Here is a 43624-nt window from a genome sequence, read left to right as displayed (position 1 = left end):
AACGCCCGGTCACATTCCGAACCCGGAAGCTAAGCCTGACAGCGCCGATGGTACTGCACTGGGAACGGTGTGGGAGAGTAGGACACCGCCGGACCACCACTCAACGAAAGGGCCCACCCCCCAAGGTGGGCCCTTTCGCATATCCACGGTCGTGGGCCTGCCCGCGTGCCTGAGCCCGGGGGAGGTCTCGATGCCACAGCCTGACCGGCTGCTGCCCGGCGCGGTGCGCCGGCTGCTGCCGAGCGCGGTCCGAGCCCGTCGCGCCGAGGCGGACTGGGTGGCTGCCGAGCGCGCCGAGCGTGAGCAGGAGGAGCGGGAGCGCCGTGACCGGCAGGAGCGCCGACGCAGGCGGATCGCCGAGCGGCGTGACGCGGCGCGCGCTGCTGACCCGCAGATCAGGATCCTCGATGCCGACGGTCTCCAGGGGCCGGCGCGGGAGGTCGTGGCCTTCACCGCCCGAGGGGCCGGCGATCGCAACCTGGGACTGGTCGCGGACGTCCTGGAGTCGGCCGGGATCGACTACTTCGTGGTCCGAGGCCGCTCGCGGCTGAGGCGGGTCGTGGGGGTCCACGAGTCGCACCGGGCCGCGGTCCTCGAGGCGATGCGCGAACGTCACGCCATGAGCGCGCTGCACGCGCTGCGACCCGCGCGGGAGGGGCGGCCCCAGGTGCGCAGCGCCTACGCGGACGGTGCCCTGGACGCCCGGATCAAGCGGGCTCCTGTCATCCGCTTCGCCGAACCGCTGGTCTCGCCGACCGGCCGCCTGCTGGCCGGGCTGGAGTACGGCTGTGACGTGGAGTTCTGGCAGGAGGGGGCGCGGCTGACGGAGGCAGCGGACGGACCGGAGCGGGCGGCCCGGTTGCGGTGCCAGACACCTCCGGAGGTGAGGGACGTCTCGTTGGTCGCACCCCGCCCCAACCTGGTCGCAGACGTCCTGCCACCCTCGGCGCAGCAGCGCACCACCGTGTCGATCGGGGGTCGGTCCCGCCCGACCTACGAGCCGTTCGCCTGGACGCTGGCCGACGAGGTCACCTTTCCCGTCGACGTCGTCTACACCTGGGTCGACGGGGACGACCCCGCGCACGCCCGGCGACGCGCCCGGTTCAGCGGCCAGGCGCCTGCAGGCCTCGCCGCGAACGCCTCGCGGTACATCAGCCACGACGAGCTGCGCTACTCCCTGCGCTCCCTGCACATGTATGCCCCCTTCGTGCGTCACGTCTACGTCGTCACCGACGCCCAGGTCCCGGGGTGGCTGGACCGTGAGGCACGGGGGATCACCGTCGTGGACCACCAGGACATCTTCGACGACGTCGCGCTCCCGACCTTCAACTCGCACGCCATCGGCACCCGGCTGCACCACATCGCCGGACTCTCCGACCGGTACCTCTACCTCAACGACGACGTCTTCCTCGCGCGGCCCGTCACGGCGGAGACCTTCTTCCACGGCAACGGGATCGCCCGGGTGGCGTTCTCGCCGTTCCAGCTCGGGGTGGGTGACCTCATCCCGGGGGAGGTCGCCCCCAACTCGGCCGGCAAGAACGTCCGGGCGCTCCTGGCCGAGTCCTTCGGGCGGGGGATCACGCACAAGTTCAAGCACGCACCGCACCCCCAGATCCGGGAGGTGATGCTGGAGCTGGAGCAGGCCTACCCCGAGGCCGTCGGTGCCACGACCAGGTCCCGCTTCCGCTCGCCCGCGGACGTCGGCTTCGCGGCGACGCTGCACCACCACTACGCCCTGCTCACCGGCCGGGCGGTCCCGGCCGACATCGCGATGCGCTACGTCGACGTCGGGGCGCCGGACGCGGCGGAGCGGCTGGCCCGGCTCGAGGCCGGACCACCGGTGGACACCTTCTGCCTCAACGACCTGGACACCCCGGAGGAGGCCCGGGCGGCGGTGCAGGAGATGATGCGCGACTTCCTGGACTCCCGCTTCCCCTTCCCCTCGCCGTTCGAGCGCACGCCGGTGCCGGCCTGAGCGGTTCGTGCAAGATCTTGCGAAGAAGTGTTGTGTTTCTCGCAGCCAGGTCCTAGGTTGAGTGCCAGGTCCACATCCCTGCCCTCCTGGAGATCGCAATGACGCGTCGACTTCTCGCTGCTGTGCTCGGGTCCACCCTGCTCGCCACCACGGCGGCCGCCGTGCTCCCGGCCGCCACCCTGGCCGCACCCGAGGCCGACGAGGCCCGCACCGTCACCCTGGTGGGTGACCTGCAGAGCGAGCTGGGGTGCGACGAGGACTGGGCGCCGGCGTGCGAGAGCACGCGGCTGGCTCCGGTCGAGGGCAGCGGCACCCACTACCGCAGCACCTTCGAGGTGCCCGCGGGCCGCTGGGAGTACAAGGTCGCGATGGACGGCGGGTGGGACGAGGCCTACCCCGAGCAGAACCTCTCGTTCGAGGTCCAGGGGCCCGCCACGCTCGAGTTCTCCTTCGACGACGAGACGGATGCGGTGGGCCTCGTGCCCGTGCTCCCGGAAGGTGAGGAGGACCAGGACGCCGCCCTCGCGGCGGACAGCCTGCGCGCCCCGGTGACCCGCGAGCAGTTCTACTTCGTCATGGCCGACCGCTTCGCCAACGGGGACACCAGCAACGACACGGCCCAGATCGCGGGCGACCGGCTGGAGCACGGCTTCGACCCGACCGACAAGGGTTTCTTCCACGGCGGCGACCTCGCCGGGATCCAGGACCGGCTGGACTACATCGAGGGCCTGGGGACGACCGCCATCTGGCTCACTCCCAGCTTCAAGAACCGACCGGTCCAGGGGTCGGGGGCCGACGCGAGCGCGGGCTACCACGGCTACTGGGTCACCGACTTCACCCAGATCGACCCCCACCTCGGGACGAACGAGGAGATGAAGGCGCTCATCGACGAGGCGCACGACCGGGGGATGAAGGTCTACTTCGACATCATCACCAACCACACCGCGGACGTCATCGACTACGCCGAGGGGGAGTACGGCTACGTCGACAAGGAGACCGAGCCCTACCGCGACGCGGCCGGCAACGCCTTCGACGACCGCGACTACGTCAACAAGCCGTTCCCGCTCCTGGACCCCGAGACCTCCTTCCCCTACACCCCCGTCTTCCGCACCGAGGAGGACGCGGAGGTGAAGGTGCCGGGCTGGCTCAACGACCGCACGCTCTACCACAACCGCGGCGACTCCACCTTCGCCGGCGAGTCCAGCCTGTACGGCGACTTCGTCGGCCTGGACGACCTCTTCACCGAGAACCCCGAGGTGGTCGACGGCATGGTCGACATCTACTCCACCTGGGCCGACCTGGGCATCGACGGTTTCCGGATCGACACCGTCAAGCACGTCAACCTGGAGTTCTGGCAGGAGTTCAGCCCGCGGGTGCTGGAGGCGGCGCGTGAGGGCAACGAGGACTTCTTCATGTTCGGCGAGGTCTACGACTCCAACCCGGAGTACCTCTCCACCTTCCCCACCGAAGGTGAGCTCCAGGCCGTCATCGACTTCGGCTTCCAGGCGCGCTCGGTCGCCTTCGCGCGGGGTGCCGCCACCACCGAACTGCGGAGGTTCTACGCGCAGGACGACTACTACACCGACACCGACTCCAACGCCTACCAGCTGCCGACCTTCACCGGCAACCACGACATGGGCCGGGCGGCGATGATGCTGGCCGGGGACCACTCCGGGGAGGACCTGCAGCGGCGGGTCGAGCTGACCAACGCGCTGATGTTCCTCACCCGCGGGCAGCCGGTCGTCTACTACGGCGACGAGCAGGGCTTCATCGGAGCCGGCGGCGACAAGGACGCGCGGCAGGACATGTTCGCGACCCAGGTGCAGCAGTATGCCGACGAGCCGGTCATCGGCGCTCCCTCCGGTGCGCGGGACCGCTACGACACCGGGCACCCGCTGTACCGGCAGATCGCGGCGCTCAGCGACCTCGTCGAGGCCAACCCCGCGCTCGCCGACGGGGCGCAGATGCACCGCTACGCGAGCAACGAGGCAGGGATCTACGCCTTCTCCCGGATCGACGCCGAGGAGCAGGTCGAGTACCTCGTCGTGGCCAACAACTCCGACGAGCCCCAGCAGGCATCCCTGTCGACCTACGGCTCCCGCACGATGTTCCGCGCCATCTACGGCGAGCGGGGCCGGTTCATCACCGGGTCCGAAGGCCGTCTCACCGTCGACGTGGACCCGCTGTCCGTCGAGGTCTACCGGGCCGAGAAAGACCTGCGCGGGCGCGTGAGGCACCGTCGGTCGCGATGACCAGCCCGGCGGCCGGCGGGGTCGTGGGCGGGCGCGCCGAGATCGGTGCCGCGGTGCCGGAGAACGTCTTCGCGCAGGTGACCTTCGCCTACCGCCCCGTCGGTGTGCAGGAGTGGTCGGTGCTCGGCACCGACGACAACGCGCCCTACCGTGTCTTCCACGACGTCACCGGTCTGCCGGACGGCACCCTGCTGGAGTACCGGGCGATCCTGCAGGACCACTCCGGCAACGTCTCGGCCTCCTCCAGCTACGGCATCGTCGGCGAGGCCGGCAGCGGCGGGGGCGGCGGTGGTGGGGTGGACCCCATCGGCCCGGTCGAGCAGCCGGACGCGGTCAGCGTGCCCGGCAGCCACAACGCCGCCATGGGCTGCCCGGGCGACTGGCAGCCGGACTGCGACCAGGCGCAGCTCACGCTGGACGCGAAGGACACCGTCTGGAAGGGGACCTACGACGCCGGCACGATCCCGGCCGGCGACTACGAGTACAAGGCTGCGATCGACCGCTCCTGGGACGAGAGCTACGGCGCCGGCGGAGCACCCGGAGGTGCCAACATCGGCTACACCGCCGATGGCGGGCCGGTGAGCTTCTACTACGAGCACGCCCGCCACTACGTGACCTCCGACGCAGAGGGCCCGATCATCACCGCTCCCGGCTCCATGCAGAGCGAGCTGGGCTGCCCCGGCGACTGGGACCCCTCCTGCATGGCCCCCTGGCTCATCGACCCGGACGGCGACGGCACGTATACCTATGCCACCACCGCGATCCCGGCCGGCACCTACGAGCTCAAGGTGGCGCACGGCCTGTCCTGGGACGAGAACTACGGCGAGGGCGGCGAGCGGGACGGCGCCAACATCGGCTTCTCCGTGCCCTCCGACGGGGTGCGGACGACCTTCAGCTACGACCTGGAGACGCACGTGCTGAGCGTGACGACGTCCGAGGCGGGCGTGGCGCCGGACCTCGGCTCGCAGCGCGCCTACTGGGTGCGCGACGACCTGGTGGCGTGGCCCGCAGAGGGGGTCGAGGACGCCGTGCTGCGCGACTGGCGGCTCCACTGGTCCGCCGACGGCGGGCTGGGGATCGATGCCGAGGCCGTCACCGGAGGTGACTCCTCGCCGCTGACCCTCGACCCGGACGGGCTTCCTGAGGAGGTGCTCGAGGACTTCCCGCACCTCGAGGGCTACCTCGCCCTGCGGCTGGACCGGCGCAGCGCCCGGGCCGCCGGGGACATCCTCACCGGACAGGTGGCCGTCGCGATGTACGACGACCTCGGCCGGCTGGCCGACGCGACCGGGGTCCAGGTCCCGGGTGTCCTCGACGACCTGTATGCCGAGCGGGCCGCCGACACCGCGCTCGGCGTGAGCTGGCGCGGCCCGAACCCGACCCTGCGGCTGTGGGCCCCGACCGCCCAGGACGTGCGGCTGCTGACCTGGCCCGAGGGCGGCCAGGGTGACCCCCAGGAGTCGTCCCTGCGCCGGCTCAAGGACGGCAGCTGGGAGATCAAGGGGAAGAGGTCCTGGACGGGGCGCGAGTACCTCTTCGAGGTCGACGTCTTCGTGCCGGAGACCGGGGCGGTGGAGACCAACCGGGTCACCGACCCGTACTCGGTCGCCCTCACCCTCGACAGCGAGCGCTCGGTGCTGGTCGACCTGGACGACCGGCAGTGGCAGCCGCGGGTCTGGCAGCGGGCGGAGGCGCCGGCGCTCGAGGACGAGGTCGACCAGACGATCTACGAGCTGCACGTGCGCGACTTCTCGATGGCCGACCCGGACGTGCCGGCCGAGCTGCGCGGCTCCTACCTGGCCTTCGCCGAGGACGGCTACGGCCGCCGCCACCTGGAGGCGCTCGCCGAGGCGGGGATGAACACCGTGCACCTGCTCCCGACCTTCGACATCGCCTCGATCCCGGAGACGACCGCCGACGCGGACGCGGTGCCGCAGCCGGACTGCGACCTCGACTCGCTCCCGCCGGACAGCGCCGAGCAGCAGGAGTGCGTCATGGCGCAGGCCGACGCGGACGCCTTCAACTGGGGCTACGACCCATGGCACTTCATGGCGCCCGAGGGCTCCTACGCCTCGACGACCGAGGCGGCCCAGGGCGGTGCCCGGGTGGCCGAGTTCCGGACGATGGTCGGCGGGCTGCACGAGTCCGGTCTCCGCGTCGTCCTGGACCAGGTGTTCAACCACACCGCCCAGTCGGGCCAGGGGAGCAAGAGCGTCCTCGACAAGGTCGTGCCCGGCTACTACCACCGGCTCAACGCCGTCGGTGACGTGGAGACCTCGACCTGCTGCGAGAACATCGCGACCGAGCACGCCATGGCCGAGAAGCTCATGGTGGACGCGGTGGTCGTCTGGGCGCGGGACTACAAGGTCGACGGCTTCCGCTTCGACCTCATGGGTCACCACAGCCGGGACAACATGCAGGCGGTGCGTGCCGCGCTGGACGAGCTCACCGTCCGCCGCGACGGCGTCGACGGCTCGCAGGTCACGCTCTACGGCGAGGGATGGAACTTCGGCGAGGTGGCCGACAACGCCCGGTTCTACCAGGCCACACAGGGCCAGCTCGACGGCACCTCGATCGGCACCTTCAACGACCGGCTGCGCGACGGCGTCCGCGGTGGCGGACCTTTCGACGAGGACCCGGGTGCGGAGAAGGGCTTCGCGACGGGTGGCACCAGCGGCAACGACACCGACCTGGTGCAGGTCGGCCTCGCCGGCAACCTGCGGGGCTTCGAGCTACGCAGCCAGGAGACCGGTGAGGTGGTGACCGGCGAGCAGGTCGACTACAACGGCTCGGCCGCCGGCTACGCGCAGGACCCGGACGAGGTCGTCAACTACGTGGACGCCCACGACAACGAGACGATCTTCGACGCCCTCACCTTCAAGCTGCCGCAGGACCTGCCGATGGCGGACCGGGTGCGGATGAACACCCTCGCCCTGTCCACCACGACGCTGTCGCAGTCGATCAGCTTCTGGCACGGTGGCGCCGACCTGCTGCGCAGCAAGAGCCTGGACCGCAACTCCTACAACAGCGGCGACTGGTTCAACCTGCTGGACTTCACCATGACCGAGAACGGCTTCGGCCGGGGCCTGCCGCCGGCGGCGGACAACGAGGACAAGTGGGGCCTCATGCAGCCCCTCCTGGCCGACCCGGCGCTGGCGCCCGAGCCGGCCGACATCGAGCAGGCCTCCGCGATGGCCGCCGACCTGCTGCGGCTGCGCTCCTCCACCGAGCTCTTCCGGCTCGGGGACGCCGAGCTCATCGAGGCCAAGCTCACCTTCCCGGTCTCCGGGACGGAGCAGGGTGACGAGCAGGTCGTCGTCATGCGGGTGGACGACACGGTCGGCGCGGACGTCGACCCGGAGCTGGACGGCCTGGTCGTCGTCTTCAACGCCGGCGCCGAGCCGGTCGACCAGGTGGTGCCCGGTCTCGAGGGTGCCGATCTGGAGCTCTCGCCGGTGCAGGCGGACGGCGCCGACCCCGTGGTCCAGGAGGCCACGTGGGACGCGGCCACCGGCACCGCCCAGGTGCCGGCCCGGACCGTGGCGGTCTTCGTCCAGCCCTGACCCGGCAGGCAGGATGGGCCGCGTGGACCATCTCGATCTGCTGCGCGCCCGCGCGCACTGGCTGACCCGTGACCTCCTCGCCGTCCCCGCCACCGCGGCGCCGCAGGGCACCGCGGTGGCGGAGCTGAGCTGGGAGCTGGCGCTGGCGCCGGAGGGAGGGCTCGACCCGCAGGCGCCGCCGGGGTCGGCGCGGCTCGTCCTCGGTGCCGGGGCGCTGCCGGACCCGGCGGCGCGCCGGTGGCCGCACCTCGCGGCATACCACGCGCTGCACCTCGCGGACGAGGACGTCGGCCGCGTCGAGGAGATCCTGACCGGTCAGGTCGCCCTGCTCGGTCGCGACGGGGGTGGCGCGCTGCGGGTCGCCACCTCGCTGCAGGTGCCCGGGGTGCTGGACGACCTGTATGCCTCGTCCGCCACGAGCCGCGAGCTCGGGGTGAGCTGGCAGGGGCCGCCCGGTGAGCCGTTCCCCCGGGTGCCGACCGTCAGGGTCTGGGCGCCCACCGCGCGGGGCGTCCACCTGCTGCTGTGGGAGGGGCGGCCCGAGCCGGGGCGGGAGCGTGCCTGGTCGCCGGCCGGCGAGCCGATGCGGGTGCCGATGGACCGGGAGCCGGACGGCACCTGGACCGTCACGGGCACGACGGCGTGGGCCGACCGCTGCTACGTCCTCGAGCTCGACCACGTCCTGCCCCGCACCGGCGAGCGCCGGCAGGTCCGCAGCACCGACCCGTGGTCGGTCGGGCTGTCGCTGGACTCGAGGCACTCGGTGCTGGTCGACCTCGAGGACCCGTCGCACGCCCCGCGGCGGTGGACCGACGCGCCGACGCCCGCGCCGGTCCGCGCGGTCGACCAGGCGATCTACGAGCTGCACGTCCGCGACTTCTCCCGGGACGACCCGCAGGTGTCGCCGGCCGAGCGCGGGTCATACCTGGCCTTCGCCGCCGACGGGCTCGGGCGGAGGCACCTGCGGCGGCTGGCGCAGGCGGGTCTGACCTCGGTGCACCTGCTGCCGACCTACGACCTCACCTCGGTGCCGGAGGACCCGGCGCAGCGGGCGCACGAGCCGGTGCAGGCGCTCGCGGCGCTGCCGCCGGACAGCCCCGAGCAGCAGCGCCGGGTGCGCGCGCACGCGCTGCGCGACGCCTTCAACTGGGGCTACGACCCCTGGCACTTCCTCGCGCCCGAGGGGTCCTACACCACCAGCCCCGGGCAGGCGCACGGCGGAGCCCGGACCGCGCAGTTCCGCACGATGGTGGCCGGGCTGCACGAGCTGGGCCTGCGCGTGGTGCTGGACCAGGTCTACAACCACACCACCGACTCCGGGCTGCACCGCGCCTCGGTGCTGGACCGCGTCGTCCCCGGCTACTACCACCGGCTCGACGAGGAGGGTCACGTCGAGACCTCGACCTGCTGCCAGAACCTCGCGACCGAGCACGCCATGGCCGGCAAGCTCATGGTCGACGGCTGCGTCCTCTGGGTGCGGCACTACCGGGTGGACGGCTTCCGCTTCGACCTCATGGGGCACCACTCTTGGGACAACCTGGAGGCGGTGCGCGACGCGCTGGACGCCCTGACGGTGGCGGAGCACGGGGTCGATGGCAGCGCCGTGCACCTCTACGGCGAGGGCTGGGACTTCGGCGAGGTCGCGCACGGCGCACGCTTCCGCCAGGCGAGCCAGGGGGAGCTGGACGGCACCGGGATCGGCACCTTCAACGACCGGCTGCGGGACGCCGTCCGGGGCGGCAGCGTGCACGAGGCCGACCCGCGGTCCGGCCTCGGCTTCGCGACCGGGGGAGCGGACCCCCGGCATACCGATCTGCTGCAGGTGGGGCTGGCCGGCGGGTTGCGGGGCATCGTGCTGCGCAGCCAGGAGACGGGAGAGGTGGTGCGCGGCGAGCAGGTGCCCTACGGCGGCTCGCCGGCAGGGTATGCCGCCTCGCCGGAGGAGTGCGTCAACTACGTCGACGCGCACGACAACGAGACGCTGTGGGACACCCTCCTGCTCAAGCTGCCGCCGGGGACGAGCATGGCCGAGCGAGTGCGGCGCAACACGCTGGCGCTCGCGACGGTGACCCTGTCGCAGGGCCTCAGCTTCTGGCACGCCGGGGCCGAGCTGCTGCGGAGCAAGAGCCTGGACCGCAACAGCTATGCCTCGGGCGACTGGTTCAACCACTACGACCCGGGCCTGCGCGACAACGGCTTCGCGCGCGGGCTGCCCCCCGAGCCGGACAACGGTCCCCGCTGGGACGTCATGCGGCCGCTGCTGGCGGACCCGTCGCTGGTGCCGAGCACGGGTGACATGCAGGGCGCGCGCGACCGGGCGCTGGACCTGCTGCGGCTGCGGGCGCGTCACCCGCTGCTGCGGCTGGGCTCGGCGGCGGCGGTGGAGCATGCCGTGTCCTTCCCCGTCTCGGGCACCGGCCAGGGCGCCGCCGACCGGGTGGTGATGCTCGTCGACGGACGCCGGTGCGCGGGGTCCTGGCGTGGCGAGGACGGCGTCCTGGTCGTCCTCAACGCCGCGGCCGACACCGTCGAGATCGAGATCGCCGAGCTGGCCGGGCAGCACTGGGAGCTCTCGCCCGTCCTGCGGGACGGTGCCGACGAGGTGGTCAAGGCCACGCGGTGGCGCGCCCGGCTGGGTCAGGTGGTGGTGCCGGGGCTCACCGCCGCGGTCCTCGTGCGTCCCGCACCTCGCTAGCGGGTGGGGCGCTCACCCGGCCCACCCGTCGAGCGGGGGTCCACCGGCAGCGCGCAGGTGTAGACGACGACCCGCTTGGCCGCCGGGTTGCCCTGGCCCACGCGGCGGTAGCGGTCGAGCACCTCGAGCAGCTCGGCCCGCATGGCCGTGAGCTGCTCGGTCGTCACCTGCACCGTGTGGTCCTCCAGCCCGCAGGTCCGCTGCCAGATCGGGTCCCAGTCCTGCTGGGCGACCAGCCAGTGGCGGGCCCGGTCGCCGAAGTGGGCGAGGTAGTCCAGGGCGAGCCAGTCGGCGGCCTGGGCGTCGTCCTCGTCCAGCGGCTCGGGCTCCGCGTCCGTCGCGCCCGGTCCGGGGTCCTCGACCGCCTGCCACACCCGTCGGCGTCCCGTGCCCGTGCCCGTGTCCTCCACGAGCCCGACCTCGGCCAGCCGGCGCAGGTGGTAGGACGTCGCACCCGTGTGGGTGCCCAGCGCGGCCGCTAGCTCGGTGCCGGTCGCACGGCCGTGCACCCGCAGCTCGGCCAGGAGCCTGCTGCGCAGCGGGTGCGCCAGGGTGCGCAGCGCCGACGACTGCGCCATCTCAGGTCCCCTGCTCGAAGCTCTCCCGCGTGGTCTCCGCCCGCGCCGTGTCCGGGTTGGAGGCGAGGAAGGCGTTGACCCAGCGTGCGGCCGGGTCGGCGTCGACGAGGACAGCCTTGAGCAGCAGCGTCGCCGGGAGGGCGAGCAGCGCACCGACCGGGCCCAGCACCCAGGCCCACACGACCAGCGAGATGAAGGTGATCGTCGGCGTCACGCCCACGGCGTCGCCGGTGAACTTGGGCTGGATGAGGGACTGGACCACGAAGTTGAGCACGCTGTAGACGACGACCACCAGCAAGGCGTTGACGGGCCCGTTGGCCAGCAGCGCGACGACGGCCGGGGGGACCAGCCCGATGACGAAGCCGATGTTGGGGATGTAGTTGGTCAGGAAGGACAGCACCCCCCAGGCCAGGGCCAGCGGCACGCCGAGCCAGACCAGCGCGATGACGTCGAGCAGCGCCACGACGAGCCCGAAGATCGTCGTGACGACCCAGTAGCGCCGGACGCCGCGGGCGAAGCTCACCAGGGCGTGCGCCACGTCGGGGTGCTGGTCCTTGACGAGCGAGAGCCGCCGGCCGGCGCTCATCGTGTCGATCATGAGGAAGAAGATGACGATGGCGGTGGTCGTCAGGAGACCCAGGATGCCGGTGAGGTTGCTCAGCACCCCGCCGAGCGCCCCGATGATGCGGCTCGGGTCCAGCGCCGACTCGAGCTGCTCGGTCAGGGTGTCCTGCTGCAGCCCGTAGCCCTCGAGGAAGGTGACCGCCTGGGTGTAGAGCTCGGTGTAGCGCTGGCGGTACTCGCGCGAGCTCAGCTCCTCGACCATCGCCGCGGCGGACCAGCCCAGGGCGGTGAAGAAACCGATGAGGAAGGCGAAGATCGCCGCGCCGGTGGTCACCGCGGCCAGCGGTCTGGGGACCTTCAGCCCGACCAGCCAGCGCTGCAGCGGGGCGGCGGCGAGCACCAGGTTGAGGGCGAGGAAGACGGGGGCGACGTAGTCCCGGAGCTGGTGCAGGCCGAGGAGCACGGCGAAGGCCAGCGCGACGCCCAGGAGCACGACCACCGCCCGGGGCCACGGGGTCGGCGACGCCGGTGCGGCCGCGGGGGCCGGGGACTCGACGCCGCGGCGCTCGGGCTCGCGACGACGCAGTGAGGGCAGGATGGGCACGGGCGTGCTCCTCTCGACGCCGACGAGGCTACTCGACTGCTGCTGAGTATGCACAGTCTCTGTGCACAAAGGTGCTGCAGAACGCGGGTGTGGGGCGGGCATACCAGCTCTGACCTGCGACGATGATCGGTTTGGGTGGGGTCCCGCCCGTCGGTAGACTGGAACGGTTGCCCAGAACCCGATTCCGCAAAGAAGGTAGGCGAATGCGCACCTACTCCCCGAAGGCCGGTGACGTCACCCGCGCCTGGCACGTGATCGACGCCACCGACGTCGTGCTCGGCCGGCTCGCGTCCCAGACCGCGACGCTGCTGCGCGGCAAGCACAAGACGATCTTCGCCCCGCACGTCGACACCGGTGACTTCGTCATCATCGTCAACGCCGACAAGGTGGCCCTCACCGGCTCCAAGCTGGAGCAGAAGAAGGCCTACCGCCACTCCGGCTACCCGGGCGGCCTCAAGGCGCAGAGCTATGAGCAGATGCTCGAGAAGCACCCGACCCGGGCCGTGGAGAAGGCCGTGCGCGGCATGCTCCCCAAGAACTCGCTCGGTCGGCAGATGCTCTCCAAGCTGAAGGTCTACGCGGGCGACACCCACCCGCACGCCGCCCAGAAGCCCGTCCCGTTCGAGATCTCCCAGGTCGCCCAGTAAGGAAGCCGAAGGACCCATGACTGTCAACGACATCGACACCACCGACGGCGACTTCGACGAGAACGCCGTCTCCGAGTACACCACCGAGTCGGCCCCCAGCGCGGAGGGCACGACCGCCGAGCGCCCGAGCGCCTCGGCCCCCGGCGCCGGCACCGGCCGCCGCAAGCAGGCCGTGGCCCGCGTGCGGATCGTCCCGGGCAGCGGCCAGTGGCGCATCAACGGCCGCACCCTCGCGGAGTACTTCCCCAACAAGGTGCACCAGCAGATCGCCGCGGAGGCGCTGACCCTGCTGGAGCTCGACGGCGCCTACGACGTCCTCGTGCGCGTGCACGGCGGTGGCCCCTCCGGCCAGGCCGGCGCGGTGCGTCTCGGCGTGGCCCGATCGCTCAACGGCGTGGACACCGAGCTCAACCGGCCGGCGCTCAAGCGCGCCGGGCTGCTCACGCGCGACGCGCGCGTCCCCGAGCGCAAGAAGGCCGGTCTGAAGAAGGCGCGCAAGGCGCCGCAGTACAGCAAGCGCTGAGCCTGCCGGGCCGGTCGACCGACCGTCCCGTCGGCCCGCACGGCCCGCCCGGAGCACGGCTCCCGGCGGGCCGTCGGCGTCCCCGGGGGCGCCGGTGCGGCATACTGCCGTGTCGGCCCGCACGGGACGACGACGAGGACGAGGACGAGGACAAGGACGACGTATGGGACGGCTCTTCGGCACCGACGGGGTGCGCGGTCTGGCCAACAAGGACATCACCGCCGAGCTCGCGCTGGACCTCTCGGTCGCGGTCGCGCACGAGCTGGGTGGGCAGAGCGTCTACGGCGGCAACCGGGCCACGGCGGTCGTGGGCCGCGACCCACGGGCCTCGGGGGAGTTCCTGTCGGCCGCGGTCATGGCCGGTCTCGCCTCGGCGGGCGTCGACGTGCTGGACGCCGGGGTCCTGCCGACCCCGGCCATCGCCTTCCTGACCCAACGTATGAACGCCGAGATGGGCGCCATGCTCTCGGCCTCGCACAACGCCATGCCGGACAACGGTCTGAAGTTCTTCGCCCGCGGCGGGCACAAGCTCGCGGACGAGATCGAGGACCGCATCTCCGAGCGGATGGGTGGCGACTGGCAGCGCCCCACGGGGGCCGGGGTGGGACGCATCCGGCCCTTCCAGGTCGGGGCCGAGTTCTACATCGAGCACCTGCTCGCCGCGGCGCCGGGACGGTTGGACGGCCTGCGCATCGTGATCGACGCGGCGCACGGGGCCGCCTCGGAGGTCGGTCCGGAGGTCTTCCGTCGCGCCGGGGCGACCGTCGACCTCATCGGTTCCGACCCCAACGGTCTCAACATCAACGACGGAGCCGGGTCCACCCATCTCGACCAGCTGCAGGAGGCGGTCCGCCTGCGCGGCGCCGACATGGGTGTGGCCTTCGACGGGGACGCCGACCGCTGCCTCGCGGTCGACGCCCGCGGCGCGCAGATCGACGGGGACCAGATCATGGCCATCCTCGCGCTCAGCCTGCACGACCGGGGCGAGCTGCGCGACGACACCCTCGTCGCCACGGTCATGAGCAACCTGGGGCTGATCCAGGCCATGGAGCGCGAGGGGATCACGGTCGTCCAGACCGCGGTGGGGGATCGCTACGTGCTCGAGGAGATGCGTGCGAAGGGGTACTCCCTCGGCGGGGAGCAGTCCGGGCACGTCATCATGCTCGAGCACGGCACGACGGGGGACGGCGTGCTCACCGCCCTCGCGCTGGCGCAGCGGGTCGTGTCCTCCGGCCAGGCGCTGCACGACCTGGCCGGCGTCATGACGCGGCTGCCGCAGATCCTGGTCAACGTCAAGGACGTCGACAAGGACCGGGTCGAGCAGGACGAGGGGGTCACCGCCGCTGTGCGCGACATCGAGACCCAGCTCGGCGAGCAGGGACGGGTGCTCCTGCGCAAGTCCGGCACCGAGCCCGTCGTGCGGGTCATGGTCGAGGCGGACACGCAGGAGCGGGCGGCGGAGTATGCCGACCGGCTGGCTCAGGTGGTGCGCGAGCGGCTCGCGCTGTAGTCCACCAGGCGCTCGATCTGCTCCACACCGGAGACCGGGCCCTCCAGCACGCCGCTCTCGTCGACCAGGACGGCGCACGGCCCCGGGCCGGCGCCGAGGGCGGCCACGAGCCGGCCGTCCGGGTCCCACCACAGGTCCGTCAGGCCCCGGGTGCGCGGCTCGGCGAAGGGCGGACGCGTGTGCACCAGGTGCACACCGAGCTTCGGTGCCCGCCCGCGCCAGTCGGGCAGCCGCTCCACCACCGCGAAGGTGGACCCGCACCAGCAGTCGACCCCCACCACGAGCTGGGGACGAGGCAGCACCAGCGTCAGGAGCGTCGTGGTCTCGAGGTCGGCGTCGACGAGGGGGGAGTGCAGCAGGGTGCTCCGGTCCGGGGAGGCGGGCACAGACACCGAGGAGGGTCGGGTAGCGGTGTCAGGACCGCCGCCCGCCACCGCGGCCGCGGTGAGGGCTGCCAGCGCGACCGCCAGCCCCAGCCACACCCAGTCCGCACCCCGGTAGGACGCCACGAGGCGGCCGGTGCTGGATCCTGCCACGGCGATGCCGACCGCGAGGGCGGCCAGTCCGACGAGCGCGGCGTTGCGCACGACGGTGCGGGCGGAGATGTGGTGGTGGCCCACCCGGCCGAAGCAGGCACAGACCGGTCGGGGTCGGAAGCCCATGGCCCGGGCCACGACCACGAGGAAGGCGGTGCAGAGCGCGAGCGCCGCGCCGGCGCCGACGGCATACGTCCAGGTCCAGGGGGTGAGCAGCAGCAGCGCGGTGGCGAGCTCGCCCCACGGCAGGGTGCGGGCCACCAGCGCGGGAGGCAACCACCGGGACAGCCGAAGCTCGCGGACCATCGCCGCGGTGGCCGAGGGTTCGCGCAGCTTGGCCGCACCGGACCATCCCAGCAGCGCGGCCAGGGTCAGCGGCGCCAGCGACAGGGCGCTCACCACGGGGTCAGACCAGCTGTGTCAGCCGACCGGTGTCGACGTCGTAGCGGAAGCCACCGACCTCGGCGCGGCCCTGGATGAGCGGGTGGGAGGTGACCCGGTGCACGTCCTCGGCGAGCGCCGCCTCCTGGTCCGGCACGACGTGGAACCGCTGCCACCAGGCGTCGATGCCGGCCTGCTGCGAGATCGTCTCGCGCAGCTCGTTCTCGCTCCTGGTGGTCATCGCGCACCGGGTGTGCGGGACGACGAGGATGCGCTCGACGCCGAGCAGGTGCACCCCCAGCACGAGCGCCTCGAGGGCCGCGTCGGTGACCCGGCCCCCGGGGTTGCGGAAGATCTTCGCGTCGCCGTGGGTGAGCCCCAGCATCTGCAGCGGCTCGATCCGGGAGTCCATGCAGGTCACGATGGCCACTCCGGCGTGCGCCACCCCGTCGAAGCCCTGCAGGTCGTCGACGTGGGCGGAGGCATACTCCTCGTTGGCGCGCAGCAGGTCCTCGAAGGCGGTGCTCGTGCTCATGGTGCGTCAGCCTATCCGGGCGACGGGTCAGGCCAGGCCCAGGTCGGCGCGGGTAGGGGCCGCCGCCCCGGCGCGCGCGACGGTGAACCCGGCGCAGGCCACGGCACGCTCCAGGGCCGGGGCGATGTCCTCCAGCTCGGCACGGGCCAACCGCCCGCGCGCCTCGGGCGACCCGAGGAGCCGCGCGTCCAGCAGCCCGCTCAGCAGCCCCGACATGAAGGAGTCGCCCGCCCCGACGGTGTCCACGACCCGCACCGTCAGGGACGGCAGCTCGAGGGTGGTGTCGTCGCGCGAGAGGTGGACGACCGCGCCCTCGCCTCCCCGGGTGACGACCACCAGCTCCGGGCCGAGCTGTCCCCACTCGTGAACGACCTGCACCACGTCGGCGTCCTCGCCGTAGAGCCACTGGACGTCCTCGAGGCTGGCCTTGACCACGTCGCTGCGGCCGATGCACTCCTCGATCCGCTGCCGCGCGTCCTGCGGGCTGCCCATGATCGAGGGCCGGGCGTTGGGGTCGTAGGACACCGTCGCGGTGCCCCGGGCCGCCTCGATGAGCCTCACCACCTCGGACCCGCCGGGCTCCAGGGTGGCGGCGATGGAGCCGGTATGCACGTGGCCGACGCCGGAGAGGTCCTGCGGTCCCACCTCCCAGGCGAGGTCGAACTCGTAGGTCGCGACGGCGTCCGCGTCGAGGTGCGCCGTCGCGGTCGAGGTGTGGTCGGCGCCCAGGGAGCCCTCGGTGAGTCGGACGTCGTGCCGCTCGAGGTGCTCGCGGACCCGGTCCCCGTGCTCGTCCGGCGCGAGGTATGCCGTGAGCCGGCTGTCGTGGTCGAGGGCGGAGACGCCGATCGCGACGTTGGCGGGGGAGCCCCCGACGTGCTCGCTGCGCTCGCCATCGCCGTGCGGCACGACGATGTCGATGAGGGCCTCGCCCACCGTGAGCACGGCGGCCATCAGACGGCGTCCGGGGCGAGCGAGTCGGCGATGGCGGCGACCTTGTCCAGCCGGTGGTGCGAGGTGATCTCGCGGATCGTGCCGGAGCGGGAGCGCATGACGAGCGACTGGGTGACCGCGGTGCCCGAGCCGTAGCGGACACCGTGGAGCAGCTCTCCGGTGGTGATGCCGGTCGCGACGAAGAAGCAGTTGTCGCCGGTGACGAGGTCGTCGGTGGACAGCACCCGGTCCAGGTCGTGGCCGGCGTCGATGGCCTTCTGCCGCTCCTCGTCGTCCTTGGGCCACAGCCGGCCCTGGATCACCCCGCCCATGGCCTTCATGGCGCAGGCGGTGATGATCCCCTCGGGGGTGCCGCCGATGCCGATGAGCATGTCGACCGAGGATCCCTCGCGGGCCGCGGCGATGGCGGCGGCGACGTCCCCGTCGGTGATGAAGCGCAGCCGGGCCCCGGCCTCGCGCACCTCGTGGGTGTAGCGGTCGTGGCGGGGGCGGTCGAGCATGATGACGGTGAGGTCCTCGACATACCTCTTCTTGGCGCGGGCGATGCGGCGCAGGTTCTCCTGCACCGGGAGCCGGATGTCCACCCGGTCCGCCACGTCGGCCCCGACGACGAGCTTGTCCATGTAGAACACCGCCGACGGGTCGTACATCGTCCCCCGCTCGGAGACCGCCATGACCGCGATCGAGTTGTCCATGCCCTTCGCCGTCGGCGTGGTGCCGTCGATGGGGTCGACGGCCACGTCGACGGCAGGACCGTTGCCGTCGCCCACCGCCTCGCCGTTGAACAGCATGGGCGCCTCGTCCTTCTCGCCCTCGCCGATGACGACCACGCCGTCCATGGCGACCTGGGAGATGACCTTGCGCATCGCCTCGACGGCGGCGTTGTCGGCCAGGATCTTGTCGCCGCGCCCCACCCAGCGGCCGGCGGCCAGCGCCGCGGCCTCGGTGACGCGCACCAGCTCGAGGGCGAGGTTGCGGTCCGGGAGGACCTGGTCGGTCGTCTTCGGTGAGCGGTCGGCCATGGGCCCTCCTTCGTCGGAACGCTGCTGCGCGCCACCCTATCGGGTCCGCCCGGCGCCGACCCAGCCGTCGGGTGCGACCATGGAGGGGTGAGCGAGCGTCCGCACCAAACCCCCACCGACCCGGCTCCCGCCGCGCCCGCTCCGGACCGTCGGCGCCAGCGGCTGGCGTCCTACACCGTGCGCAACATGGTCTACTCCACCGTGCTCGTGCTGGCGCTGGTCCTCGTCTGGTGGTCGCTCACCTACAACCCGACCGAGCAGGAGCCGCGCCGGGTGGAGGTCGCCTCGACCGCCGCCTACGCGGTGGACCAGGCCGACTGGCCGGTCTGGGTGCCCGAGCCGGGGCAGGAGTGGTCGCCGACCGTGGTGTGGTTCGAACCGCTGGAGGGCGTGCCCACGTGGCACGTCTCCTACGTGACGCCGGACGGCGAGTACCTGGCCGTCCACCAGGCGGACGGGGTCACCCCGGCCTGGCGCGACGCGGTCCTCTCGGGGGGTGAGCAGGTGGGCGAGACCCGGCTCCCGGGGCCGGACGGGGCACGGGAGTGGCAGGCGTGGGAGGCCGACTCGGGCAACGCCCAGAACGCCTGGGTCCTCGACACCGAGGACGCAGGCACCGTGATCGTCCACGGGACTGCGCAGGAGGACGAGGCGCGGGCTCTGCTCGAGACGATCCAGGCGCGCGACTAGGGCGTGTCTCTCAAGGTGCCCTAGCCAGATCGTTATTGCGCGTAGGACGGCGGCGCCGCGGGAGCCGCGCCGTTTGCGGTTGCGGACCTGGTCGGAGGGTTCGGGGATGACGGCCTTGATCCCTCGCGCGCGCAGCAGGGCGCGGGGGGAACGGGCGGAGTAGGCCTTGTCCGCCAGCACCGCCGCGGGCGTGGTGCGCGGGCGGCCCGGGCCGCAGCGCGCCACGCTCAAGCGACCGAGGAGTTCGGGAAAGACTGGGGAGTCGTTGCCCTGACCTGGTCCGACGAGCACCACAGGGGTCTTCCGCGTCCGTCGACGAGCTGGTGGATCTTGCTGGACAGTCCTCCACGGGAGCGGCCGATGCCGTGATGGAGCGGCTCGGTGTACAGGTCCCCCCACCCGTCCTGACCAGGATTCTTGTGATTCGGTTCAGCCCCCCCTGACCTGGCCGAGGACCTCGGTGAGCGCGGACGCCGCAGCGTCTTGCGGCACAGTCTCGCTCTCTTCCTCGGCAGGCTTCTCCCGCGGCAGGTTGGTGGCGTGCTGGTGCGCCCTGTTGATCGTGGAGTCCACGCTCACCGTCCACTCCACCTGCCCGTCGGCGTCGGCCCGGGTCAGCAGCTCCTGGTGGATCTTGTCCCACGTGCCGTCCTGGCTGAAGCGCCGGTGGCGCTTCCAGACCGTCTGCCACGGCCCGAACGATGCAGGCAGGTCACGCCAGGCCAGGCCGCAGCGGTACCGGTAGATCACACCCTCGACCACCTGCCGGTGGTCGCGCATCGGCCGGCCCGTCCTGGGCCGTTGCGGTCGCAGCAGAGGCTCGATCAACGCCCACTGCTCATCATCAAGAAGCGCTTCACGATTCACGAGGTCCACACTCGGCGACCCCGACGCTCAGCCTTCGGAGACATGCCCTTCGATCTGCCTGCCAAGCCCGATATGCGGAGTCGAGCACATCGGCGTAGCCACCATCGTGGACCCTGTCCTGGGCGAGGTAAGTGTCGATGACGTCTGTGTCGCCGATGCGCAGTCCCAGGGAGGCGCCCTTCTGCCATTCGTTGCGGAACCTGCGCACATCGGTCAGTTCCGGAGCGGGCTCGCGGGCGGAGACCAGCAGGCCGAATGCGCCGCCCGTCTCGACCGCGCTCAGTTGTGCCCAGTCGCCGACGAGCAGGACTTTCGCGCCGGCCTCGGCGGCGTGCCGGGTGATCGCGTCGAGGGAGAGGGTTCCGGCCATGCTCGCCTCGTCAATGATCACCAGCTGCCGGGTCGTCAGCGACCACGCGCCGTGCCGGTGCTCGTAGAGCCACTTCGCCGTGTTCTCCGTGCTGATCCCGAGATCGCCAGCGAGCACTTCGGCGGTGGCGGCAGACGGGGCCAGGCCGATCACGCTGCATCGGCCGTGCTGATGTTCCCAGGCGCGGCGCAGCGTCCTCGATGAAGCTCAGCAATACGCCGGGCGCGGTGCGGGTCTCGGCAGCGGCGATGAGACGGTCTTCGGCCGCGAGCACCTGTTCGGAGGAGTACACGGTGGACGCCTTCGGACGGAACAAACTCGATCCGTCCTCGCGCCGGAACGGGTCTGGAGAAGACGCCAGGTCCGGCGGTGTCAGCCGCAACGAGGAAGCCTCAGCCTGGTCGGTGATCATCCCGATAATCGCGTCACGATCCTCCGACGACACGAAGCGCCAGCCCATCGTCTGTCGGGCCGCTTCTGCATGGAGGTCGGATGAGTCCACGCCATGCCCGGGACTCGAGCTCGTCCATACTCGGCATGTGGCAACCCCTGCGAGCAGTCTCACTTTGCTTGTTGCGACAACCACCCATGTTATACTTGATGCGACAAGTGATCGTCTGGATCGGCGGACCTATTCCCGTCAAGGGGGCCCGACGCTTCCACTCGCAGAATGGAACCGGCATGCTCCTTGCGCTCTGGTTCATCAACAGCCTGCTCGCCCTGGCCTTTCTCGGTGCCGGGGGCATGAAGCTCCTGCGCGGCAAAGACGCCCTGGCCGCGTCCGGTATGAGCTATGTCGAAGACTTCCCCGCCGGCACCGTCAAGCTCATCGGCGCGCTCGAGGTCCTCGGCGCCGTTGGCCTCATCGTCCCCCTGCTTACCGGGATCGTGCCGGTGCTGACGCCGATCGCGGCGATCGGCCTTGCGATCATCATGATCGGCGCCGTCGTGACCCACATTCGTCGCAAGGAGCCCCCGCTGTTCCCCGCCATTCTCGGCGTGCTGACGGTTGCCAGCGCAGTGCTCGGGTTCATCGCCGTCACCAACTGAATCGCCGTACCCAACTGAGGAGTGTTCTATGTCGGATTCGTTGATCGCCGTCACCGGCGCCACCGGTCACCTCGGCGGCCTTGTGATCGAGAAGCTGCTCGAGTCCCGGTCCGCGGCGAGTCTCGTCGCCTTGGTCCGTGACCAGAAGAAGGCGGAGCACCTGGCGGTGAAGGGCGTGCAGGTGCGCGTCGCCTCGTACGAAGACCCCGCCGCGCTGGAGTCGGCGCTGACCGGCGTGGAGACGTTGCTGCTGGTCTCGGGCAGCGAGGTCGGCCAGCGCGTGCCGCAGCACGTCAATGTCATCGACGCCGCTCGGACCGCGGGAGTGGGTCGCGTGGTCTACACGAGCGCACCCAAGGCGACCACGAGCGAGCTCGTGGTCGCGGCCGAGCACAAGGCCACCGAGGAATACCTGACCGCGTCAGGACTGGACTACACGATCCTCCGCAACGGCTGGTACACCGAGAACTATCTGCCGCAGGTGGCGACTGCCCGCCAGACCGGAGCCGTTGTCGCGGCGGTCGGCGACGGCCGTGTCGCCAGCGCCTCCCGCGCCGATTACGCCGACGGCGCCGCCGCCGTGCTGGTCGGCGCGGGGCACAGTGGCACGGTGTACGAGCTCTCCGGGGACCATGCGTGGGACTATGACGAACTCGCCGCCACGATCGGCCAGATCATCGGCAAACCCGTCACCTACCAGCGTGTGGACGGACCGACGCTTGTCGAGATGCTCACCGGCACCGGAATGCCCGAGGAGGTCGCGCGGTTTATGGCGGCCCTGGATGCGAACATCGCCGACGGCCTCCTCGCCGGCGCCACCGGCGAGCTCTCCGCGCTCATCGGACGCCCCACCACCAGCCTCAAGGAAGGTCTCCTCGCCGCGCTCGCCTAACCTCGTCATTTCATCGGGGTGGGGGAACCCGAGGCGGTTCACCGGCCGTGTACCGGTCGGCCCACCGCTTGACCGTGGGCCAGGAACACTGGAACCGGGCCGCTACCTCCGCGATCGGAACGTGCTGATCGATCACCAGACGGGCGACCGTGAGCCGAGCCCGTGGAGTTAGAGCAGCGTTAGCGTGGGACACGAGGGCCTCCTGTGAGCAGAGCGGATACCTAGGCAGTTCCACTTCACCGCGGGAGGCCCTCGTGCGCCATCACTCAGATCAGCGCGTCACACTCTCTCGACCAACGCGCCCGGTCAGTACATCTAGTCGTCGGGGTCCTCCGCGGCCGTCCCGTCCGGCGGTCGGCCGTCCTGGGTGGACCGGTCGAGGCTCTCCTGCGCCGCGTCGAGCTTGGTCTGGCAGTGCGCGGCGAGCTCCTCGCCGCGCTCCCAGAGCGTCATGGCCTCCTCGAGCGGGACCTGGCCCGACTCGATCCGCGCGACCAGGGCGACCAGCTCGTCGCGGGCCTGCTCGTAGCTGAGCTCGACCACGGGGGTCGCGTGGGTGAATTCGTCCCTGGACTCGCTCATCGGGCCAGGGTATCCGGCAGCTGCGACGCTCCGGCGAGCCACCGGCCCTGCCCGGCGGTACGGTCCGAGGGCCCACGACCGAGGAGCAGGAGCGTGCGATGAGCGACCAACCGCAGACGTCCGAGCCCACCCCGCCCGAGCCCACCCCGTCCGAGCCGAGGCCCTCAGAACCGGCTCTCGACGAGCCACGACCCTCCGAGCCCGGCCCGGCGGAGCCCGCCCCGTCCGAGCCAGGGCCCATGGAGCCCGAGCCTGCGCCCGAGCCCGCGCCGGAGGGGCCGCCCACGGACGCCTGAGCCGGCTGCGGGCGTAGGTTCGACCGGCTGCTCGTCGCGTCACCGGCCCACCGGCCGGACCGCGAAGTCCCCGTGCGCCACGGTGACCCGCAGCAGCTCGTCGGCGTCGACCTCGTCGCGGGCGCGGACGATGGTGCCGTCGCCGTGGCGGACGACGGCATACCCACGCTGCAGGGTGTGCTGGGGTGAGACCGCCCGCAGGTGCCGGGCGAGCTGGCTGCTGCGGTCCCGCTCGAGCTCCAGGCGGCGCTGGAGCAGCATCCGCCCGCGGCGGTGGGTCTCGGCGAGCTCGCGCCGGTGCTGGGCGACGATCGCGGCGCGGTCCGCCATCACCGGGCGGGCCATGAGCTCGCGCAGACGCTCGCGCTCGCGGGAGACGCGGGTAGCCGTCGCACGTCGGGCGCGGGTCCGCACCGTGGTCAGCCCCCGCAGCTCGTCGGCGACGTCGGGGACGACGGCGGCCGCAGCGTGGGTGGGGGTGGACGCACGCAGGTCGGCGACGAAGTCGAGCAGCGGGCTGTCGCTCTCGTGCCCGATCGCCGAGACGACGGGGGTTCGCGCGGCGGACACCGCCCGCACCAGGGTCTCGTTGGAGAAGGGCAGCAGGTCCTCGAAGGAGCCGCCGCCGCGTGCGATGACGACGACCTCCACCTCCGGCATCTCGTCCAGCTCGCGCAGGGCTGCGGTGACCGCGGACACCGTGTCGGTGCCCTGGACCGCCACCTGCCGCACCTCGACCACCGCCGCGGGCCACCGCCGGGCGACACCGGCGAGGACGTCCCGCTCGGCCGCGGTGGCGCGGCCCGTGATGAGCCCGACCCGGCGGGGGAGGAAGGGCAGCGCCCGCTTGCGCCCCGGCTCGAAGAGACCCTCGCTGCGCAGCAGCTGCTTGAGGTGCTCCAGCCGCGCCAGCAGCTCGCCGACGCCGACGTGGCGCATCTGCCGTGCCTCGAGCTGCAGCGTGCCGCGCTTGGCCCAGAAGGTGGGCTTGGCGTGGACTACGACGCGGGCACCGGTCTCCGGGGGTGCGGGCATCGCGTCCAGGGCCCCGGTGGGGATGGCGACCGACAGGGACATGTCCACATCGGTGTCGCGCAGGGTGAGGAAGGCGGTCGACATCCCCGGGCGCCGGTTGAGCTGGACGATCTGGCCCTCGACCCACAGCGGCGACATCTTGTCGACGTAGTCGCTGATCTTCATGGACAGCGTGCGCACCGGCCACGGCGAGGAGGCGGTGGTCTCCCGGGCGGTCGGGGGCAACGAGGGTGTCGGCACGACGCCAGGGTATGCCGCGCGCCCGCGCCGACCGTGGATGTCCGCCCGGGGCGCGACCTCCCCGGTCGGAGCGGGCATACCTCGGTGGAGCCGACCGTGGATCTCCTGCCGGGGCGCGACATCCCCGGTCGACCTGGGTCCTGCGGCGGGGCACACTCCTGCCTATGCCGGAGGACGCAACGGCGCGGCGGCCCGCGATGGTGCTGCTGCACGGCACCCGGATGAGCCGGGCGCAGTGGGAGCCCTACCGGGCGCTGCTGCCCGAGATCGACCTGGTGACCGTGGACCTGCCGGGTCATGGTGCGCGCGTCGCCGAGCCCTTCACCCGCGAGTCGGCGCTAGCGACCATCGGGGCGGCCGTCGCCGAGGCCGGCGGCGGAGCCGTGGGTCGGGGTCGTCCGCCGCTGCTGGCAGGTCACTCGCTCGGGGGATACCTCGCGATGATGTGGGCCGCGCGGCACCCCGACGCGCTGGGCGGTCTCGTCCTCGTCGGGGCGAGTGCCGACCCGCGGGGACCGCTGACCGGGGTCTACCGGGGGTTCGCCCGGGCGCTGCCCGTCCTCGGCGCGGACCGCACCGCTGGCGCGGCCAACGCGCTGATGCGCCTCCTCGGGGCGCGGGGCGAGCACGCCGACGCGCTCCCGGACGGCGCGGCCTACGCGGCGTTGCCGGCGGCGTGGGACCTGGTCATGCGTGAGGCCCGCCCGGAACTGCTGCGGGCGGTCAGGTGCCCGGTGACCATCGTCAACGGTCAGTTCGACCAGATGCGCATCCACGCGGGCCGCTTCGCGCGCGCGGCCGGCGGAGCCCGTGTGGTCACGGTCCCGGCCGCCACCCATCTCATGCCGTCGACCCACGCGGAGGCGGTTGCGTACACGCTGCGGGAGGCCGTCGTCGGCGTTCACGGACCGTCCAGCCTCAGCACCTAGACTTGTCCCGTGACTTCTGCAACACCCTCGACCCGACCGACCGAGACGATGGACGTGCCGGAGGCGGCTGCTGACCGGACGGGCAGGCGCGTGCTGCTGGCGGCGCCCCGCGGCTACTGCGCCGGGGTGGACCGGGCCGTCGTGACGGTGGAGAAGGCGCTGGAGCTCTACGGCCCGCCGGTCTACGTGCGCAAGGAGATCGTGCACAACAAGCACGTCGTCCGGACCCTGGAGAAGCGCGGCGCGATCTTCGTGGAGGAGACCGACGAGGTGCCCGAGGGCGCCCGCGTCATCTTCTCCGCGCACGGCGTCAGCCCGACGGTGCACGAGGAGGCCCGCCAGCTCTCGCTCAAGACGATCGACGCGACCTGCCCGCTGGTCACCAAGGTGCACCGTGAGGCGGTCCGCTTCGCGGACGACGACTACGACATCCTGCTCGTCGGGCACGAGGGGCACGAGGAGGTGGAGGGCACCGCGGGGGAGGCGCCGGACCACATCACCCTGGTCGAGAGCCCCGAGGACGTCGACCACGTGGAGGTCCGCGACCCGGAGAAGGTCGTGTGGCTCTCCCAGACCACCCTCAGCGTCGACGAGACGATGGAGACGGTGCGCCGCCTGCGCGAGAAGTTCCCGAAGCTGCAGGACCCGCCCAGCGACGACATCTGCTACGCGACCCAGAACCGGCAGGTCGCCGTCAAGCAGATGGCCTCCGACTGCGACCTCATGATCGTCGTCGGCTCGCAGAACTCGTCGAACTCCAAGCGGCTGGTCGAGGTCGCGCTGGAGTACGGCTCGCGCGACGGGCACCTGGTCGACTACGCCGACGAGATCGACGAGGCCTGGCTGGACGGCGTCGCGACCGTCGGCGTCACGAGCGGGGCCAGTGTCCCCGAGGTGCTCGTGCGCGACGTGCTCGACTGGCTCGCTGAGCGCGGCTACGAGGACGTGCAGGCGGTGACCGCCGCCGAGGAGTCGCTGCTCTTCGCCCTGCCCAACGAGATCCGGCGCGACCTCAAGGCGGCCGGCCACGACGTCAAGAAGGTCCAGCACGACCCCAGCTCGATCCCGAGCGCCCGGGAGGCTCGCTGCGCTGACGCCGCGCACTCAAGGTCACAGTTCGGTCACGGTATGCCCGACGCCCGGGACCGTCCCGGGCCTCGGCCATGCGCGCGTGCGATAGCAGACTCCGGCGGCGCCCACAAGGCGGACGGACGGACCTCGATGCTTGGCTATGGTGGCGGCAGCCGCGCCGCCCGGGGGAGGGTGGGCGGACGTCGAGGGAGCCTGCAGTCCGGCGGCTCCCGCTCGAGGAAACGGAGATGTTCTGCAGATGACTGCTTTGCGCACCAGCCTGGTCCTGGCGGCCGTGACCGCCCTGACCCTGTCCGCCTGCGGGTCGGACACGGGCTCCGGCGACGCCGGGGGCTCCGACGAGGCCGGAGGGGTCTCGGGCGACCTCATCGACGACGGCACGCTGGTCGTCGCCATGAGCGGTGAGTTCCAGCCGTTCAGCTACTTCGAGGGCAACGAGCTCACCGGCTTCGACTACGAGATCGGTGCCGCTGTGGCGCAGGAGCTGGGGCTGGAGATGCAGAGCGAGACCGCCGCCTTCGCCTCGCTCATCGGGGGCGTCCAGGCCAACCGCTACGACGTGCTCATCGCCTCCATGACGCCCACCGAGGAACGGGACGAGGCGGTCGACTTCACCGACGGCTACTACAGCTCCGGTGCCCAGGCCTTCGTCGCCGCGGGCACGGAGTGCACCGAGGTCTCCGAGCTCGACAGCCCCACCGTGGGGGTAGCGACGGGCACCACCTACCAGGAGTACCTCGAGGAGGAGGGTGGGGACTGGGTCGGCGAGGTCCGCACCTTCGACTCCGACGTCGTGGCCCTGCGTGACCTCGGCACCGGCCGGTTGGACGCCGTCATGACCGACCGCCTCGTCGGGCTCTACCAGATCGAGCAAGCCGGGCTGGACGTCGTGGAGTGCGGCGACCCGCTCTACACCGAGTCCCCGGCCTTCGCCGTCAAGGAGGGCAACTCCGGTCTGGTCGACGACCTCAACGGAGCCCTGGCGACGATCGTCGAGGACGGAACCTACGGCGAGATCAGCGAGAAGTACTTCGGCCAGGACATCTCCGGCCAGGCCGAGGGGTCCGAGACCAGCGACGAGGGCTGAGGCTCGGCGATGGTCGACTTCGTCGAGCTCTTCGCGGAGTATGCCCCGCTCTTCCTCGAGGCCACGTGGGTCACCCTGAGCCTCACGGCCGCGGCCCTCGTCATGGCCATGGTCGCCGGGGCCGGGGTGGCGGCGCTGGCCATGAGCCGTGTGCGCCCGCTGCGGTGGCTGGCCACGGCCTACATCGGGCTGGTGCGCGGCACACCCCTCATCACCCAGATCTTCATCATCTACTTCGGCCTGGCCTACGTGGTCACGCTGCCGGCGTTCTGGGCGGGTGCCTTCGCCCTCGCGTTCCACAACTCGGCCTACATCGCCGAGATCATCCGGTCGGGCTTCCTCTCCGTCCCGCGGGGGCTCACCGAGGCCGCGCGGTCGGTCGGGATGTCGAGGGCGATGACGCTGCGCCGCGTCCAGGCGCCGCTCGCCCTGCGCACGATGCTCCCGGTGCTCGGCAACCAGTACATCATCGCGGTGAAGGACTCCTCGCTGGTCGCCTTCATCGGGATGACCGAGCTCTTCCGCACCTCGCAGAACATGGCGGCGTCGACCTACCAGCCGCTGAGGGCCTACATCATCGTCGCGATCTACTACCTCGCGATCGTGCTGGTGCTCACGGTCGTCGTCAACGCGCTGGAGCACCGGTTGAGCAAGCACCGAAGGATGGCGACGGCATGAGCACGACAGACCTGGGCGATGCGCAGTCAGAGGGCACGCACGCCGTCCGGATGCGGGGGATCGTCAAGCGCTTCGGCGGCACCACCGTGCTCGACGGCATCGACCTCGACGTCGCTCGGGGTGAGGTCGTCACCCTCATCGGGCCGTCCGGGGCGGGCAAGTCGACCCTGCTGCGGTGCATCAACGGACTGGAGCGGGTCACCGAGGGCTCGATCGAGGTCGCGGGTCAGCCGTTGCAGTACGACGAGAAGCACCTGAACCGGCTGCGCGCCCGCATCGGCATGGTCTTCCAGGCCTTCAACCTCTTCCCGCACATGACGGTGCGGGAGAACGTCGCGGTCGCCCAGCGAGACGTGCTCGGCCGCTCACGGGGCGATGCCACGCAGCGGGCGCAGGAGCTGCTCGACCGGGTGGGACTGGCGCACAAGATCGACGCCTATCCCGACAGCTTGTCCGGCGGGCAGCAGCAGCGGGTGGCGATCGCCCGGGCCCTGGCCATGGACCCCGCCGTCATGCTCTTCGACGAGCCGACCTCCGCGCTGGACCCCGAGCTCGTGGGTGAGGTGCTCAGCGTCATGCGTGACCTCGCCTCGGAGGGGATGACCATGGTCGTGGTCACGCACGAGATGCGCTTCGCCCGCCAGGCCGCGGACCGGGTCGTCCTGCTGGCCGACGGCGGCATCGCGGAGCAGGGCCCGCCGACCCAGGTGCTGCAGCAGCCGACGAGCGAGCGCGGGCGCGCCTTCCTGCAGGAGCTCGAGGAGTCCTGAGCCGCGGCCGGGGTCGGCCCGGTCGCCGGATCAGCCCACCTCCCGGCGCCGCGTGCCCCGTGCCGCGGCCGCGGCCGCGTCCTGCTCCTCCGACCTGCTCGGCGTGCCCTGCTCCAGCTCCACGGCCAGCCAGTCCTCGGCGACGGGTCGGGGGGCGGACTCGAGGACCGGCAACGGCTCCGGGCCCGCCTCGGCGAGCCCGAGCTCGCTCATCCGTCGTGAGGTGACCATGACCCGGGACTCCAGGGTGCCGACGAGCTGGTTGTAGGTCTCGACCGAGCGCCGGAGCGCGGACCCCATGGCCCGGGTGTGCCGCCCCACCGTGCCGAGCCGCTGGTGCAGCTCGCTGCCCAGGGCGAGCAGCTCTCGGGCGTTGCCGGTCAGGGCGTCCTGCTGCCAGGCCAGGGCGGTCGCCCGCAGCACCGCCAAGAGCGTCGCCGGAGAGGCCAGCACGACCTTGCGGGACTGCGCGTGGTCGTAGAGGTCCGGGGCGGCCCGCAGGGCGGCGGCGAGCACCGCGTCGCTGGGCACGAAGCACACGACCAGCTCCGGTGAGGTGGCGAAGGCTGACCAGTAGTCCTTCGCGGCCAGCCCGTCGACGTGCGTGCGCAGCGCCGCCGCGTGCTCGCCCAGCAGCGCGTCGACCTCGTCGCCGGACCGCTCCGGGGCCTGTGCGCGCAGGAAGGCGGACAACGGGGCCTTGCTGTCCACCACGATGACCTTGTCGTCGGGCAGCCGGACCACGGCGTCGGGCCGGACCCGGGCATCGTGCCGGCTGATCGCGCTCACCTGCTCGTCGAAGTCGCAGCGCGCGAGCATGCCGGCATGCTCCATCACCCGGCGCAGCTGCACCTCGCCCCAGGTGCCCCGGGTCCCGGAGGCGGACAAGGCACCCGAGAGGGCGGCGGTCTGCTCCCGCAGTGCCCTCGTCTGGGTGGCGACCTGGTCCAGGTGCTCGCCGACCTGGCCGAAGTGCTCCACCCGGTCGCGCTCCAGCGTCCGCACCTGCTGCTCGACCCGGTCGAGGGCCGCCCGCAGCGGTGCGAGCTCGGCCGCGGTGCGGGAGTCCTGGTCCTCGCGGGAGGACACGCCGTCCAGCTCCAGCCGCAGCTCGGCGGCCTCCGCGTGCGCCTGGTCCCGAGAGGCGCGGGCCAGCGCCACCTCGGTCTGCGCCCTCGCCGAGCGCGCTGCCGCGCCGCTGCGGGCCAGCAGCCAGCCCAGCACCAGTCCGACGGCCAGGGCCAACAGCAGCGGCAGCACCGCGCCGGTCGTGAGTTCCTCGCTCATGGGCGTCACCCTCGCACCGGGCACCGACATACCCTGGGATGCCGTCGGTCACGACGGGTGTCCGGTCGTGCCAGAGGCCGACATGAGGGGTGTCCGGTCGGGTATGGGGGGGTGGACAGAAGGGGTGTCCGGTCGGGCGGTGGAGGGGAAGGGGGTGTGCGGAGGTGGTGCGCGGTCACGATCCGGTCACGACCGGGGACACGAGTCGCGGCGACGTTGACACCCTGCACGGCCTGACCTACCTTCGGATGCGAAACATGAATCACCTTTCATGTTCGACCGCACGAAGGAGTGTCCCCGTGACCGCACGGCCCGTCCGCCTGCTCACCGTCCTCACCGCCACCACGGCGCTGACCCTCTCGGCCTGCGCGCCGTCAAGCACGGACGGGGGTGGCGACGACAGCGGGGCGAGCGGCGAGGGCTCCGAGGGCGGCGGCACCGCCCAGGTCGGCATCATCTACTCCGAGACCGGCCCCTTGGCGGCCTACGGCGAGCAGTACCGCCAGGGACTGGAGGCCGGCATCGACTACGCCACCGAGGGCACCGGCGAGATCGACGGCACCACGATCGAGGTGGAGTACCGCGACGACGCCGGCAACCCCGACACCGCCGTCGCCGCGGCGAGGGACCTCATCGGTCAGGACTACCAGATCCTCGGCGGCACGGTCGTCTCCGGCATCGCGACCGCCATGGCCGAGCAGGCCGCGCAGAACGAGATCCTCTACATCTCCGGTCCGGCCGCGACCGATGCGATCACCGGCGTCAACGAGTTCACCTTCCGCTCCGGCCGGCAGTCCTTCCAGGACGTCGCGACCGCCGGCGCAATGCTCGAGGACAGCTCCGGCAAGGTGGTCGTCCTGGCCCAGGACAACGCCTTCGGCCAGGGCAACCTCGCCGCCGTCGAGGCAGTGCTGGGCGCCGAGGGAGCCGAGGTCGCCAGCGTGCTGGTGCCCGAGGACGCCACCGAGTTCACCGGCTTCGCCCGCCAGGTGGTCGACGAGGAGCCCGACCTGATCTTCGTCGCCTGGGCGGGTGCCACCGCCGGCAACATGTGGCAGTCCCTCACCCAGCAGGACGTCTTCGACGCCGCCCCGGTCGTCACCGGGCTCGCCGACTCGGCGACCTTCGCCGCCTACGGCGACGCCGGCGAGCAGATCTCCTTCCTCTCGCACTACTTCCCCGAGGCGACCGACAACGAGGTCAACCAGGCCCTCGTGGACTCGGTCACCGAGGCCGGAGGGACGCCGGACCTGTTCACCGTCGACGGCTTCGTGGCCGGCCAGATGATCGTGCAGGCCGTCGCCGAGGGCGGGGACGACGTCACCGCCATGATCGACGCGCTCGAGGGCTGGGAGTTCGAGGGCCCGAAGGGCACGACGACCGTCCGTGAGGGCGACCACGCCCTCGTGCAGGACATGTTCACCGCCAGCCTGGTGCAGGACGGCGACGCCTGGGTCCCCGAGGTCATCGACACGGTCGCCGCCGACGAGGTCGCGCCGCCGGAGCTCGGGCGAGTGACCGAGCAGGACAGCCCGGTCCAGGGCCGGGCCGCGGGGGCGGAGAGCTCCGCCCCCGCGCCCGCCCTGGAGGTCCGGGATCTCTCGCTGCGCATCGGCGGGGCCCAGATCCTGGAGGACATCAGCCTCACCGTGCCGCGGGGCCAGATTGTCGGCGTCATCGGCCCGAACGGTGCTGGCAAGACCACGCTGTTCAACCTCGTCTCTGGGGTGCACGCGCCCACCTCGGGCCAGGTGCTGCTCGGCGGACGGGACCTCACCCGCTCCAGCATCACGCAGCGGGCCAACGCCGGGCTCGGACGCACCTTCCAGACGTCCTCGCTCTTCCCCGGGCTCACCGTGCATGAGAACGCCCGGCTGGCCGCCCAGGTCACCGAGGGCCGCGCCATCTCGCTCTTCTCCTTCCCGCGGCGCGGCGACGCCGCGTCGCGCCGCGCGAGCGAGCTGCTGGAGGAGGTCGGGCTGGCCCACCGCGCGGAGCACCGCGCCGGGGACCTGCCGCACGGCGACAAGCGCAAGCTCGAGATCGCCATGCTGCTCGCGACCGACCCCCAGGTCGTCCTCCTGGACGAGCCGATGGCGGGCGTGGCCTCCGGCGACGTCCCCGGTCTCACCGAGGTCATCCGTGGCCTGCACCGTGACCACGGGTGCACCGTGCTCATGGTGGAGCACCACATGGAGGTCCTGCTCGGCCTCGTCGAACGGGTGGCCGTGCTCCACTTCGGCCACCTGCTCGCGATGGACACCCCAGAGGCGGTCATGGCCGACCCGACGGTCCAGAGCGCTTACCTGGGGGAGACGGTATGACGCCCGCCCAGCCCACCGGCGACCTCACCGACGCACCGGCCCGGAGCGAGGACGTCGACCCGGTCCTGCACGTGCGCGGGCTGTCCGCCCACGTCGCCGGCCAGCAGGTCGTGGAGCACGTCGACCTCGACGTCGCCCCGGTCGGGGTCACCGCCCTCCTCGGGCGCAACGGCGTGGGGAAGACCTCGACGATCAAGGCCGTCCTCGGCCTCATCGGCCGGGCGGGCGAGGTCGAGCTCGCCGGCACCGACCTCGTGCCCCTGCCCACCCACCAGATCGTGCGGCTCGGGATCGGCTACGTGCCCGAGGACCGTGAGGTCTTCGCGGGCCTGACCGTGACCGACAACCTGCGGCTGGCCGAGCGCCGCGGCGGCGAGCACCGCTACGACCTGGTCTACGACCTCTTCCCGGAGCTGAAGCAGCGTGGTGCGCAGGCCGCGGGCACGCTCTCCGGCGGTCAGCAGCAGATGGTCTCGCTCGCGCGGGCCCTGCTCAACGACAACCAGGTGCTGCTCGTGGACGAGCCGACCAAGGGCCTCGCGCCCCGGCTGGTGCAGGAGGTGAGCCAGGTGCTCGCGCGCGCCGCGGAGGTCGCGCCGATCCTGCTCGTCGAGCAGAACCTGCAGGTCGTCCGCGAGCTGGCCCGGCACGCCGTGGTCCTCACCGACGGTCGCAGCGTCCACCACGGCCCGGCGCAGGAGTTCCTCGCCGACGACGCCCTCACCCAGCGGCTGCTGGGGGTCCACGGTGAGGGCGGGTCCGACCCCGCCGAGGAGCATGCCCAGGACCGGGACGAAGCCGGCGCCAGGCATACCCGAGGGGAGCGCAGCCAGTGAGCACCGTCGTCCTGCTGCTGTTCACCGGTGTCGGGCTGGGGGCGATCTATTTCCTGGTCGCCTCGGGCCTGTCCCTCATCTACGGCCTCATGCACGTCCTCAACTTCGCGCACGGCGTCTTCCTGTCGCTGGGTGCCTTCCTCGGGCTCGAGGTGGCCACCCGGCTGGGCGCCACGACCTGGACCGGCTTCGCGGTCTCGCTGCTCGTCGGTGCCCTCGCGGGCGCCATCTTCGCGGCGCTGACCGAACGGGTGCTGGTGCAACGGCTCTACGAGCGGCACATCGAGCAGGTGCTCGTCACCGTCGGTCTCGGCCTGGCCGCCGTCGCGCTCTTCGACGGCATCTGGGGCACCGACCCCCGGTTCATCTCCGGCCCGGCCTGGCTGGACCGGACCACCCACATCCTCGGCGCCAACGTGCCCAACGACCGCTTCGTCGCCATCGGGGTCGCTGCCCTGGTGCTAATGGGCATGGTGCTCTTCCTGCAGCGCACCCGCTACGGCATGATCATCCGCGCCGGGGTGGAGAACCGGGCCATGGTCACCGCGCTGGGCATCGACGTGCGGACCGCCTTCACCCTGGTCTTCACCATCGGCGGGATCGCGGCCGGGCTGGGTGGCGTCCTGGCGAGCCACTACTTCGGCTACGTCTCGCCGCTGCTCGGTCAGACGCTGCTCATCTTCGCCTTCATCGTCACGGTCATCGGAGGGCTCGGCTCGCTCACCGGGGCGGCGATCGCCTCCGTGCTCGTGGCGCTGCTGCAGCAGTTCGCCAACTACTACCTCTGGGGCACCGGCGACCTCGCCGTCGTCGTGCTCCTCGCCGTGGTCCTGCTGACCCGGCCCTCCGGCCTGATGGGGAGGCGCGCATGACGACCCCGACGACGCAGCCGTCCCGCCGCTCGTGGCTCGGCAGGCTCGTGCCGCTGGCGCTGGTCGTGCTGCTGGCCTGCCTGCCGCTGCTGAACCTGAGCCTGCCGGGGGTGCTGCCCGGGCCGACGTACACCCCCGGCTCGCTACACCTCATGGCGCTGGCCATGGTGATGGCCGCGCTCGCGCTGTCCTACCACCTGCTCCTCGGGGTCGCCGGCCTGCTGTCCTTCGGGCACGCGCTCTACTTCGGCTTCGGTGCTACGTGCTCGGCATCGTCATGACCGAGCTGGGCCTGGGGCTGGTGCCCTCGGTGCTCGTCGTGCTGCTCGCCGGGGTGGTCTTCTCCATCCTGCTCGGGGCGATCAGCCTGCGCGTCACCGGCATCCCCTTCGCCATGGTGACGCTCGCCTTCGCGCAGGCCGGCTCGGTGCTGGTCCGCCGGGACCCGGGCCGGGTCACCGGCGGTGAGGAGGGGCTGCGGCTGCCGACCGAGCACGTCCCCGACGCCTCGTGGGAGTGGCGGACACGCGCAACCTCTACTGGCTCGCGCTCGCGGCCTGGTGCTCGCCTTCCTGCTGACCAGCTGGGTCCAGCGCAGCCGTGCCGGGCACGTCGCCGAGGCGGTGCGGGAGAACGAGCTGCGGGTCCGGGTGCTCGGGATGCGTCCCTTCCTCGTCAAGCTGGCCATCTTCGTCGCGGCCTCGGTGATCGCCATCGGCATGGGCATGGTCCACCTGCTGCTCAACTCCGGCGCGGTGCCGCACGTCGTCAGCGCCGAGTTCACCATCTCGCTGCTGCTCATGGTCGTCATCGGCGGCGTGGGCTCGCGGTGGGGCGCCGTGGCCGGCGCCGTGCTCTACGTCCTGCTCAACCAGCGGCTCACCGTGCTGGCGCAGGCCGAGTGGGTGCACGACCTGCCCGCGATCCTGCGGATCCCGCTGTCGGAGCCGATGTTCATCCTCGGCACGCTCTTCGTGCTGGTCGTCATGTTCCTGCCCGGCGGCATCGCGGGCACCGTGACCCGGCTGCGGGGCCGCCGCCCGTCGCGTGGCGGCGCGGAGCCGGGTGCTGACAGGGTGGAGCAGATGGACGACGACGCGCGCGAGCCGCAGCACGAGGGTGCGGGGGCGGCCCGCCCATGAGCACCGGGACCGGTGGCCCACAGACCGACGGCCTGCACACGCTCGGTCGCTGGCCGGCCGACCGTGCCCGCATCGCCCCGGACCACCCGGCAGTGGTCGACCGCGGGGTCGCGCTGCGCTACGGCGAGCTGGAGGCCCGGGTCGACCGGTCGGCCCAGGCGCTCCTCGGTGCCGGCGTCGGCAGGGGTATGCGCGTGGCCACCCTGGTCGGCAACAGCGCCGACCAGGTGGTCCTCTTCTTCGCCTGCGCCCGGGTCGGCGCGGCCCTGTGCCCGCTCTCGTGGCGGCTCACGCCGCCGGAGCTGGTCCGCCAGGTGCAGCTGCTGGACCCGGCCCTGCTCGTCACCGAGGAGGAGACCGGCGCCCTGGCCCGGGAGGTGGCCGCGCGCCTCACCTGCCGGTGCCCACGGCATACCTCACGGAGGTCGAGCGGCCGGGAGCCCTGGCCGCGGCGACCGGCCGTCCCGCCGTCGGGCCGGAGCCGGTCGACGACGAGGACGCGCTGCTTGTCGTCTTCACCTCCGGCAGCGTCAGCGCCCCGAAGGCTGCGGTGCTCTCGCACCGCACCTGCTGGTGGACCAACCTGTCGCTGTCGCGCACGCTCGAGCTCACCGAGCGCGACGTCGTGCTCTCGGTGCTGCCGCAGTTCCACGCCGGCGGGTGGAACATCCAGCCGCTGCTCGCGTGGTGGACGGGGGCCACCGTGGTGCTGGAGCGCACCTTCGACCCGGCCCGGGTGCTGAGCCTGGTGGGCGAGCGCCGGGTGAGCACGATGATGGGCGTGCCGACGCAGTACCTCCTGCTCGCCGAGCACCCCGGTTTCGCGACGGCCGACCTGACGAGCCTGCGCAGCGCCGTGGTCGGCGGGGCGCCGATGCCGCCGCCGCTGCTGCGGACCTTCCACGCCCGCGGGGTGGCGCTGACCCAGGGCTACGGGCTCACCGAGGCCGGGCCCAACGTGCTCTGCCTGCCCCCGCACGAGGCCGCCGACCGGGCGGGCTGGGCCGGCGTGCCCTATCCGCACGTCGAGGTGGCGCTGGCCGACCCGGCCACCGGGGAGCGCGTCGAGGGAGCGGGGACCGGCGAGCTGTTGGCCCGCGGCCCGGGGCTGTTCACCGGCTACCTGCACGATGAGGAGGCCACGGCGCAGGTGCTGCACGACGGCTGGCTCTGGACCGGCGACGTCGCGGACCGTGACGAGGACGGCTACCTGCGGATCGTGGACCGGCTGCGCAACATCTACATCAGCGGTGGCGAGAACGTCGCGCCCGCCGAGGTCGAGGCGGTGCTGCGGCGGCACCCGGCTGTCGCGCAGGCCGCGGTGGCCGGCGTGCCGCACGAGCGGTGGGGCGAGGTCGGGGTCGCGCTCGTGGTGCTCCGGCCCGGGGTGGCCACCGACGAGCACGACATCCTGGAGCACTGCCGGGGGATGCTCGCCGGCTTCAAGGTGCCCGAGCGGGTCCTGGCCGTCCCCGGCATACCCCAGGTCGGGATCGGCAAGACCGACCAGCCCGCCGTGCGCGCCCTGGCGCTGCAGCTGTTCGATCGGCAGGGGCAGCGATGAGCGTGGAGGACCCGGTCGCCCGGCCCGCGCCGCGCACCGCCCGCGGTGCGCGCACCCGGGCGCGGCTGCTGCAGGCGGCGGAGGACGTCTTCGCCACCGTCGGCTACCCGGACGCCTCGATCGTGCGGATCACCGAGCTCGCCGGGGTCGCGCTCGGCACCTTCTACGTGCACTTCACCGGCAAGAAGGAGATCTTCGACGAGGTCGTGCTCGACCTGTCGCGCCGGGTGCGACAGGCGATGAGCGAGGCCTCCTCGGCGGCGCCGGACCGGCTCACCGCCGAGCGCGACGGCTTCCGCGCGTTCTTCGCTTTCACCGCCGAGCACCCCGCGCTCTACCGCATCATCCGGCAGGCCGAGTTCGTCTCGCCCGAGGTCATGCGCACGCACTACGACGACATCTGCTCGGGGTATGCCGCGGGCCTGGAGGACGCGATCGGACGCGGTCAGATCCGCGACGTCGACCCCGTCGTCGCCGCCTGGGCGCTCATGGGCGCCGGCGAGCTCATCGGGATGCGTTGGGTGCTCTGGGAGCAGGGCGGGCAGATCCCCGAGCCGGTCTTCGAGCAGCTCATGCTGCTCATCGAGGGTGCGCTGGCACCCACCACGACGGACGAAGGAGAGGGCACATGACACGCAGGGCGATCGTCACCGGAGGGGCCAGCGGCATCGGCGCCGCCGTCGCGCGCCGGCTCGCCGCCGACGGGATGAGCGTGGTCGTCGCCGACCGCGACGCCGACGCCGCGCAGGCGCTGGCCGGCGACCTCGGGGGCGAGGCGTGGACCGTCGACCTCTCGGACACCGCGGCGCTGGAGGACGCCACCGTCGACTGCGACGTCCTGGTCAACAACGCGGGGGTGCAGCGGGTGGCGCCGGTGCACGAGTTCGTGCCGGACGACTTCCGGCTGATCCACCGGCTCATGCTCGAGGCGCCGTTCCTGCTGGCGCGCGCCGCGCTGCCCCGCATGTATGCCCGGGGTTGGGGCCGGATCGTCAACGTCTCCTCGGCGCACGGGCTGCGGGCCTCGGCCTTCAAGTCGGCCTACGTCTCGGCCAAGCACGGGCTGGAGGGCTTCTCCAAGGTCGTCGCGCTCGAGGGCGCCGAGCACGGCGTGACGAGCAACTGCGTCAACCCCGGCTACGTCCGCACCCCGCTGGTGGAGAAGCAGATCGCCGACCAGGCCAGGACCCACGGGATCGGGGAGGACGAGGTGGTCGAGAAGATCATGCTCACCCGCGCCGCGGTGAAGCGGCTCATCGAGCCGGACGAGGTGGCCGCCCTGGTGTCCTTCCTCGCCTCCGACGACGCCGGCATGGTGACCGGCACGTCCTACGCGATGGACGGCGGGTGGACCGCCCAGTGAGCCCCACGGTACCGCCCCTGCCGTCCTCGGTCGAGACCGTCCTGGGGGAGCGCTACCGCAGCGTCGAGGTCCCGGTCGACGGCGGCGACCTGCACGTCGGGGTCTGGGACCCCGAGGCGGGCGAGGGTGCCGCGAGCGCCCCGACCCTCGTGCTCGTCCACGGCATCACCGCCTCGCACGTCTCCTTCGCCGCGCTGGCGCAGGCGTTGCCCGGCGTCCGGCTGGTCGCTCCCGACCTGCGCGGCCGGGGCCGCTCCCGCGACCTGCCGGAGCCTACGGCATGCCGCGGCACGCCGACGACGTCGCCGCCGCGCTGGCCCACCTCGGGGTGCGCGAGGCGGTTGCGGTCGGTCACTCCATGGGCGCCTTCGTCTCCCTCGTGCTCGCCGACCGGCACCCCGACCTCGTCCGCTCCCTCCTCCTCGTCGACGGGGGTATGCCCCTGCTCCCGCCAACGGGCGTCGCGCCGGAGGACATGGCGGCCGCGGTGCTCGGCCCGGCCGCGGACCGGCTGCGGATGACCTTCCCCAGCCGTCAGGCATACCACGCCTTCTGGCGCGAGCACCCAGCCCTGGGCCCGGGGTGGGACGAGTTCACCACCGCCTACGTCGACTACGACCTCGTGGGGGAGGAGCCCGCGCTCACGCCCGCCACTCGCCCGGAGGCGCTCGCCGAGGACATCCGCGAGCTCGTCGACGGCGCCTCGGTGGAGCAGGCGCTCGACGGCCTGGCTCACGCCGCGACCTGGGTGGTCGCCCCCAGGGGCTTGCTGGACGAGGTGCCCCCGCTCTACCCTGACGCCGCCCGGGAGCACTGGACCTCCCGGCTGCCCCGGCTGCGCATGGTCCCGGTCGAGGGGGTCAACCACTACACGGTCGTGCTCGGCGGGCGCGGCGTGCGGCAGCTGCTGCCGCTCCTGGGGGAGGAGCTCGCGGGATCGGACTGATCGGGATCCTGCTGTCCCTGGCCTTGCTCATCGTCCTGGCCTACCGCGGCCTCAACGTCATCGTCCTGGCCCCGATCATGGCGAGCATCGCGGTGATCTTCGCAGGCGCGCCGATCCTGGCGACCTATACCCAGGTCTCCTGCCGGCCATGGGCAACTTCGTCGTGAGCTTCTTCCCGCTGTTCATGCTCGGCGCCTTCACCGGCACCATGACGGCGCTGCCGGGCACCTCGGCGATCCAGAACGCCATCCCCAACCCCTACCTCGGCACCGACGGCTTCGCCGCTCCGGGCTGGGCGCGATCGCCGGGCTCATCATGTTCGCCGGCGGCGTGGGCTGGCTGACCTGGCGCAGCAAGAGGGCCGCAGCCGCCGGGGAGGGGTATGACGACGGTCCGCTCATGACGACCGGCGCCGACTCCGCGGCGCTGACCATCGACCTCGGCGACGACCAGGGTCCGGCGCCTCGACCGGGGAGCGGTCGCGAGGACGGGGGCCGCACCGAGACCGACGCCGGGGACGTGCTGACCGAGGTCCGCGAGCGCAACCTGCCGCCGCTGCCGAGGCGCCCTGATCCTGATCGCGGGACCCGTGTGCTACGCGTGCTACGGTCTTGGCATGGGCGCGACAGTGAGCCACCGCGACCTCCGCAACCACAGCGGGGAGGTGCTGCACGCCGTCGCTGCCGGCGAGACATACACGGTGACCAGCCGAGGCAAGCCAGTTGCGCAGCTGGTGCCGATGACGCAGGCCACCCCCGACCTGCCGCTCTCTCGCCCGGCGGTGGCTCGGGGTGGCTTCTCGGGGCTGCGACGGCACTCCATCAGCACCCCGACCGCCGCCACGCTCGATGACCTGCGGGGAGAGCGTTGACGCGCTACTACCTGGACACCTCGGCCGCGGTGAAGCTCATGGTGGAGGAGCCGGAGAGTGCCTCCATGGCGTCCTGGGCGGACGGCGATGACGTCACCCTGGTGTCGACGCACCTGCTCGAGACCGAGCTGCGCCGATTCGCGAACCGGCACGATCTCCCGCAGGCGGACGTGTCAGCCATCCTGGGGCGGGTCGATCTCTACGACCTCCCACCGAGTCTCTTCCGCGAGGCCGGACTGATGCCGGGCGTTGACCTGCGGTCGCTGGACGCACTCCATCTGGCAGCCTCCATCCGGCTCGACGTGGACGCGGTGGTCACGTACGACCGCCACCTGGCGGGCGCTGTGGAGACGATGGGCCTGCGGGTCCACGCGCCACGAGCCTGAGCGTCGTCGGGCTCGTGCGCCGAACCCCTGGCGGTATGCCCCTCAGCGCACCTGGCGTGCGCTGAACTGCATCCGCGGCTCGGCGAAGGCGTCCTGCGCCTGGACCAGCCGCAGCTCGCGCTCGCCGGAGTCGAGGGTGGCCTGCAGCAGGTCGAAGACGCTGGAGGCGGTGCGCTCCAGGGCGGTCGCGGCCGAGCCGGTCTCGCGGTAGTGCGCGGTGAACAGGGCGCTGGTGACGTCGCCGGAGCCGTTGGCCTTGATCGGCAGCCGCGGGGTGGCGACGATCCAGGCCCCGGCGTCGTCGACCACGAGCATCTCGATGGTCTCGCCGCCGTCCGGCTGAGCCTGCCGGTCCGGCCGCAGCACGCTGGTGACGAGCACGGTGCGCGGGCCGAGGTCGCGGGCGGCGTCGGCGGAGGCCAGCGTCGACTCCAGGGTGTCCGGCTCGGTGTGCGTCATGTAGCCCAGCTCGAACTGGTTGGGCGTGATGATGTCGGCGTGCGGCAGGACCTTCTCCCGGATGAGCGGCGGGATGGACTCGGCGACGAAACAGCCGGAGGTGGCGTTGCCCATGACCGGGTCGCAGGTGTAGGTCGCCTCGGCGTTGGCGGCCTTGACCCGTCCGACCGCGTCGACGACGACGTCGACGATCTCCTCGCCGCCGAGGTAGCCCGACAGCACGCCGTCGACCGTGGGCAGGACGCCGCGGTCCTCGATGCCGGAGACGACCGCGCGGACGTCGTCGGCGGGGATGAGCGGGCCACCCCACTCGCCGTAGCCGGTGTGGTTGGAGAAGTTGACCGTCAGCACCGGCCAGACCTCGTGCCCGATGCGCTGCAGCGGGAAGACGGCGGCCGAGTTGCCGACGTGCCCGTAGGCGACGTGGCTCTGGATCGAGAGGAAGCGCATACCTCGATCTTCGCATCCCCGGCGACCACTAGACTGCTGACCCCGTGGCACTCACCATCGGAATCGTCGGCCTGCCCAACGTGGGCAAGTCCACGCTCTTCAACGCGCTGACCAAGAACACCGTGCTCGCGGCGAACTACCCGTTCGCGACGATCGAGCCCAACATCGGCGTGGTGCCGCTCAAGGACGGGCGGCTGGACCGGCTCGCGGAGATCCACTCCAGCGCCAAGGTGCTGCCCGCGACGGTCAGCTTCGTTGACATCGCGGGCATCGTCCGCGGAGCCAGCGAGGGGGAGGGCCTGGGCAACAAGTTCCTCGCCAACATCCGCGAGGCGGACGCGATCTGCCAGGTCGTGCGCGCCTTCCGCGACGACGACGTCGTGCACGTCGACGGCAAGGTCAGCCCGCGGGACGACATCGAGACGATCAACACCGAGCTCATCCTCGCCGACCTGCAGACGCTGGAGAACGCGATCCCGCGGCTGGAGAAGGAGGTCAAGGGCAAGCGGACCGACAAGGAGGTCCTCGACACCGCGCTCGCCGCGCAGCGGGTGCTGGAGGCGGGCGACACGCTGTATGCCCGTGGCGAGGCCGCGGGGGTCGATGTCGCCATCGCGCGGCAGCTCGGTCTGCTGACCACCAAGCCGTTCCTCTACGTCTTCAACCTCGACGAGGACGGGCTCACCGACGACGCGCTCCACGCCGAGCTGGCCGAGCTGGTCGCGCCGGCCGAGGCGATCTACCTCAACGCCAAGCTCGAGGCCGACCTGGCCGAATTGGACGACGAAGAGGCCGTCGAGCTGCTGGAGTCGGTGGGCGTCGAGGAGCCGGGGCTGGACCAGCTGGCCCGGGTCGGTTTCGACACCCTCGGCCTGCAGACCTACCTCACCGCCGGCCCGAAGGAGTCGCGGGCGTGGACGATCCGCAAGGGCTCGACCGCGCCGCAGGCCGCCGGCGTCATCCACACCGACTTCGAGCGCGGCTTCATCAAGGCCGAGATCGTCAGCTTCGAGGCGCTCGACGAGCTGGGCTCGATGGCGAAGGCCAAGGAGGCCGGCAAGGTGCGCATGGAGGGAAAGGACTACGTCATGGCCGACGGGGACGTCGTGGAGTTCCGTCACGGGGGAACATCAGGGACGGGTAAGAAATGAGTGGCTCAACCTGAGGCCGCCAGACGCCAGGCTGCGGCGGATGGTCTCGGCGCCCTACCTAGCTCCTGCGCGCGTTGCTCAGCCCGGTTTCGGAGCAGGTGGGCGGTGTTGACGAACCAGAATAAGATGCGAGCGTCGGCGGTGATTCGGCCGCGCTGGACACCTGGCGCACTAGGGCGCCATTCCGCCTCGCTCATGGTGAGAGTTGCCCACTGCCTGCCGTGCGCATAGCCGCTAGCGGCTGACCAGGCGGCGACGGCGGGCAACTCTGTGGCGGGGATGTGCTCAGCGGTCAGCATCTCAGTGGAGGTGAGCAGGCGGCGGGGAAGGTCGATGCCGAGGCGATCGGCTATCTCCACGGCTCGGGCGGTGGCCTCCTCGCGGTCCTGCCGTTGCTCGTCGTCGGTGCGGCCCATGTGCTTACCCAGTGTGGCGAAGTCGATGCCGTCCTTCTGATGCCAGCGGAGGAGGTTGGTGCGTCGCGTCGTGGCGTCCTCGGGGCCGACCGTCCAGAGGGCAGCTGCGGCAGTCTCGATGGCGGCGCGGGCGATGGTGAAGCTGGCAAAGGCGGGCAGCACAGGGTCGGCCCCTGACAGCAGGTGCGCCAGCGTGAGCAGGTGGTCGTTGCCGATGATGAGACTTTGGGTCACGGTGTGACTCACCGCGTAAGGGTGGACGGCCGCGTCATCGACGGCGAGAGGCGAGCGTGGCCGGGGATCAAGCCACCCATCACTGCCCTGCCGCTCGTGCCGCTCGCGCTCGGCCTCGAAGATGCGCCTCAACACCTCGTAGGCCTTCTCTTCGGGGATGTGGTCGCCCCACTCGATGGCCACCTACATGCCTCCTCGGATGGTGCCTGACGTGACGCTACAGATGACCGACTCGGTGACGCGCCCAGCCGCACCTGCTAGTGGGTTGAGTCAGCGTTTGTGTCCGGTTTCGGGCTGAGGATCAAGCAACATCTGTACGGTCTTCGTGACACCTGTAGGAGGGTGCGCGATGAGCACGAACGAGTCCTCGGTGCCGAGGAAGCGCCGGCCGAAGAAGGTCCTGTCG

General features: G+C 71.9%; 38 protein-coding genes, 1 rRNA gene and 7 pseudogenes. 32 read left to right on the top strand and 14 right to left on the bottom strand.

Annotated elements, in window-relative coordinates; translation table 11 throughout:
* From rrf to pulA (BJF86_RS06645), 5 genes are all read left to right on the top strand, one after another.
* A 5S ribosomal RNA gene (gene rrf, locus BJF86_RS06660) occupies positions 1-94 on the top strand; the annotation flags it as partial.
* 96 nt (positions 95-190) lie between these two features.
* The gene (locus BJF86_RS06655) at positions 191-1975 is read left to right on the top strand and encodes a stealth family protein (protein WP_075817597.1); all 1785 of its coding nucleotides are present in this window, start codon (positions 191-193) and stop codon (positions 1973-1975) included.
* A gap of 122 nt (positions 1976-2097) precedes the next feature.
* Positions 2098-4227 (top strand): alpha-amylase family glycosyl hydrolase, encoded by a 2130-nt coding sequence (locus BJF86_RS19540; protein WP_321166160.1) that lies wholly within the window; start codon positions 2098-2100, stop codon positions 4225-4227.
* Positions 4224-7790 (top strand): pullulanase-type alpha-1,6-glucosidase, encoded by a 3567-nt coding sequence (pulA, locus tag BJF86_RS19535; protein ID WP_321166159.1) that lies wholly within the window; start codon positions 4224-4226, stop codon positions 7788-7790. Before BJF86_RS19540 ends, pulA (BJF86_RS19535) begins: the two co-directional genes overlap by 4 nt.
* Before the next feature lie 22 nt (positions 7791-7812).
* A complete protein-coding gene (gene pulA / locus BJF86_RS06645) occupies positions 7813-10485 on the top strand; it encodes a pullulanase-type alpha-1,6-glucosidase (RefSeq protein WP_075817591.1) in 2673 nt (890 codons plus the stop codon).
* Here the strand turns inward: pulA (BJF86_RS06645) and BJF86_RS06640 are convergent.
* Both BJF86_RS06640 and BJF86_RS06635 read right to left on the bottom strand, forming a co-directional pair.
* Entirely contained in the window at positions 10482-11063 is a 582-nt protein-coding gene (locus tag BJF86_RS06640; protein WP_075817589.1) for an ArsR/SmtB family transcription factor, read from the bottom strand. The two genes, pulA (BJF86_RS06645) and BJF86_RS06640, sit on opposite strands and share 4 nt — an antisense overlap.
* Before the next feature lies 1 nt (position 11064).
* The gene (locus BJF86_RS06635; protein ID WP_075817586.1) at positions 11065-12231 is read right to left on the bottom strand and encodes an AI-2E family transporter; all 1167 of its coding nucleotides are present in this window, start codon (positions 12229-12231) and stop codon (positions 11065-11067) included.
* A gap of 203 nt (positions 12232-12434) precedes the next feature.
* Here BJF86_RS06635 and rplM point away from each other — a divergent pair, with 203 nt between their 5' ends.
* The 3 genes from rplM (at position 12435) to glmM (ending at position 14911) form a co-directional block, all read left to right on the top strand.
* Positions 12435-12878: a 50S ribosomal protein L13 gene (gene rplM / locus BJF86_RS06630; protein WP_075817584.1), complete on the top strand. Its 444-nt coding sequence runs from the start codon at positions 12435-12437 to the stop codon at positions 12876-12878.
* Positions 12879-12894: 16 nt separating this feature from the next.
* Positions 12895-13401, top strand: coding sequence for a 30S ribosomal protein S9 (rpsI, locus tag BJF86_RS06625; protein ID WP_075817582.1), 507 nt, complete (start codon positions 12895-12897; stop codon positions 13399-13401).
* 163 nt (positions 13402-13564) lie between these two features.
* The gene (gene glmM, locus BJF86_RS06620; protein WP_075817580.1) at positions 13565-14911 is read left to right on the top strand and encodes a phosphoglucosamine mutase; all 1347 of its coding nucleotides are present in this window, start codon (positions 13565-13567) and stop codon (positions 14909-14911) included.
* Here glmM and BJF86_RS06615 read toward each other — a convergent pair.
* Genes BJF86_RS06615 through glpX form a run of 4 tightly spaced genes read right to left on the bottom strand, consistent with a single transcriptional unit; the run spans position 14881 to position 18339 of the window.
* Positions 14881-15846 carry a MauE/DoxX family redox-associated membrane protein gene (locus BJF86_RS06615; protein ID WP_158068382.1) on the bottom strand — a complete coding sequence of 322 codons (966 nt, stop codon included), beginning with the start codon at positions 15844-15846 and terminating at the stop codon, positions 14881-14883. The two genes, glmM and BJF86_RS06615, sit on opposite strands and share 31 nt — an antisense overlap.
* Positions 15847-15853: 7 nt before the next feature.
* A complete protein-coding gene (locus BJF86_RS06610; protein ID WP_075817576.1) occupies positions 15854-16363 on the bottom strand; it encodes a beta-class carbonic anhydrase in 510 nt (169 codons plus the stop codon).
* A 27-nt stretch (positions 16364-16390) separates the two neighbouring features.
* Complete coding sequence (locus BJF86_RS06605) at positions 16391-17317, bottom strand: carbohydrate kinase family protein (RefSeq protein ID WP_075817574.1); 927 nt, start codon at positions 17315-17317, stop codon at positions 16391-16393.
* Positions 17317-18339 (bottom strand): class II fructose-bisphosphatase, encoded by a 1023-nt coding sequence (gene glpX, locus BJF86_RS06600; protein ID WP_075817572.1) that lies wholly within the window; start codon positions 18337-18339, stop codon positions 17317-17319. Before glpX ends, BJF86_RS06605 begins: the two co-directional genes overlap by 1 nt.
* Before the next feature lie 87 nt (positions 18340-18426).
* Between glpX and BJF86_RS06595 the strand changes: the two genes are divergently transcribed.
* Positions 18427-19029, top strand: coding sequence for a DUF4245 domain-containing protein (locus BJF86_RS06595; protein ID WP_075817570.1), 603 nt, complete (start codon positions 18427-18429; stop codon positions 19027-19029).
* 54 nt (positions 19030-19083) lie between these two features.
* On the opposite strand, the pseudogene BJF86_RS06590 reads toward BJF86_RS06595, so the two are convergent.
* Both BJF86_RS06590 and BJF86_RS19760 read right to left on the bottom strand, forming a co-directional pair.
* A pseudogene (locus tag BJF86_RS06590) lies at positions 19084-19896 on the bottom strand (IS5 family transposase); the annotation flags it as partial.
* Between the two features lie 37 nt (positions 19897-19933).
* Positions 19934-20756 (bottom strand): annotated as a pseudogene (locus BJF86_RS19760) (AAA family ATPase); the annotation flags it as partial.
* 119 nt (positions 20757-20875) lie between these two features.
* Between BJF86_RS19760 and BJF86_RS06580 the strand changes: the two are divergent.
* Entirely contained in the window at positions 20876-21316 is a 441-nt protein-coding gene (locus BJF86_RS06580; RefSeq protein ID WP_237768108.1) for a DoxX family protein, read from the top strand.
* A gap of 28 nt (positions 21317-21344) precedes the next feature.
* Positions 21345-22208: an SDR family oxidoreductase gene (locus tag BJF86_RS06575; protein WP_075817564.1), complete on the top strand. Its 864-nt coding sequence runs from the start codon at positions 21345-21347 to the stop codon at positions 22206-22208.
* Between the two features lie 34 nt (positions 22209-22242).
* Here the strand turns inward: BJF86_RS06575 and BJF86_RS06570 are convergent.
* The 3 genes and pseudogenes from BJF86_RS06570 to xseA form a co-directional block, all read right to left on the bottom strand.
* Positions 22243-22401 (bottom strand): annotated as a pseudogene (locus BJF86_RS06570) (helix-turn-helix domain-containing protein); the annotation flags it as partial.
* A 122-nt stretch (positions 22402-22523) separates the two neighbouring features.
* The gene (locus BJF86_RS06565) at positions 22524-22790 is read right to left on the bottom strand and encodes an exodeoxyribonuclease VII small subunit (RefSeq protein ID WP_075817562.1); all 267 of its coding nucleotides are present in this window, start codon (positions 22788-22790) and stop codon (positions 22524-22526) included.
* Between the two features lie 335 nt (positions 22791-23125).
* Positions 23126-24439, bottom strand: coding sequence for an exodeoxyribonuclease VII large subunit (xseA, locus tag BJF86_RS06560; RefSeq protein ID WP_187345597.1), 1314 nt, complete (start codon positions 24437-24439; stop codon positions 23126-23128).
* A gap of 86 nt (positions 24440-24525) precedes the next feature.
* Here xseA and BJF86_RS06555 point away from each other — a divergent pair, with 86 nt between their 5' ends.
* From BJF86_RS06555 to BJF86_RS06535, 5 genes and pseudogenes are all read left to right on the top strand, one after another.
* Entirely contained in the window at positions 24526-25290 is a 765-nt protein-coding gene (locus BJF86_RS06555) for an alpha/beta fold hydrolase (protein ID WP_075817560.1), read from the top strand.
* Positions 25291-25338: 48 nt separating this feature from the next.
* Positions 25339-26343, top strand: a pseudogene (locus BJF86_RS06550) (4-hydroxy-3-methylbut-2-enyl diphosphate reductase); the annotation flags it as partial.
* Positions 26344-26776: 433 nt separating this feature from the next.
* The gene (locus BJF86_RS06545; RefSeq protein ID WP_158068381.1) at positions 26777-27469 is read left to right on the top strand and encodes a transporter substrate-binding domain-containing protein; all 693 of its coding nucleotides are present in this window, start codon (positions 26777-26779) and stop codon (positions 27467-27469) included.
* Positions 27470-27478: 9 nt separating this feature from the next.
* A complete protein-coding gene (locus BJF86_RS06540) occupies positions 27479-28147 on the top strand; it encodes an amino acid ABC transporter permease (RefSeq protein ID WP_075817556.1) in 669 nt (222 codons plus the stop codon).
* Positions 28144-28917 carry an amino acid ABC transporter ATP-binding protein gene (locus BJF86_RS06535; RefSeq protein ID WP_075817554.1) on the top strand — a complete coding sequence of 258 codons (774 nt, stop codon included), beginning with the start codon at positions 28144-28146 and terminating at the stop codon, positions 28915-28917. Before BJF86_RS06540 ends, BJF86_RS06535 begins: the two co-directional genes overlap by 4 nt.
* Before the next feature lie 30 nt (positions 28918-28947).
* On the opposite strand, the gene BJF86_RS06530 is transcribed toward BJF86_RS06535, so the two are convergent.
* Positions 28948-30204: a DNA recombination protein RmuC gene (locus BJF86_RS06530; RefSeq protein WP_075817552.1), complete on the bottom strand. Its 1257-nt coding sequence runs from the start codon at positions 30202-30204 to the stop codon at positions 28948-28950.
* A gap of 299 nt (positions 30205-30503) precedes the next feature.
* Here BJF86_RS06530 and BJF86_RS06525 point away from each other — a divergent pair.
* The 15 genes and pseudogenes from BJF86_RS06525 to BJF86_RS06470 all read left to right on the top strand — a co-directional run.
* Positions 30504-31706, top strand: a pseudogene (locus BJF86_RS06525) (substrate-binding domain-containing protein); the annotation flags it as partial.
* A gap of 81 nt (positions 31707-31787) precedes the next feature.
* Entirely contained in the window at positions 31788-32528 is a 741-nt protein-coding gene (locus tag BJF86_RS17420; protein WP_143553712.1) for an ABC transporter ATP-binding protein, read from the top strand.
* A complete protein-coding gene (locus BJF86_RS06515) occupies positions 32525-33364 on the top strand; it encodes an ABC transporter ATP-binding protein (protein ID WP_075817550.1) in 840 nt (279 codons plus the stop codon). Before BJF86_RS17420 ends, BJF86_RS06515 begins: the two co-directional genes overlap by 4 nt.
* Entirely contained in the window at positions 33361-34236 is an 876-nt protein-coding gene (locus BJF86_RS06510) for a branched-chain amino acid ABC transporter permease (protein WP_075817548.1), read from the top strand. The genes BJF86_RS06515 and BJF86_RS06510 overlap by 4 nt, the downstream gene beginning before the upstream one ends.
* A complete protein-coding gene (locus BJF86_RS19525) occupies positions 34233-34517 on the top strand; it encodes a hypothetical protein (RefSeq protein ID WP_321166158.1) in 285 nt (94 codons plus the stop codon). The genes BJF86_RS06510 and BJF86_RS19525 overlap by 4 nt, the downstream gene beginning before the upstream one ends.
* Positions 34518-34796: 279 nt before the next feature.
* Entirely contained in the window at positions 34797-35378 is a 582-nt protein-coding gene (locus tag BJF86_RS19520) for a branched-chain amino acid ABC transporter permease (RefSeq protein WP_321166157.1), read from the top strand.
* A pseudogene (locus tag BJF86_RS19330) lies at positions 35375-35695 on the top strand (AMP-binding protein); the annotation flags it as partial. The gene BJF86_RS19520 and the pseudogene BJF86_RS19330, both read left to right, overlap by 4 nt.
* A gap of 83 nt (positions 35696-35778) precedes the next feature.
* A complete protein-coding gene (locus BJF86_RS19325) occupies positions 35779-36942 on the top strand; it encodes a class I adenylate-forming enzyme family protein (RefSeq protein WP_269087262.1) in 1164 nt (387 codons plus the stop codon).
* The gene (locus BJF86_RS06495; protein WP_075817546.1) at positions 36939-37574 is read left to right on the top strand and encodes a TetR/AcrR family transcriptional regulator; all 636 of its coding nucleotides are present in this window, start codon (positions 36939-36941) and stop codon (positions 37572-37574) included. The genes BJF86_RS19325 and BJF86_RS06495 overlap by 4 nt, the downstream gene beginning before the upstream one ends.
* Positions 37571-38305, top strand: a complete 735-nt coding sequence (locus tag BJF86_RS06490; protein ID WP_075817544.1) for a 3-hydroxybutyrate dehydrogenase — start codon at positions 37571-37573, stop codon at positions 38303-38305. Before BJF86_RS06495 ends, BJF86_RS06490 begins: the two co-directional genes overlap by 4 nt.
* Positions 38290-39251 (top strand): annotated as a pseudogene (locus BJF86_RS06485) (alpha/beta fold hydrolase). Before BJF86_RS06490 ends, BJF86_RS06485 begins: the two are co-directional and overlap by 16 nt.
* 23 nt (positions 39252-39274) lie before the next feature.
* Positions 39275-39418 (top strand): hypothetical protein, encoded by a 144-nt coding sequence (locus BJF86_RS18150; protein ID WP_187345596.1) that lies wholly within the window; start codon positions 39275-39277, stop codon positions 39416-39418.
* On the top strand, positions 39400-39594 hold the full coding sequence (locus tag BJF86_RS18145; RefSeq protein WP_075817543.1) for a hypothetical protein: 195 nt from the start codon (positions 39400-39402) through the stop codon (positions 39592-39594). The genes BJF86_RS18150 and BJF86_RS18145 overlap by 19 nt, the downstream gene beginning before the upstream one ends.
* Positions 39595-39867: 273 nt before the next feature.
* Entirely contained in the window at positions 39868-40122 is a 255-nt protein-coding gene (locus BJF86_RS06475) for a type II toxin-antitoxin system Phd/YefM family antitoxin (RefSeq protein WP_075817541.1), read from the top strand.
* On the top strand, positions 40119-40508 hold the full coding sequence (locus tag BJF86_RS06470; RefSeq protein WP_022926221.1) for a type II toxin-antitoxin system VapC family toxin: 390 nt from the start codon (positions 40119-40121) through the stop codon (positions 40506-40508). Before BJF86_RS06475 ends, BJF86_RS06470 begins: the two co-directional genes overlap by 4 nt.
* A gap of 42 nt (positions 40509-40550) precedes the next feature.
* On the opposite strand, the gene pdxY is transcribed toward BJF86_RS06470, so the two are convergent.
* Positions 40551-41417 (bottom strand): pyridoxal kinase PdxY, encoded by an 867-nt coding sequence (gene pdxY, locus BJF86_RS06465; protein WP_075817539.1) that lies wholly within the window; start codon positions 41415-41417, stop codon positions 40551-40553.
* Positions 41418-41461: 44 nt separating this feature from the next.
* Between pdxY and ychF the strand changes: the two genes are divergently transcribed.
* Positions 41462-42568: a redox-regulated ATPase YchF gene (gene ychF / locus BJF86_RS06460; protein ID WP_075817537.1), complete on the top strand. Its 1107-nt coding sequence runs from the start codon at positions 41462-41464 to the stop codon at positions 42566-42568.
* Positions 42569-42573: 5 nt separating this feature from the next.
* Here the strand turns inward: ychF and BJF86_RS06455 are convergent, their stop codons facing one another.
* Complete coding sequence (locus tag BJF86_RS06455; RefSeq protein WP_075817535.1) at positions 42574-43401, bottom strand: hypothetical protein; 828 nt, start codon at positions 43399-43401, stop codon at positions 42574-42576.
* Between the last annotated feature and the right edge of the window lie 223 nt (positions 43402-43624).

This window comes from Serinicoccus sp. CNJ-927 (assembly GCF_001942435.1).
In the GTDB taxonomy this organism is placed as follows: Bacteria; Actinomycetota; Actinomycetes; order Actinomycetales; family Dermatophilaceae; genus Ornithinicoccus; species Ornithinicoccus marinus.
Note: the sequence above shows the minus strand (reverse complement) of the source record. Positions and strands in the feature narration are given on the sequence as shown.

What these genes read in the sequence shown, in the direction of transcription:
- BJF86_RS06605 (WP_075817574.1), bottom strand. Translation starts at nt 17,317, where the DNA reads ATGGCCGCCGTGCTCACGGTGGGCGAGGCCCTCATCGACATCGTCGTG.
- BJF86_RS06555 (WP_075817560.1), top strand. Translation starts at nt 24,526, where the DNA reads ATGCCGGAGGACGCAACGGCGCGGCGGCCCGCGATGGTGCTGCTGCAC.
- BJF86_RS06565 (WP_075817562.1), bottom strand. Translation starts at nt 22,790, where the DNA reads ATGAGCGAGTCCAGGGACGAATTCACCCACGCGACCCCCGTGGTCGAG.
- BJF86_RS18145 (WP_075817543.1), top strand. Translation starts at nt 39,400, where the DNA reads ATGGGCAACTTCGTCGTGAGCTTCTTCCCGCTGTTCATGCTCGGCGCC.
- BJF86_RS06640 (WP_075817589.1), bottom strand. Translation starts at nt 11,063, where the DNA reads ATGGCGCAGTCGTCGGCGCTGCGCACCCTGGCGCACCCGCTGCGCAGC.
- BJF86_RS06540 (WP_075817556.1), top strand. Translation starts at nt 27,479, where the DNA reads ATGGTCGACTTCGTCGAGCTCTTCGCGGAGTATGCCCCGCTCTTCCTC.
- BJF86_RS06655 (WP_075817597.1), top strand. Translation starts at nt 191, where the DNA reads ATGCCACAGCCTGACCGGCTGCTGCCCGGCGCGGTGCGCCGGCTGCTG.
- BJF86_RS06490 (WP_075817544.1), top strand. Translation starts at nt 37,571, where the DNA reads ATGACACGCAGGGCGATCGTCACCGGAGGGGCCAGCGGCATCGGCGCC.
- BJF86_RS06475 (WP_075817541.1), top strand. Translation starts at nt 39,868, where the DNA reads ATGGGCGCGACAGTGAGCCACCGCGACCTCCGCAACCACAGCGGGGAG.
- pulA (WP_321166159.1), top strand. Translation starts at nt 4,224, where the DNA reads ATGACCAGCCCGGCGGCCGGCGGGGTCGTGGGCGGGCGCGCCGAGATC.
- glmM (WP_075817580.1), top strand. Translation starts at nt 13,565, where the DNA reads ATGGGACGGCTCTTCGGCACCGACGGGGTGCGCGGTCTGGCCAACAAG.
- BJF86_RS06545 (WP_158068381.1), top strand. Translation starts at nt 26,777, where the DNA reads ATGAGCGGTGAGTTCCAGCCGTTCAGCTACTTCGAGGGCAACGAGCTC.
- BJF86_RS06530 (WP_075817552.1), bottom strand. Translation starts at nt 30,204, where the DNA reads ATGAGCGAGGAACTCACGACCGGCGCGGTGCTGCCGCTGCTGTTGGCC.
- BJF86_RS06575 (WP_075817564.1), top strand. Translation starts at nt 21,345, where the DNA reads ATGTCGGATTCGTTGATCGCCGTCACCGGCGCCACCGGTCACCTCGGC.
- xseA (WP_187345597.1), bottom strand. Translation starts at nt 24,439, where the DNA reads ATGCCCGCTCCGACCGGGGAGGTCGCGCCCCGGGCGGACATCCACGGT.
- glpX (WP_075817572.1), bottom strand. Translation starts at nt 18,339, where the DNA reads ATGGCCGACCGCTCACCGAAGACGACCGACCAGGTCCTCCCGGACCGC.
- BJF86_RS19525 (WP_321166158.1), top strand. Translation starts at nt 34,233, where the DNA reads ATGACGACCCCGACGACGCAGCCGTCCCGCCGCTCGTGGCTCGGCAGG.
- rplM (WP_075817584.1), top strand. Translation starts at nt 12,435, where the DNA reads ATGCGCACCTACTCCCCGAAGGCCGGTGACGTCACCCGCGCCTGGCAC.
- pdxY (WP_075817539.1), bottom strand. Translation starts at nt 41,417, where the DNA reads ATGCGCTTCCTCTCGATCCAGAGCCACGTCGCCTACGGGCACGTCGGC.
- rpsI (WP_075817582.1), top strand. Translation starts at nt 12,895, where the DNA reads ATGACTGTCAACGACATCGACACCACCGACGGCGACTTCGACGAGAAC.
- BJF86_RS06515 (WP_075817550.1), top strand. Translation starts at nt 32,525, where the DNA reads ATGACGCCCGCCCAGCCCACCGGCGACCTCACCGACGCACCGGCCCGG.
- BJF86_RS06610 (WP_075817576.1), bottom strand. Translation starts at nt 16,363, where the DNA reads ATGAGCACGAGCACCGCCTTCGAGGACCTGCTGCGCGCCAACGAGGAG.
- BJF86_RS06495 (WP_075817546.1), top strand. Translation starts at nt 36,939, where the DNA reads ATGAGCGTGGAGGACCCGGTCGCCCGGCCCGCGCCGCGCACCGCCCGC.
- BJF86_RS06535 (WP_075817554.1), top strand. Translation starts at nt 28,144, where the DNA reads ATGAGCACGACAGACCTGGGCGATGCGCAGTCAGAGGGCACGCACGCC.